Here is a 57,671-nt window from a genome sequence, read left to right as displayed (position 1 = left end):
CCACAATTTCTTTTTCACGATAGTCAGCTGTTGTTTCAGTGAGCCGAACCAACAGTACTTTATAAAAATTACTTGGATTTTGAAAAAAGATTGCGGCAACTGTACCAACAAAATAAGGCATTTCTTCTGGCTGCATCTTGCCGCCTCCTTTCCAATTAGAGTAATGGTTCTGGTTTTGTCTCTTTTCCTAAAAAGTCAATTTCGTTCCAAACTTTTAATTCATAAGGCAACAAATTGTTGGGTTCTCCTGTTTCTAAAATCGTCAAACTACTATTATATAAGCCACCCATTTCTCTTAGTTGACTCAGTTTTTTTCCTGTCAACCATTGGATCGCCGCAGTTAATGATGCCCCATGTCCAACAAACAAGATCGGTCCATCATGTAAAGCAACGGCATCAGCCACAGCTGTTTCAATACGAGTAATGGCACATTCGATCGCTTCTCCTTTAAAAGGTGTCGGATCATAACGATCTAAGTGGTTACGTAGATTGGGAAGGTTTTCCGGATAGCGTTCGTACATTTCATCAATTGATTGACCTTCTAATTCTCCTAAACCCAATTCTCTTAATTTATCAGTATAAATAATTTCGACTGGATGCGCTAATTCTTGGTTGATCCCTTCGGCTGTGTCACGGGCACGCTTAGCGGTACTTGAATAGATTGCTTTAAATGGTACATACTTCACTTTTTTACCAAATGCTTTGATTTCCTCATAGCTTTCAGGTAAAAGTGGTGAGTCGCCTTGGCTTCCTTGAAAACGGCGTTCGAGATTCCATTGTGTTTTTCCATGTCGGGTAAAATATAATTCCATTTATATCGGACTCCTTATAGGCTCATTTAGACAAAGATGATGCTACTATTTTATAAAATTTGTTCCTTAAAAACAAAGAACTCCTTCAATAAAAAGTCCTTGTGATTATTCGTATTGAATCAGAATACTTGATAAATGACCTCTTGATAAACGGTATTTTCCAAGTTGATTCTGTGCATTAAGTCTAAACCAAGTAAAACATGAAAAGCTGTTTTTCTTTGTTTCTCCTTAATGCTTGAATCAGAGCACTTGGAAAATGACCTCTAGTCTAGTTTATCATTTTCATAATGGTGCGTTAACTCTAAATTAGGAAATCCTTGTTGGCGCAATGCTTCATAGACGATCATTGCAGCCGTATTTGAGAGATTCAATGAACGGACATGTTCGTCATTCATTGGGATTCTTAAACATTTTTCTTCATTTTCACGCATAAATTCTTCAGGTAATCCTGTTGTTTCCTTGCCGAATAAAAAGAAATGGTCTTCTCCATCAGCAAAATTTTCGTCACTATATACTTTATGGGCAAACTTCGATACCAAATGAAGTTTACGTTCCCCTAAATAAGCCATAAAAGCATCTAAATTTTGATGATAGGTAATATTGACATCGTTCCAATAATCCAATCCTGCACGTTTTAGATGTTTATCATCTGTTGAAAATCCTAACGGTTCAATCAAGTGCAAGGGCGTGTTGGTTGCTGCACAAGTTCGGGCAATGTTTCCAGTATTTGCTGGAATCAATGGTTCAAATAAAACGATATGGTTCATTAAGATCCATCCTCTCATCTATATGTTAACTAACTAGTAGTGATTTTGGCATAAAAAAAAACGTATCAACTCGGTGTCAGTCACTGCGAGTCGTTACGTTAGTGAAGCTCTTCTCACTAACTTTTATCAGAACAGGAACCTGATAAAAACCAATGAAAAAACAACTTGTCGTTACTATATCATCAACAAACTCTTTTTGCAACCTTTAGAAATGAATAATTTCATTGCAATCGTTTTCTCTTATTTCCTTTTAATAATTCTACGTCAATTGTAATCTTTTTCAAAGGATTCTGGTACACACGCTCTTTGACGTCTTGACTGACTTGCCATTCGAGCGGAGACATCGCTAACAAATCTTGCCGATTTTTTTCTGGGATATCAAATTCGTAGGTAACACGTTGACGTTCAGTCAATTCTAGGGACTCCGCAAACTTAGCCACCACTCGTTCATTTGAATACTGTTGTTTCTCAGGCTGGTCTGGATAAAACGCTTGGCGTAATTCTTTTAAATAATCTTGTTGCGGAACGATTTTCAAGACTTCCCCATCATCGGTTAGCACACGTTGAAATTCTTTATAGTGAGAAGGCGAAAAAATATTTAGAATCGTAGTAAATGTTTGGTCTTCAAAAGGAAGATTGGTTAAATCTGCTACACACCAAAACGCCTCGACCGGCTGAGCAGTAGCCGCATAAATACCTTCTTTAGAAAGATCAAAACCTACGGCCTTTTTCAATGGTTGCAGTCGTGCTAATTCATTTAAAAAGCTTCCTTCGCCACAGCCAACATCTAAGACCTCTGATCCCTGCGATACTTGTTGTGCTAACAAGTCGATCACAGGCTGATACATCCCTGCTTGGATCATTCTACGTCTGGGATCAAACATACTCTGATCATATTCCGTTTTTACCCCATGAGATAAAAAGTAAAGCGTGCCTTTTTTGGATAAGTCGAAGCGATGGTTCTGATGACAAACCAAACCGTTCTCAGTGACTGCTACTCCAGCATGGCAAAGTGGGCATCGGAACAGCTGTTGATTTCCCTTTAAAAATTGGCGACCTTGATCAATTTTTTTTAACATTTTTTTTGCTCATTTCTTGTTTTAATCGTTGAATATTGCTTTATTCCCTTTTCATCTTACCGTTAGAAGAAAACTTTAGCAACTACAAAAAATATGGTACAATTTTAGAAGAAGAAGGCGAATGATAAAGGAGCAGGCAAATGATCAAAGAATTTTGTGCAGAAAATTATACTTCCATTCCTCTAGCAATTGCTAAGGGAGCGAACCGGATCGAATTATGCGATAACTTAGCTGCTGGCGGAACCACACCTAGCACCGGAGTGATCGAAGAAGTTTTAAGCTATGCCAATGAAAAAGAAGTACCTGTAATGACAATTATCCGACCACGAGGTGGCGATTTTGTCTATAATGATATTGAATTAAAGATCATGCATACTGATTTAATCGAAGCGAAGAAATTAGGTACAGATGGCGTAGTTATAGGCTGTTTGACTCCTTCAAATTGGATCGATGAAGAGGCAATGGAATTATTGATCGAAACCTCAGAAGGTCTACAAATCACGTTCCACATGGCTTTTGATTGTATCCCGCAAGAACGACAATTTGAAGCAATTGATTGGCTGGTTGAACACGGTGTAGACCGTATTTTAACTCATGGTGGAGATGCGAACGCACCAATTGAAGCCAATTTTGACCATTTAAAAAAATTGATTGCTTATGCTGACGGACGTCTGATCATCTTACCTGGTGGCAAGATCGATTACAAAAATGCAGAACATGTTGCCAAAGAACTAGGCGTGAATGAAGTTCATGGAACAAAAATCGTTTCATTCGACTAAATTTTTTTAGTAATAATAAAAACGTAAGAAGCAAGTTGATTACTTTGCTCCTTACGTTTTTTATTTTTATCACAGACTTGTTGCACCATCTCAAAAGGAATGGCTACATAAAATACCCCATAAACAATGAAGCGATGTTGAAATAGATCAAGACACTAGTCAAATCACTCAAGGTGGTAATAAAAGGACCACTAGCCACGGCAGGATCAAATCCTAAGCGATCCATCAACATCGGAATCAAGCTTCCTGCCAAGTTGGCTACAGTAATCGCAAATAACATGGCAATCCCAATCACAAAGCCTAAAATAAAGTTATGCTTCCAAATTCCTACAATCAAAAAGATCGTCAAGCCAGTGATTGCCCCTGTCACAAGTCCTGTGAGTACTTCAGCTAGAATCAAACGGACAAAACCAGCATCTTTGTCGTCAGAAACAGCCAAACGGCGAACTGCAACCGCCAATGATTGGGTGCCAGCATTCCCCGCAGTTCCGGTGATCAACGAAATGAAGACGGCTAAAATACTTGCTTCACTCACCAGTTCTTCGTAATGGCTGATCAACGAAGCCGTAGACATCCCTAAAAATAATAAGGTGATCAACCAAGGAAGACGTCTAGCAGCTGACTTCACGGGATTTTCATTGATTTCCTCAACATTGACCCCTGCCAAACCAGAGTAATCACTTGCAGCCTCATCATCAATAACATCAATAATATCATCAACTGTTACGATCCCAAGTAGATGGTCATCGTAATCTGTTACGGGTAATGCTAGAAAGTCATAATCACGAAAGGTTTGCGCGACATCTTCTTGGTCATCCCCCACATGGACGGATAACACACGTTCGCTCATCAAGTCAGAGATCATTGCATCATCATCATTAACGATCAAATCCCGCAATGAAATAACTCCAACCAATTGTTCTTCTTGATTGACGACATAGATATAGTAAATGGTTTCAGCTACATCTGCTTCGTTTTTTAAGACATACATCGCAGAACGAACCGTTTGATTCGCCACGATCGAAACAAATTCTGTCGTCATGATCGCGCCAGCTGTTTCATCTTCATAGTGTAACAACTCTTTGATTTCACTAGCATCGTCAGCAGTCATTAAACTTAAATATTTAGCGACTTGTTTTTTATCTAAGGTATTTAGCAAATCTACCGCATTATCGGTATACATTTCTGAAAGCATTTCTGCAGCATAACTCGGACGCATTTCAGCTAAATACTCTTTCATATATTCATTGTCTTCTTCAATCACATCAAACATATCTGCCAATTCTTTAGGAGATAAGTAGGAATAGATCAGTTGACGATCCTCTTCGTTCAGAGATTGATAGAATTGCCCCTGCTCGTAAATATGCATTTCCAGGAAACTGTTTCTAAATTCCTGTAGGTTATTTTCTCTTAAATCCTGGAGTAACTGGGCAAATCGTTCCTCTAGTTCTTGATTTTCATCCAACTCTATCTCACCTCACCCTAACTTTCAAAATGCTGGAGAACAGTCGCCATATCTTTAGCCAAAGGCTGTTTAAATTCCAATCGTTCCTGTGTAAAAGGATGATCAAAACGCAGGTCGTAACAATGTAAAGCTTGTCTTGCTATTCCAAGATCCATACGCCCACCATACATTTCATCTCCTAATAGCGCACAGCCAATTTCTGAAAAATGAACTCTGATTTGATGGGTTCTCCCCGTATGCAGTTGGATATCTACCAAAGCAACCTCTGCGGTGTTTTTCGTTAACCAATATTCGGTTTGTGCGCTTCGCCCAGCTGTCGAAACCATCCGTTTCAGTAAAGAAGATTGGTCTCTCGCAATTGGAAGGTCAATCCAGCCGTGAGGTGCCAATTTAGTTATTTCGCCACTCACAAGTGCTTGGTATTTCTTCACAAATCGTTTTTCTCGAAGCTGTACATCTAACTTTGCATGAGCAAAGCCATGTTTGGCAAACAACATCAACCCAGAAGTATCCCGATCTAGTCTTGTCACCACATGAATGACTTGATTTTCGTAACCTTGTCGTTTGTAATAAGCTTTTACTCGATTAGCCATCGTATAGTTTGGATGATATTGTGCTGGAATCGAAGAGACGCCAGCTGGTTTATTCACAACTAAAAGATGTTCATCTTCGTAAACGATCTCGATCGGTGTTTCATCTAAAAGCACCGTTTCATGTTCGCCTTCTGCTGGAATGACAATCGTTACCTTATCATTGTACGATAGAGAAAACAAGACATTTTCAGTTTGACCATTTACTTTGATCTCGCCACCTTGAAATTTGATTTTCGCTAACAAACCTTTAGAAATTCCCTTTTCTTTTAAAAAATATTTTATCTGCTGCGGATGATTTTTTCCATACGTCCACACAAATTCCATGTTATCCCTCACCAATAAAGGAATCTTTTACACGATGCCAAAAATGCATATGGCGATAAGAAGCAAAATGAATTCGCTCTTTTGCAATGCGATAATAGATGGAACGAATATTCGATTCCTTAATATCCAATTGGTCGACTGTAACAAGATAATCCTCTGTATTTTCTAATTTGATTTCCAGCCATTCGTCTTGTGCGATGACCATAGGCGAACCGAGTGTACGAAAGACTCGATTATTTAATGAAGCAATTTCAGTTAACTGAAAGGCATTGATACTCGGATGAATAACTGCCCCGCCGATACTTTTATTATAAGCGGTTGAACCTGTTGGCGTAGACACAGCCAATCCGTCCCCTCTGAAACTTTCAAACAATTCATTTTTGATATATACATCGGCAACCATCGTCCGATTTGATCGTTTAATCGTGGATTCATTCAAAGCCAAGAAATGTTTTGCCGGCTTATCATCTAAATAACTGATCTTTATATCGAGCAAAGGATAACTTACACTTTGTTCTTGATTGGTCTGTAAGCTATTGACTAATTCTTCCAATTCATAGTCACGCCAATCCGTATAAAAACCTAAGTGCCCTGTATGGACCCCTAAAAAACGAACTTCATTTAATAGATGGCTATACTTGTGAAAAGCGGACAATAACGTCCCATCACCACCTACGGAAATCACTAAATCGGGGCGTTGTCCGTCGATTTGAATAGCCGATTGTGTCAAAAGAGCTTTCAATCGTTCGGTAACTTCAATTGTTTTCGCTTCTTGGTTATGAACGATCGCTACTTTCATCCGTGACCTCCTCTTTTTTCTCTCGATTTAATACGGTACGATAGTAAACGTCATCTCGTTTTCCTCTTCCATGGGAAAATAGACGTTGAGCTTCTTGGATTTCTTCCCGAATATTGGACATTTCTTCGTCCAATTGATAAGCCGCTTCTGCCGCACGTTGGAGTCTTTCACTCATTTCTTCAGGAAACACGCCTTGATATTTATAGTTCAATGAGTGTTCGATTGTTGCCCAAAAGTTCATAGCTAACGTCCGGATTTGAATTTCAGCTAAAATTTTCTTTTCGCCACTGATCAATTGAACAGGATATTCAATCACTAAATGATACGAACGGTACCCACTAGCTTTTTTATTTGTAATATAATCTCTTTCTTGAATCACTTTCATATCTTTTCTTTTACGAATGATATCTACTACTTGGTGGATATCTTCTACAAACTGACACATGATTCGTAATCCAGCAATATCAGACATTTCTTCTTCTAAACGACTCATCGGAATATGACGCAGCTGTGATTTTGTCACAATGCTATCGACTGGTTTGACTCGTCCAGTAACAAACTCAATCGGAACATGTCGGTTTTGTTCTCTGAATTGCTTACGGATCCCGCGTAACTTTACTTTTAATTCTGATACTGTTTGTTCATACGGTGCTAAAAACTCTTCCCAATCTCGTTCCATCGCTGATCCCTCTACTTCGTTAACATTCTTTTCTATTTTAACATATAAATGAAGTTTTTTTGTACCTCTCGGCTTTTTGTATTGACCAAAAAGGAAAAATTAGGCAGAATGAATGAAAGGGGCGATCATTATGTCTGAAATGTTAGAAATTGAATACAAGTCCATGCTGACGCAACAAGAATATAGTCAATTGATCCAGTATTATCAACTAAAACCAGAAGATTTTACGGTTCAAACGAATATCTATTTTGATACACCAGATGGACAGCTAGCACAAAAAAATTGTGGATTACGCATCCGATTACTTGAAGATCGGGCAGAATATACACTAAAAACACCTGCAAAAGAAGGAAAACTTGAAACCACTGATACTTTAAGCAAAGAGAAAGCACTCTCTTTCATTGAGCAACGTCAATTGCCACGTCAGGGTGCTGTTTTTCAAAAAATGTTAGAATTAGCTGTTCCTTCGGATGAATTGGGCAAAATTGGAGACATTACTACCAAACGTGCGGAATTTCACATTGAGGAAGGTCTTTTAGCGATTGATGAAAGTTTTGGAGAACAATTACATGATTTTGAACTGGAGTTAGAAGTATCTGATGCTACTCTTGGTAAATCTGCCTTTTTAGCGTTTTTGGAAAGACATTCTTTCCCTTATCGACCAGCTAAAAATAAAATTCAACGGATGCTAGCAGCGAAAAATTAAAGTTCTATCATTTTCACAAGGCACTTGAGTTCATTTTTTATCATTTTTCTGTTAAGTTATACGTTGTGAATAAAAGAATTCACGAGTTGTATAGAATCTATTTTGGGGGAGATTCATATGATCGAAATTTATTTATTTGTTAATCCTTTGGGGAAACATTGTTTTACACTAGAACAACAGTTATTACAATTTATTGAAGAAGAGTACGGAAAAACATCCAAAGAAAAGATGCAATTTCGTTTTCTGCCTTTAGTTAATTTGCAGACAATTGGGGATGTCATGCAACGTAACGGAATTTCTCAAAACGACCTCGTTACGCGTAACCACTTATTTTCAACTACCTATTCTGCTGCGTTAGACTATAAAGCGGCACAGTTTCAAGGTAAGAAAAAAGGACGTCAATTTTTGATCAAAATGCAAGAAGCTGTAGGTTGTAATAAAGTACCGTATTCTCCAGAACTTGCTGAATCACTTTTTGCAGAAGTCGGCGGCGATATCGAGATGTTCAAAGAAGATCGTCAATCCGAGTTTGTTAAAGAAGTTTTTTTCTCTGATCAAAAAATTGCTCGAGAAATGGGCATCACCAAACATCCTTCTGCTGTAGTGTATAACTACTCCTGTGAACAAGACTTTGGTGTCTTAATTGAAGGCACAAATACAGTCCGAAAAATAAAAGAACTTTGTAAGACTAAAAATGATTCTTATCAAATTTTTGATGGTGAACATTTACATACAAATGATTCTCGCTTACAACCAGGAAGTAGCCATTTATATTTACTCTCTAACTAATCATGTCAAGAACCATTCGTTTCACTAACTAACCGTTTTTCAAGTACTTAGATCGCTAAGTATTCGAAAAACGGTTATTTGGTGCTTGTAGAAAAATATGGGAATCTTTACCAACATGGACTAATAGCATCGCATCGTCTGAGGTTGAGATAAAAGTGTGTAGCATCAAGAAATAAGAAAGAGTTTTTCGAAAAACGACAAAAAGCAATCGCATCCTTCAGAAAATAGCTGATGCCATTTTCGACCGATACGACTGCTTTTTTAATGTTTAGGACTAAACTTTTCAAATTAGCTTCCTAGTGCTTCAACGATTGCTTCGTTAAATGCTGGAATATCATCAGGATTTCGGCTAGTAATCAAGCCTCGATCAATTACCACTGGCTCATCCTTCACGACGGCACCGGCATATTCGATATCTGGACGTACCGTATCATAAGCTGTCATTGTCCGTCCTTCAGTTAAACCTGTTTGAATAAATAATTGTGGACCGTGACAAATTGCAAATAACGGTTGATCATTTTTTAAAAAGTAAGAAACAAAATCAACGAATCGTTGATCTGCTCGTAATTGATCCGGTGAAAATCCCCCTGGTATCAATAGCGCATCGAAGTCTTCAGGAGAAACATCTGCAATACTTTGTTCGACTGTGAATTCTGCGCCTTTTTTTCCTTTGATTGTTTGATTTCCTTCAAACCCAATCAAAGTCACTGTATGTCCAGCTTTTTCTAGTGCTTCTTTCGGTGACGTTAGTTCCACATCTTCAACTAAATCTGTAACGATTGCTGCAACTTTTTTTGCCATTTGTTCTCTTCCTTTCTTATCGCTTAATTCAAGCCTAAAGGAATTTATTCAAGTGTGCAAATCATCTGTTTGGACTAAAGATCGGTTTTTGTCTCCGTCCATCTTGTTTCTTTTAGTCATTCATCGATGTGATAAACCGGATAACAACCAACCAAATGCGTAGGATAGCCTTGCTCTTTTAGCACTTCAATCAGCTCATTCACCTTGTCGATCTTGTCATCGATAGCAACATCGATAACAAAAAAGTATTCGCCTAACCTCGTTTTTTGTGGGCGTGATTCGATTTTTGTTAAATTCACTTGATTATTAGCAAAGACCGAAAGAACTTGATAAAGCGCCCCTGGTTTATTTTCTGGCAAATCCACAAAGAATGTCGCTTTATGACTGTTTTTTTGTAATTTTGCATCAACAGGCGCGGCACTTAGAACCCAAAAACGGGTCTCATTAGTTGCAATGGACTGGATATCTGATTGCACGATGGTCAACCCAAATTCGTTTGCAGCTTCTTTGGAGCCAATCGCACCTAGACATTCTTCTGGATGGGTTGCTACTTGCTGGGCTCCTTGGGCAGTGGAACCTACTTGTTCAATCTCGACCTTTGGAAAATTTGCCCGTAGAAAAAGTTGTGATTGGGCTAATGCTTGCGGATGACTACAAATCTTTGTGATATTTCGCCAGTTGGCTTGTTGTGTTGGATGGACCATCAATTGTTGTCGGATCGGCAGAACGATTTCTCCTTGAATAGAAGGTAATGTCTCATACACATGATCAAGTGTTGGCAAAACAGAACCTTCAATCGTATTTTCGATTGGCACCATTGCATAAGTAATCTCTTTTTCTAATTGTGCATCGATCAAATCAATCAAGGAATCATAAGAAAGAAAAGTACCTTGTTTGAAATAACGTGTGGCTGCACTATAAGTAAAGGAACCTTTAGGACCTAGATACCCAATTTTCATCATTATTTTCTACCCACTTTATGATTTCTGTGATAATTTCGTCTGGCGATTTCTTAGACGTATCTATCGTGATTTTTGCTAAACTTTTGTATATTTTTTCCCGTTCCCACATGATCTCACGTAGTTTTGTGTCACTATTCTTTAACGCTAACGGTCGAATATTTGTTTGATCTTGTCGTATCCGTTCGATCAAGATATCGGCTTCTCCTTTTAAATAAATGACTTGTTGCTGTTTTAATAGTTCCTGATTTTCTTTCTGTAAGACAACCCCGCCACCAGTAGCGATCACTGCCTTTTTTTGTAAAATTGTTTTTAAAAGAGCGGTTTCGTGGTCGCGAAACGCGGCTTCTCCGAAGGTAGCAAAGTATTGCTCAATGGAACAGCCTAATTGTTGAACTAAATAGTCATCCATATCGATGACTGGTTGATCCAATCGAGCCGCTAATTTTTTACTGATCGTCGTCTTACCAGCGCCCATAAAACCGATCAATACAAGTGACGTCATGATGGGTCCTCCTGAACCAATTTGGCTAGATCCGTAAAAAATTCAGGATATGAAATATTGACTGCTTCAGGATTGAGTAATTCGACAGGTTCTGCGGTTAGTAAAGCGGCGATTTGTAACATCATCCCAATTCGATGGTCCCCATGGCTATCCACTGTCGCTCCATGTAAAGGTGTTGGTCCGTGAATAATCAAACCATCTTCTGTCGGTTCAATGTTCGCACCCATTTTCGTTAATTCTTCCGCAGTTGCATCAATCCGATTTGTTTCTTTGACTTTTAATTCCTGAGCATCACGAATGATGGTTGTGCCTGTTGCTTGAGTAGCAGCTAATGCAATGATCGGTAACTCATCAATCAAGCGTGGGATGATTTCTCCTTGGATCTCACAAGCATGGAGTTGCGCAGAACGGACAATCAAATCTGCTGCTTGATTTTGCTCATCCAGCTGTCTTTCTTCAATATTAGCACCCATTTGCATCAGCACATCGAGAATCCCTGTCCGTGTCGGATTGATTCCTACTTGTTTTAAGAGGACTTCACTGTTTGCTAAAATACTTGCTGCGACGAGATAAAACGCAGCCGAAGAAATATCCCCTGGGACAGTGACTTCTTGTCCGATCAACTGCTGCGGTCCAGTGACTATAATTTCTTTTCCTTCCACTTGGATCTTCCCACCGAATTGCTTGATCATCTCTTCGGTATGGTTCCTTGACTGTTCTTTCTCGATGATTTTAGTGGTCCCTTCGGCTTGTAAAGCTGCAAAAAGGATAGCAGACTTCACTTGCGCACTAGCAATGGGCATGTGATACTCGATCCCGTGCAATGTATTTCCAGTTACTTTTAGTGGAGGAAATTCAGCTTCGGCCGTTCCTTGTAAATCAGCACCCATCTCACGCAATGGCTTCATCACACGTTCCATCGGACGGCGATTCAAAGAAGCATCCCCTGCAATCTCAGAAGTAAATGGACAGCCTGCCAAAATTCCTAATACTAAGCGCATCGTTGTGCCAGAATTTCCTGCATCTAGCCTAGAAGATGGTGCTGTTAATCCTTCAAATCCTTTTCCTTCAATCATGATTTGTTCATTTTTTTCGGTAATACGTACCCCTAATTGCTTAAAAACTGCAATCGTACTTAAACAATCTTCAGCTTTTAAAAAATTGTTGACGATCGTAGTTCCTTTGCTGATAGCACCAAACATGATGCTGCGATGGGAAATCGATTTATCAGCAGGAATCACTAATTCTCCATTGATCCCATTTTTAGCTGTCAATAGTTTCATGACTTCAACTCCTTATCCAACAATGAAATTTTTCGGCTTCGATCAGCTTCTGTCCTTTAAGTAAATCCGCTTGATTTTTAAAAGACAACTCTAACACACCAAAAATATCTTCTCTTGTTTCTTGGATGCTCAAGTTAATAATGGAAAGATTTGCCTGACTTAGTACGTTAGTAACTTTTGCGACAGCACCAGCGATATCGGGAATATCGACATATAAATCATAAAAAGCTGGAATCGCCCCTTGTTTTTTCCGGGGCAACTGATCCCGTGTTTGTTTTGCCTGCACAAAGAACTCTTGAATTGCCGATTGATTTTTATCAATCAGTTCCTGTTTTAACGTTTCCATTGCGACTTGCCAGTCTTCCATCAACTGAATCATCATTTCTTGGTTCGTCATTAAAATATCCGTCCACATTTGGGGATCTGATGAAGCAATCCGTGTAATATCCCGGAATCCGCCAGCAGCTAATTGTGAGGCACGTGGATATTTTTGATTCAGCTGCTCACTGATTTGTACTAATCCTGAAGCGACAATATGTGGCAAATGACTTAGCACCCCAACGATCTCATCGTGATCTTTGGCAGTTAAGCGAACAAACTTTGCTCGAGTAGGACGTAGTAAAGCGATCAGTTCTTCCGTACGTTCACTTTGGCAGTCATCCGTTACGATATAATACGCTTCTTCAAATAAATAGGGATTGCCTGCTTTTACTCCTGATTTATGTGAACCAGCCATCGGATGCCCACCAATAAAATCAAACGGGAGTTGCTTCGCTAGCGCCATTATCGTCGCTTTCGTACTTCCGGTATCACTTACTAATACTGTTTCTTTCAAGGGAAGTGTCGCCAAACAGTTGAGATACTCCAAGCTGACTTGAACTGGAACGGCAAGGATAATCACATCCATTTGACTAGCTGCCTCGATCCCTGTGACAACCTGATCGACTAACTGTGTTTTTTCCGCTATTTCTCTTGTTTCTTCTGAATGATCCCAGCCATAAAGGGTAATTGCTGACCCTTTGATCGCTCGGCATAAGGAAGCGCCAATCAGACCCAATCCTATGACAAACACCTTTTTTTTCATCGCTACCTCCGATTAGAATTCTTGGGTCATTTGGCGGTGATTTGCAACGGCTTTTTTTAATTCTTGCATATTATCTGCTGGAAAATGCTCAAGTATCTCGCAAACAAGAGTGGTCGCAATCACATGCTCTGCGACGACTGAAGCTGCTGGAACTGCCGTACTATCGGAACGTTCCACACTAGCTTTATAAGGTTCTTTAGTATCGATGTTCACGCTCATGAGAGGTTTATATAAAGTAGGAATTGGTTTCATCACGCCCCGAACAATAATCTGTTCTCCGTTGGTCATTCCACCTTCAAAGCCACCTAAATGATTACTTGCTCGGTGATAGCCGCTTTCGTCCCAAGTGATTTCATCCATCACCTGTGATCCTGGTAACGAAGCAGCTTCAAACCCAATTCCAAATTCGACTCCCTTAAAAGCATTGATGCTTAACATCGCTTGAGCTAACTTACCGTCTAATTTTTTATCCCACTGTACATAGCTCCCTAACCCTGCTGGCACATTTTCGACCCGAACTTCCACTACACCTCCCAAAGTGTCTCCTGCTTTTTTAGTAGCATCGATCAAGGCTTTTACTTCCTCTTCAATCATTAGATCTACCATGTTCACTTCGGAGATAGTCGTCTTTTCTTTGATTTCTGTCACGGTCAAATTCTCTGGCACATTCGCTTTGATTCCTCCAAGAATCGCTACATGACTAGCAATCTCTATATCTAAAGCAGCTAAAATCTGTTTTGCTAGTGCCCCGATTGCTACTCGCATCGTCGTTTCTCTTGCGGAAGAACGCTCTAATACATTTCTAAGATCATGGTGTTGATACTTCATACCACCAACTAAATCGGCATGACCTGGTCTTGGTTTAGCCACTCGTCGTAGATTTTCTTCTTTTTCAGAAACCGGAGTAACTGACATCACCGTTTGCCAGTTCTTCCAATCTTTGTTCGTGACAGTCATTGTGATCGGTGAGCCTAATGTTTTGCCGTGACGAATACCCGACGTGATTGTCACTTGATCTTTTTCAATCTTCATGCGCCCACCTCGACCATAACCACCTTGTCGTCTAGCTAATTCTTGATTGATTGCCTCAATCGATAAGGTTAAGCCTGCTGGAACTCCTTCAATAATCGCTGTCAAATTAGGCCCATGTGATTCTCCTGCTGTTAAGTAACGCATTTACTCACCTTCTTCTAAATAATTTTTGATTGCTTCAATTGGGATCGATTGGATTTTTGCCTGACCGATTTTTTCTAATAAAATAATTTTCAACTGTTTTCCCCGGGCTTTTTTATCATGAGTGATCGCCTGGAACAACGCCTGTTCATCCCATGGTTCGTAAGAAATGGGCAACTGATACTTTTGGATCATCTTGATAAGTTGTTGCGTCGTTCCTTCAGGTGTTTCTTTCCTTTTTTCAGCATTCCGACTGATTTGTACCATGCCGATCGCCACTGCTTCTCCATGACTAATCTGTCCATATCCCGCTGTTTGCTCGATAGCGTGTCCGATCGTGTGACCAAAGTTGAGGAACAAACGACTGCCTTGATCAAATTGATCTTCTTCTACTACTTCTTTTTTTACACGTAAAGCTTTTTCGATCACTAGCTCGCTATGTGCTACTAAATCAGCTACATCAATAAAACGAGCTAACTCTCTCCAAAGACTTTCATCCTTGATCGCACCACACTTGATGATTTCTGCAATTCCTTCTTGGATCCTTTTTACTGGTAATGTCGTCAGCGTTTCTGGATCAATCAACACACCGTCTGGCTGTGCAAATGTGCCAATCATATTTTTGGCGTTTGGTGCATTGACTGCTGTTTTGCCACCTATGCTTGAGTCTACTTGTGCCAATAAGGAGGTAGGAATCTGTACAAAAGAAATTCCTCTCATGTAAGTTGATGCCACAAAACCAGCTAAATCGCCTACAACACCGCCACCTAGAGCAATAATGCCATCACTTCTCGTCAATTGTTCAGTGGCTAGAAAATCATATAATTTAGCAGCCATCGACAGTGATTTACTTTCTTCGCCAGCCGGAATAACATAATTCACAACCTCATACCGATCGGCTAATTGTTGTTGTATCTTTTGACCATAAAGCGGAAAGACATTTTCATCACTAATGATCGCAATTTTCTTTTCTTGCCATAAACCGGAAAGCCAATCTGCGACTTGATCTAGTGCGTTTCGCTGGATGATGATCTCATAGCTTTTTTCGGGTAAGACAACTTCTAACATCCGTGTTTCTCCTCTCTATAAAGCGTTGATTTTCTTCATCGCTTCTACTAAGATGTCCACTTCATTCATCATTTTCAGGTAGTTTTTCTCATTCAACGACTGCTGTCCATCAGACCAAGCATGAATCGGATCAGGATGGATCTCTACAATCATTCCATCTGCCCCACTAGCAACACCTGCTCGTGCCATTGGTGTCACTAAGTCCCAGACACCCGTTCCATGACTTGGGTCAACGATGATCGGGAAATGACTTAATTTTTTGATCAGTGGTACGGCACTTAGATCGAATGTATTTCTAGTAGCTGTTTCGTAAGTGCGGATTCCGCGTTCAATGAAGATGATGTTTGAATTGTTTTGAACTGCAATGTATTCAGCGGCATTTAACCACTCTTCGATCGTACCTGAGATGCCACGTTTTAAGCCAATTGGTTTTCCTGTTCGTCCTACAGCTTCTAATAAACGGAAATTTTGCATATTTCGTGCGCCGATTTGAATGATATCTGCGTATTCACTGACCACATCGATATGCGCTTCATCCATCACTTCGGTAATCACTTTCAAGTCATAATGATCCGCAGCTTTACGCATCATTTTCAACCCTTCTTCACCTAATCCTTGGAAAGCGTATGGTGACGTTCTTGGTTTGTAGGCACCACCACGTAAGATTTTAGCACCACCAGCCTTAGCCATTCGTGCTGTCTCCATGATTTGTTCTTCCCCTTCGACAGAACAAGGACCAGCCATTGTCACAAAACTCCCATCACCGATTTTCACTCCAGCTACATCAACGATCGTATCTTGAGGATGAAATTCTCGTGACGTCAATTTGTACGTATTGGTAATCGGTACGGCACGTTCTACGATATCGTAGCGTTCAAACGGAACATCCCGAATTACCTTTGGATCTCCTAAAAGCCCTAAGACAAAACGATCTTTACCATGGTTGATCTGTACATCTAGCCCTTCTTCTTTAATACGTTCAATTACTTGTGTTAACTCACTTTCTTGGATACCTGGTTTAATGATTAGAATCATACAATAACTCCCTTTGTTTTTTATTTTGTGTTTCGCTTCATCGATTTCCTCGCTGTTTGATTGGATTACATAAATTCTTGCAAATCAATCGTTACTTTGCTTATACCTTGTTTGAATGCGTTTAGTTCCCCCTTTATGTAACAAAAAAAGCCCACCGTAGAAAATCCATCTACAGTGAGCCCCTGAATCAATCAAATAAAAAAGCCACTATAGATTTTTCATCTATGCGGCGAGCAAGTCATCTCAAACATCCTTAGCCATCATAGATACAAACAAACGCTGATGTTTGCACCCATAATCGTATGAATACAAACTTATCTAAAATAGCTAAAGTAATAATTATTCAGTTGTGAACTATGTGTGATTTTCATAATAATCGCTCCAAACTGATATAAGATTGAGTTTAAGTATAGAGATGTTTTTGAAAGAAGTCAAACAATTTCTTGAATAAAATGATCAAAGGGTATGAAAAAAGGGCTTTTACCTGATAAAAACTCCAATTTACCCACTAAATAGTCGCAGGAGAATGCTGAAAATACCATAGAAAAGTATCAACAGCATGTCCGGCTTCTACTTCTATAATCAAACGAGCCCAAAAGTGAGCTGAAATTGTTCTTTATTTTGAAATTTGTCCGCTCTTACAATCGTTTTTGTCCGTCTAACTTTTGGATCTCAGTAATATCTTGCGTGACTTCTAAGCACCCAAGATAATCACCTGTCTCATTTTTTAAAGCAAAGTAGCGAATATAAATTTTCCGTCCTCTCATATCAATCCAAAATTCTGCTGAATCCCTTGTTCCTGTACGGAAATCGTCAAGGATTTATTGGACTAGATGCATGCTTTTTGGTGGATGACAGTTGACGACTTCACGACCAATGACAGAAGTAGTTCTTGGAAAGACCCGTTTCTTTCCTTCTGAGAAGAAACGAACCCGATCCTCATGATCAACAAATGTCAAATCCACAGGCAACACTTGAAACAAGGCAACTAATTGCTCCAACTGTAACGCTCCTGTCGGAAATTGCACAACTAAATCAGTCATAGGTGCTGTTTCGTCTTGAACTGCCTCTGACGTAAACTCTTCGATCCCAAGACCAGCAGCAATACCATCGGTCGTTTCTTTAGCTTTTTTAATGGCTAATTGACGAGCTGGTTCCCGTTCGCTTTCTTTTTCGAGTGATTCTTGGCTTGGCTTCCATGGAAGTGGTTCAGGGATAAACGCAAAACCGATATCAAAGCTGTCATGAGCGATTTGTTCCCAATCTTTAAGGCTAAACACATCTAAGGTCATGGGTACCATGATCTCCTCTTCCTTAAAAATCATCTCTTCAATTTCTGTTTTTACTGCTTCCCATTTTTCGGATAGCGGATTATAAGCCGCTTTGTCTGTAGCTAAATAAACATTCAGCGCTTTGATCATTTCACGGATATCATCATCTACGCCCCACATTACTTTAGGTGGAGCTGAGATTCCGTATTTTTCCATATAAGAAAAGATCAACGTTTCTTTTCGTGCATAATGCTTGTCGATTTGTAGTAAGTCAGTTAAAGCGTGTTGCAATCGTTCCTTTTGTGACCAATCTCCTTTAGCCATTTTTGCCAATAATCCGTCAATTTCATCTGTCAATAATGATTGCAACACTTGATTTTCTAACTTTAAGGTATGGATCGGGTGTCCTGGTTGTGCATGTTCATAATTGGAATGATGGATCTCATTGATCGCTCCTTTAAAAACAGCAGCATGGATATTACATAACTTTTGAATTTCTGACGGATCGAGACCGCTTTGGATCAATGCTTTTTCCGCAGCAGTGATTTCTGTAACATCGACTCCCTCAAATTCTTCATTGAACAATCGTTTTGCTTCTTCAAAAGAACCACCTTTATGTAAAAGTGACAGGATTTCAACAATCCGTTCTTGTCGTTGATTCGTGGGTTTCATTTTACCAATCCTTTCACAATAAATCCTGATGTTTCAAAGGCCGTAACAATTTGTTCTAAAGGAATTTTTTTCATTTGAGCCCCTTTAGGAATCGTCATATAGCGACCAGCAGTTTGCAACATCCCAGGTTGGTTGATGGCATTAAATCCTAGCTCTGCCATGATTTGTTTGACTTCTGGATATTCAGTAACTAATTCAAATAATGTTTTGGAAAAATCGATCTCTCTCATTTTACTTCCTCCTTCATTGAGAATCGTTCTCATTCAATCGGATTCATTATAAACGATTTTGTGCACTTTTACACGATAATTTCAAAGCAAATCTTTTTTTACCATTCTAATGATGAGTATATCTAGGCTCATTCTTTTTTCAGTGTAAAACTTCCTAATGACTTTCTGATCAGCAAAAAATAAAATAACTTTTTTTATTAACTAATGAGGTCATCCAGCTGTTTTTTCTTTCAATTTAATTTTGCTTCAGATACTACCCATTTCTCTAAACGATAAAAAGACAAAAATCTTCTTCTCCACTGTTTTTTTACCCATTCCATCACGTTTTTTTCATTGACACAAAACACGAACATGTGTTCTAATCAATAAGAAGAGGTGACGAATATGATTCGAAATCAAAATCCAGTCTTTGATTACACAAAAGAACCTTCGAGAGATATTCTTTGCATCGATTGTAAGTCGTTTTATGCTTCTGTTGAGTGTGCCGAACGTCATTTAGATCCTCTAACAACCAAACTCGTCGTCATGTCCTATCCGTCAGGGAAAACCGATGAACGTGGGAGTGGCTTGATCTTAGCTGCTAGTCCAGCCGCAAAAAAAGCCTATCATATTACAAATATCAGTCGAGCAAGAGATTTACCCTTTCCCTATCCCGACGATCTTTATATGGTCCCTCCACGAATGGCTTACTACATGAAAAAAAATACCGAGATCAATGCTATTTATAAAAAGTACGTGGATGAAGAGAATCACCATGTCTATTCTGTCGATGAAAGCTTTCTTGATGTCACCAACAGTTTGAAACTTTTTAAAGTCAAAAGTGCTTGGGATCTAGCTGAAATCATCTATCAGGATGTCTACCAACAAACAGGAATCCATACAACTATTGGGATTGGTGATAATCCACTACTAGCTAAGTTAGCGTTGGATAACGGTTCTAAAGGAAAAGAGCGAAAGGCCGAATGGCGCTATGCAGATGTGGCAAACAACGTTTGGCGTATTCCTTCTCTCACCGATTTTTGGGGAATTGGACATCGGACAGCCAAACGGCTCAAACGACTGGGGATTCATTCTGTTCATGATTTAGCTCATGCGGATTATTACCAACTAAAAGAAAAATTTGGAGTGATTGGCACCCAGCTTTTTGCCCATGCTTGGGGAATTGATCGAAGCTTTTTGGGAGAAGACTATACCCCCAAATCAAAAAGTATTGGGAATAGTCAAATTTTGAATCGTGATTATACAAGGCGTGAAGAACTTGAAATCGTTCTTAAAGAAATGGCTGATCAAGTCGGAACTCGTCTGCGGCGTGAACATGCGAAAGCGCAAGTTGTTAGCTTGTGGATGGGCTACTCTTTAGGTTATCGAGATCGTCTAGGGAAAACTGGATTTCATCAACAACTAAAAGTTGAGCCGACAAATTCTAGTCATGAACTCAGTCTCATTTTATTGAATCTTTTTCGTAAACATTACCAGCATCAAGACATTCGCAGTGTCGGTGTCAACTGCTCCAAACTAATTTACACAGACAGTCTGCAATTGAATCTATTTACAGATCCCGATGAACAAGTCAACGATGCCAAAATCGATTTTGTCGTTGATCGTATTCGCCAAAAATATGGGTTCAGTGCAATTGTCCATGCCCATAGCTTATTAGAAGGTGGCCGTGCGATCGCAAGGAGTTCACTCGTTGGCGGACACGCTGGTGGTCATGCCGGTATTGAAGGTGAGGGCTATGCGTCGAACAAAAAAAGAATTTCTCGACTACAATGAATACCGAGATCGCCCATTCGGATTAAAATGGGGCACCGCATTCGCTATGGAAGAGCTAGTCACTGGGATCAAAAAAAATGAAGCGTGGGCAGTGAGAGAGATTCGTCCGTTGGAACAAATGTCTCGAGAAGAAATGGATAGTGTTTTATTAGAGGCTTTTCTTTACCATAAAAAAGTAAGTCTGCAATTAAATACCAAGGATGAATTTGGCCGCTACTTAGAAAGCATCGAGGGTTTCTTTACTGGTGAAGCTTATCACGACTATTTTATCCTTGAAGAACAGACCGTTCACTGGTGTGACGTCCGACATGTTCAAATAAAACAGGAAGATAAGTGGTTTGATGTTTCCTATTTTCCCCAGTCAGTCACACAACATGAAACGTTAAGTAACCGAAGTCTTAACGAAGAGATCGTTCCGATCAAAGATGAATTTTACCAAAGTTTTCCTGAAGAAGAGTAGCGTTTTGCCATTGATCAGCATAAAATGCCTATTTCACTAAACTAGAAAGAAGTGATTTTTTGAAAACAGTCCATCAACATTTTGAAACGATCGCTATCACTGCGTTTATTGCCAAACAAGAAATCATTGTCCGCTGCAAGGATAACAACTCTTATCGAGGATTTGTCCAACGAGACATGACAGAAAAAGGATTTTCCTTAGATGAGCAATTGATTCATTGGGTGGACATCGTTGAAATCCAATTGACCGATCAATACTTTCACTTTTGGGAAGATATTTTACATCTAAAGGAACCGACATCCTAACAAAGCCATATAATTGGAACACCTAATCCTATTATATGGAACGCATGGACTCCCCCCAAAAAACGTACAAGTCTTCTCGTAAGTGATAAACCTTTGATTATACGGATAAACTGCTCGTCCGTTTCATACGACAGCAAAAAATCTCAAAACCGCAAAAATGGTTTTGAGATTTTTTGCTTATGTCTAGGATGAATCAGTGAATCATTACTTAACGATCCAACTGTCTTTTTTTCAGTTGACAATGTAAAGTAACTGACTGCTTTTTCAATTTAGATATTTTTCGATCAAGTACGCTGGCGTACAGCTCCACGCATGGCAATAACTACTGATGATCGGGCTGCCATAAGGAGAAAAATCTGGTTCTTCTGGTTTAAAAGCTTCCCAAAAAGTGTCTGCTCCCAGCTGAATCATTTTGCCCCAATAGTTTTTCATTAACTGGATAGCTTCTTCTTGAAGTCCAGCTACAAATAACGCTTCGACTACATGATGATACATATAAGGTGTAGCAATCCCTGTGATCGGAAAATGATGCGCAATCATCGTCTCCAAAATTTCTCGATTCATTGGTTGATCAAAGACCTCTGCTAAAACCATCCAAACTTGACTCGCCACATTGATTTCTCCGGTTGTTTCAATAATAAACTGCTTTTGTTCTTCATCAAATAATTGTTGCTTCGCAAACGCAATCAGTTTCTCTGTTGTTTCTTGGTAATGACTCAGTTGTGGATCTTTCACTTGTTCTGCCAACTGGTTGAATCGTTTCATCGCATAGATCAACACTGCTTGCCCTGCTGTACTCTTTTCAAACTCATTCGACCAGTCGATAAATACTGGCCACTCTTCTAACAAATTCAGGCGTCCCTCTTCATCGACACATGTCAGTGCTAGTTCCATCTGCTTTTTCGCTACTGGATATAAATCCTGCAAGACAACTGAATCTTTCGTCTGTTGATAAAAATCAGCTAAGATCACTGCAAAAAACAAACTATAGTCGAATAAAAACGTATCATCTGGTGTCAATTGCGGGGCTGTGAAAACATTGGCTGGAATCTTCCCTTCACTGGTCGTCATCCCACCAAATAAATAAAGGCAACGTTTCGTTAAAGCTAAATCACCGAAAGTCGCATAATTCGCTAACGCTTGTAAACGTAAATCACCAATCCATAATCGGCGATCTCGTTTGGGCCCATCTTCAAAGACTTCTTGCATGCAATCAAATAATGTTTTAACAGAAACTTGGTAGATGGAAGCAAGTTCTTCATCAGCAATCACAGGCTTTGGTAATTGGTCGAGTGACACACAACTTTCTGCGATAAAAAGCGGATCAGAAAAACTAGCTTGCCACTTGGGTGAAGTATCCAACACCTTTAGCTCAATATAACGACAGCTATATCTTCTTGGTAATTCTAAACGTGCCGGCAAAACATCAAGATGAATAAATTCTTCTTGGATCCAAGACCTTGACAACCAACCATCATACGCACTAGAATCTGCCGCAAGTTCAGCGGGTACTTCCGCAAATTTCAGTTGTAAATATAAAGGGGCATCCATTGGCGAACCAACCGAGTCAATGGACAGACTAAAATGCCCAACATAATGATCCCCTAAATCTAAGATAATCGCTTCATCCCTTTTTAAGGTATAATCAGCTAGTTGTTTGATTTCTTTGTCACTGTTAATTGCTGAATACCCATTCAAACCATGTGGGTCTTCAACGACTTCAGTGATTGCTACTGGTTCGATCTTCGTTTTCAAAAGCTTTGGTACATGTTGTTGTGCTTTGGCCAGCAGTGTCTCGTCTTTCTTCCAACGCACATCTTGATTGATTTGAAAAGTAAATGCCATCTTGCTTTCTCCTCTTCTTTACTTGGTGAACGATGCAGTCATTTTTCCTTCAGCCAGCTCTTTATCCACCGGATCAATCACTGGGTATTTTTTCTGTAGACGCATCATGATTACTCCAGCAATTGTTGCTACTAAAACGATTCCCGCAAAGCCAAACATAGACGTCTGGATACGATCAGGAGCAACTAAGTAAGGGGTAACAAAAGCAAATAATCCACAACACATTCTTGAAAAACCATTGATGAACCCTTGAAGTGAAGCTCGTGTTTCTGCTGGGAAAGATTCTTGTGTCCACACTTTGTAGATTGCCTCTCCGGCTAGTGGATTCCCAAAATTATAAAAAGCAATTGTGATCGCTAATGCAATAAATCCTGCACCGCCACCGATCAATGCCATGCCTAACATTGCGCCAAATTGAACGACTGCCCCAATAAAGAAAGCTTTGTTTCTAAATTTACCACCTGCAACAGAGGCAAATGCAATCGTTGTTGCTAAAGAAATCACATTCAACCCGATCCCTAATCCTGTAGCTTGTGCTTGACTAGCTCCGGCATTTGTCAAAGCATAGGTTTGAAATTGTCCCCAAGTATTCGCTAAGAGGTTCCAACACACATAAAAAATCAAGATAGCGGCGAAAAAGCCAAGGTATTTTTGTTTGTTTTCCCCAAATAGTACTGTCTTGAAAGAAACTTCTTTCGAGTCGCTTGTCACTTTGGTCATTGCTTGTCGAGCAGCTCCGGCTTCATGAAATTGTCTAAACTTAGGTGAAAGTGTTCGCCATAACCAAGTGATCACTGCAAACGTAAATAAGATGGCAAAAACAATTCTTGCTCCTAACACACCTTCGATTCCCGATAAAAGAAACGAACAGATGTAAGAAATGAATATCCCCACTTGCCAAAAAATCTGTGTGGAAGAAATCAAACGAGCAGAAGTATGCTCATCAGGTGCATCATGAGAAACAACGGTCAAACTTAATGGTAAGTCTGCTCCAGATGCTACGCCCATGATAATCACGCCTAATAGGAGCATTGGGAAACTTGTGGCTAGAATACAGACCGCAGCTCCGATCGCGTAAAACAAATTGATCCAGTTAAATGAACGGATCAAGCCAAATGCTTTTGATATCTGTCCAGTAAACAGCGATCCGAAAGCGATTGCAAAAGTTAGCCCGCCAGAAACGATCCCGACTTGTCCAGTTGTCAGCTCTAGTCCCTTTTGCCAAACGGGAATCGTCGCTGAGAGTCCAACAATACAGCCAGATCCAAGCATGGAGCCAATTCCAGCAGCGACAGCTAGAGGCGAATACTCTTTGACCGTGGTAGTAGTTGATGCCTGTTGTTTCTTCATAAAAAACACTCCTTAAAATAAGTTTTATAAGTTCGAACAGTTAGAATTGTAAACGTATGAATTACTCAGGACTATAGCAAAAAAAGTGTTCTTTTTATCCAAATCACATTCGTATGCTTCAGCGAATCAAACAAGCGATTCTTTTTCGAACATTCAGGAAATGAAAAGAAGGTTCACACTTATCCAATACATTTGGAATACGCTTTCGTTAATCTTCGCTTTTCATTGCCAGTTCATGATTGGTCAAATCTTTTTTACAGATCACCTGAGAAAAAGGACTCGTTGCATCACAACTGCCTATTCTATTTTTTTAACAGACTATCTTTGAGTTCTTTAGGTGTCAGTTCTGTGTATTTTCCGACTAATTTATACAAAGAAGCAAGAGTTTCAAAACCAAGTTCATACGAGATTTCTTCAAAAGTTTTATTCGTTTCTCTCATCAACTCGATCATCGTTTTATAACGCAAAGAATTGACCAATTCTTGGAAAGAACTCCCTGTTTCTTTTTTCAATTTATTACTTAAATAATTTGCATTATAACCAAAATGTTTCGCTAGATTTTTCAGTGTCAGTTTTCGAAAATGAAGATCGATATATCGTAAAATCTCTAATAATTCCTGATTCTCACGTTGCGTAACATATTCTTCTAAATCACGGGTAAGTTCGATCAATAGTAAAGACAATCTCAGATTCAGTGCCCGCATATAATAGTCTTGTTTGTTGTAATATTCCAAAATCATTTTGTGCAATAACCCTTGCACTTCTAAGTTATCACCACAATGAAAATGGATAAATTCATCATGTTTTCCTTTTTCCTGCGAAGCATTTAATAGAAATTCATTGACCAATCCACGTGACTTCACCATATTGATCACGATGTCAGTCGTAATCGATTCCCCTTTCAATAAAATATTAATCAAAAGGTCTTCCTCTTCTAAAGGATCGATACGCTGAACGATTTCTTTGTCTAATAACAGCAATTCACCTTCTTTCAAGTGAATTTTCTTATCGTTGACATATTGGACACATGAACCAGACAACATATAGTTAAATTCAACAAATTCATGCGTATGTGCAGGCATTTCAGCGTAACGATGATGTTTATTGATAAAGATATTACCCTCTTTGAAAAATTGGTTTTTGGGCATTTTAGGTACTGCGACTGTCTCATAGGGCAACTGTTGGTCATTGATATTTTGACCATCAATTTGTTGTCGACACTCAATTTCGTTATTTTCCATCAAAAATGTTTTTAGTTGCTCAAAGGTAAACACTGGCATCCTCCCCTTTTTCTTCATTTTCAGTTAGCTTTTCGTCAATAGCAACCAGATCTTTTAGGTAATTAGGTAACTATCTTTCAGTCTAACGAACGAAAAAGCAGCAAATCAACCAATGGAAGGTTTTTCCTTAGTCGTAACAAATAAATAATTCGCTGGATAACCGATTTGGAAAACACTGAGCGTGATTAGGTAAAAAACAAGTGGTACTACAAAAGTAGAGAAAATAATGCCAAATGACGCGCTAGATAATTGCGCCTGATTCGCTACATATCCTGTATAGCTCAAGACAAATCCTGGGATAGCTCCACCAATCGCCATCGCAAACTTCATGATAAAAGAATTCAACGAAGCGATCAGCGCTGCTGTTTCAATTCCCAACTCGTGTTTTATTTGATCCACGTTATCAGCAGATAAACTATATTGCAAAGTATTGGTTAGCCCTAAGCCAACTTGGACAGCAAGATAAGCCCCTAAGAAAATCATTTTCGATTGATGCATGCCGATCATCACGATCATCGCTAAACAGAGTAAAGATAATGCGCCAACATATACTTTTTTCTTCCCCCATCGCTTAGATAAACTAGGAACCAACACACCTGCTCCTAAAGCACCAAACAGTCCTAAAAAACTAGCGAAACTTAGCAATTTTGTGTCATTCAAAATATAGTTCAAATAATACAAAAGCGATCCACTAAAGATATTGCTTGCGGCGGTAATAAAAAGCATACTGATAAATAGGGTCATCACTGGTCGAATTTTTAAGATAGCAAGCGCTTCTTTATAAGAATAGCCGCGCTCTTGCGATAATTCAGCGGGCTCTTCATTCCCTCTTTCTTTCAGTGCTAATGTACCAAAAATCGTGAAGAACAAGACGACTAGTACCGTTCCGACAATCAACAAGGTATACCCAGAAAGCCCATTATTGTAAGCGGAAAGGATCAACGGTGCCAAAATATTCAAACAAGTAGGTCCTACTGTATACGACACACCTTTTATGGACGACAAGATGTTTCGATCGGCTTCTTGATCGGTTAATACGGGGATCAAACTATTTAATGGGATATCCATTAAATCAAAAGTGATACCTAATAAAATATAAGAAATATAGATAACGACGATTTTTTGACTAGTAAAAAGTAACGGTGCAAACCAAACAAGTAAATAGTTGATACAACAAATTACTGTTCCCAGCACCAAAATCGGGCGATATTTGCCAAAGCGTGTCACTGGGAAACGATCGATCAAAAAACCTAATAAAGGATCACTGAAACCATCAAGTAGTCTGGAGACCAGAAAAAGCGTACTAACTACAGCAGGATTAATGCCAATTACATCGGTATAAAAAATCAAAAGGTACGTATTCAACAACGTCATCACTGGGATATTTCCGAGATTTGTTAAAGCAAAACCAATTTTTTCCTTTACACTGATTCGTGTTTGTTGCATTTCAATCCTCTCCTTTTTCAAATCAGTTGTTTGCTCTTAGTTGTTTCAAGGGAGATATCATAATTTTTTCCTGGCTCTAAATGAACCTCTTGCTGGTTGATACGGAGAATCCCTCCTTCTCGTGTCGTTGAAATGCGTAACTGTTCTTGTTCTTTATTAATTGTGACAAGTCCATTTTTGATTGGTATTTGCATGTTTAGACTTTCAAAGGCATCTAGATTAGGTTCAACGACGAAAGTTTGATATCCTGGTGAAAGTGGTCGGACACCTGCGAAATATCTGCCTAATAGATAGATTGGGCTTGCTCCCCAAGCATGGCATAAGCTTTTGCCAAAAGGATCCCCATACATTTCATACACTTGTTCGCCCGTTTCCTCAGGGATATATTCTTCCCAGAATGTCACTGCCCCTCTTTCAACCATTCCGCCCCAGTAATCACAGATGATTTGATACACTTGGTCTGTTTGACCCATTTTACATAGAGCATCTTGCTCGAAAAATTTGAAATAAGGTGTCGTGATCTGGGTAATTTCAGGGTTTAACAATACATGGGTTAAAATCTGTTCTTTCTTTTCTTGTTCCACTAAATCGAATAAAATGGCAAAAATATTGGCATGACGAGTTACGTGGCGCTTTTTCGATTCATAGGAATCAATAAATGCCTGCTTTTCTTCGTCCCAGAAATAGCTCATGACGTTTTCTTTTAGTTGTTGATACTTCTGTTCATAGTCATCTACTTCACCCAAAACAGCTCCACAAGTCATCATCGTTTGGTAAGCTTTAAGCAATAGAATTTGTTCTGCTGCCAAGGTTCCTTCTCGATCCATCTCCGTCCAATCAATAAACAACCAATCTTTTTCTCGCCCATAAATAAAGCCAAGTTCATTCGTTTGTGCTTGGAGATAGTCCATCATCGTCTTCATCTTAGGATAGATTTGTTTCAAGAAAACCGTGTCGCCCGTCATTAAATAGTGATTCTCAACAGCGATGATCCATAAAATCGAGTAGTCAACGATCGTATTCATATGTTGCTTGATTTCATTTTGCCCACGAAGCGCTAACATCGTTCGAGTATTGATTTCTTCATCGAAAAAGAGGTATTGATTGATAAAATAGCTTTGGTAAGCATCGCCTGACCAGATCCACCGATCTCGCTTGATCCCATCGATAAAGAACAACCCGCTACATAGGGTAAATGTTTCCACAGATACTTCCCAAATCTTATTTAAAAGGACATTGTCTGAAGAAAAAGCAGCATGATTGGTTAAAGGAAGGGATTCATGGATCGCCTCGATCTCAATTTCCTCCTTCGCAACATTTGGAACAAACAAATAGCGAAAAGCGCGCTTTCTTGGGATTGTTTCAACAGTAGCTGCTTTTTCCTTGTAATAGCACATCTCCACATCCAATGCTTCTGATGCAGATTCACCGTAGCAAATCATGATCGGTTGCCCATGTGTCATTTTTTTGATTGCCAGTGTTCCGTAAACCGCACGACCATAATCGATCAATACCCCATCATTCTGTTCGTTGATTGAAACAGGTGTAACCACTTTTTTTTCAAAATAGACATGATTTGGATCGTTTGCTTTATCCAAATAAAGTGAGCTCCAACCAGCTGGTAGTTCTTCAATAAAGTTACTTGCTCGCCAACCTAAATCACTCTTAATAACCTCTCCTTCGACAAAGACAGCGGGTAATCCAGTTGCGTTGCCTACAAAAATCCTGATTTTATTCTTTCCAGGCTGACAATTGATTGTTTCTTTAAGTGGATACTTTTTCCCATTCACTTCCACATAGCCAATCCCTGTTGCATAAACAATAAAAGAAGTTGGTTCTGTCAGTTCGTAGTAACGTTTGAATTTCACATTTTTATGACAATCATCAACGTTCCAATAAGCAGGCCAGTCATAACCTCTTTCTTCTCTTGAAAAATTTTGTAATAATCCTTGTCTGATTTCAAAATCTCCTGGGTACCATAACCATCTTGTTTGTTTTTCACTATTCATCTTCCACACTCCTTGGTTTTGGATCGTAGCAATGGTAATCATGCACGATTCTTTTTTCTCATTGTCAATAACTGATAGTCTAAGCCTTTTGAACACATTGATTAATAACAAATGAAACAGCCCCGTACGTCTCACCCAAACTAGCGAAAGTTAAGCCAAATGAACACATTTGTTTAGTCATTTTGATAGCTCACTCTACTTCAAAAATAAAGTTAGAGATTTCCATTTTGTACTTTCCATCACTTAAAAAAACAGAAACAGCCGTTATCAATCAACAGCTAAAAGATTTAAGTTCTCCTTCCTAAACACTTATGCTTTTTCTCCCTCTACATATTAACCGCTTTCATATTCAGGGAACAATTTCCAAAATCCAGAATGTTTATATCAAATCTACAGGTTTTTTGGTTAAGAAGTTGTGTTACATTAATAGCAAGGTAAGATGATCATCAAGAGGTGAAGTTCATGGAGAAATGGATCGCAGAGTTATTCAAAGAAACGGAAATCGAAAAATTGCAAAAAAAATCAGGTAAAAATATTAATACGATGAACCTCAACTATCATCGTTCGATCGTTCCAGAAATTCCTAAAAGTAAGTTCTTTGAGTTTGGATCAATCGCAATTAACAAACATCCAAGATTTTCTTACACACCCGCGCATACCCATCATTTTATTGAGTTGAATTTTTTATTCAATGGGCAGTGCACCCAGCGTTTGAACGGTGACGTTTTTCATTTAGAAAAAGGACAGTTACTTCTGTTAGATAGTAAGGTTATCCAACAAATCGATTATGTAGGAGCAGAGGATATCTTGATCAATTTCCTCCTTGATATTCCAGCTATTCAAAATATTCTATTGCCTAATCTACCAAAATCCAATAATCTAATCACAGATTTTTTCTTTCAAGCAACCCGTTCGCCTACTGAACATACTAGTTATATCCTACTAGACTTATCAATGAGTCCCTTAGCGTATCAGCTAATTAAAAGTCTGATGATGACCACTTATCAAAAAGAGTCTGTGCATAAGCAACTTTTGCTGAATTTATTATTTTCTTCACTGATGGTAGAAAGCGCCCAAGCACCAGTGATTATCACGAATAAAAAAACGATTCGTAATGAGCCGCTGATTCAAATCTTAGATTATATCAATGATCACTATGCAGAAATCACCTTACAGCAATTAGGAGAAACTTTTGGCTATAACAAAAACTATTTAAGCAACTTGTTAAAAAATAAAACCGGTAGTAGTTTCCAAGAGTTGATCGATCAAAAACGCTTATCTGAAGCAAAGCGACTCATGCTAGAAACAAACGATAGTTTAAGTACGATTGCCTTAAAAATCGGCTATAAAAGTGTCCCTTCGATTTTCAAACTTTTCCAAAAAGAAACCGGAAAAACACCTGATTATTTCCGAAAAAAAACGGATGTAAAAAGAGTAGTTTAAACATGAATGGTGCATCTTACTAATTCTAGCTGTAAAATAGTAAATAAAAGTTATTAACACAAAAAAATAACAAAAACCGCCTGAAACAATTGAAGTGTTTCAGGCGGTTCATTTATATTTTACGTAAAATACAACATGTCTAATGAATGTCTCTAATTGTTTGATTTTATTCTACAAATGGTTCTTCTCCCAATGCTTGTTGCGCGGCTAGATTGATCATATTCCATTGGCGATCAAAACCTGGTTGGAAGAAAAAGTCAGCTTCTGCTAAATCTTCAATCGTCAGTTTTTGTTGGATCGCTAGCGCTAGTACGTTGCCTTGAGCAGTCACATCATAAGTAGATAAAACAGCTCCGCCAAGGACTTGATGTGTCATTGGGTCAAAGAATAATTGGATTGAAACTTTCGTGTTCCCATATTCTTCAGGTACATATTTAGGACGAATAGTATCTTCATAATAAGCTGTGCGAATGGCTACGCCTGCTTTTCCTGCTGTAAAACTATTCAAACCACTAGCTGCAAAGTGATAATCAAAAACACTTAATGCCGAAGAACCTACAACGCCTCCAAATGGTTGGCTTGGTGTATCCTCAAATAGATGTTTGACTACATATCGTGCTTCTCTTCTTGCCACTGTTGCTAGTGCAATCGGCATTTTTGAGCGGGCAGGTATCGAATAAGCAAGGGTTGCATCCCCTACTGCATACACATCAGGTAAATTGGTTTGCAAATATTCATCGGTAACGATCCAACCACGATCATCTAAATCTACGACTCCTTTTAGCCATTCCGTATTCGCTTTGACTCCAGCTGCTTGAATCACAAGATCTGTCGCGATTTCTTCATCTGCTGTTTGAATCGCAGCGACTTGTTGTTCACCAGTGAAAGCAGTGATTTTCGCACCCGTCACGACTTTGATACCCTTTTCTTTTAAATGTTCGGTTAAAATATCCGTCATTTCCGGATCTAAATAAGTGCCTAATGGTCGATCAATCACGTCTAATAACGTCACTTCTTTCCCTGCTTTTTGAAAAGCTTCAGCGGCTTCGATCCCGATATAGCCTGCACCGATAACAGCTACATTTTTGATTGCTGGATCAGTTAATTTATCTTTGATTCTAGTAGCCCAATCGTACCCACGCATCAAATAAACGTTCTCTAAATCTGTTCCTGGTACTGGCAATGAATTTGGTTTTACTCCTGAGCTTAAGATCAATTTATCATATTCATACTCTTTGGTACTCTTATCTAAGATACTAGTCACCGTTACTGTCTTTTGGTCTGCATGAATCGCTTTTACTTCATGATTGTTTAAAATGTGAACATTGGGTTGTGGAAAGTTTTCTGGTCTGAAATTTCGTACATCATTAACATCTGTCACTTGGTCCTCTAAATATAATTCCATGCCACATGACATGAACGAAACATAATCCCCTGCTTCAAATAAGGTGATATCGACATTTTCACCATATCTAGATAGCAATTCTAAAATCGATTGATGTCCGCCATGAGATGCGCCGACAATAATAACCTTTGTTTTCTCCATTGATGAAACCTCCTTGTTCAATTATTTAGAATAACTCTAAACAATTCAAACATAACACTCGATTTTTTATAAATCAAAAGAAATGCCCAAATATTGGACAGAAAAAACAAGACTTTCTCTATTAAGTTTTTGACTTAAATGTTTATCAACTTTTTTTTAGATTGCAATATTTTTTATAAGAAATAACCGTACAGAAAAATAAAACGGTTATGCTATTATTTGTCAATTATATCACTTGACTTAACTTGTAAAATTTATATAAAAGACATTTTCCATACTAATAAAGTTAGTTGGTACTATAGACCTCCTCAACCATGAAATTAGAAAAAAAAACATACCAAAAATAATAATTGTACAAAAAAGATCGTTTCAGGACACTTAACATTTATAAATAAATATAGGAAAAAATTTTCGTTACTTAATGTTGTATAGTACTATAAGAGTAAAGAGGTGGTATATGTGCTCATTACAAAATCTAGATTACAAGGTGGTTCTGTAGTAATTACTCTACCATCTGACAATGGTAAAAAACCTTCAGAAAATCAAGAATATATTGTTGTCTACTCTGAAGATGGGACAATCACATTAGTTCCTAAAATCGAAGATCCATTTAGTGCTGGACAAGAAGCTGAGTATTACGAAAAAGATGAATGGAAAGACTTAACTCCTAAAGGGGGAGAAATTTTATAGTGCCTAAAGCTAGAAATTATATTCCTAAAAAAGGGGATATTGTTTGGATCGATTTTGATCCATCCACAGGCAAAGAAATTCAAAAAGAGAAGACCAGGCTTGGTTGTATCTCGTTATGAATTTAATTGCACAACAATGTTTGCAATAATCTATCCAATTACTTCTACTATAAAAAATCTACCGACACGCTATTCGCTTCCCAAAGATTTAAATACAAAGGGACAAGTACTTATTTCTCAATTAAAATCACTTGATTTCAAGGAAAGAAAACTCAAAAAGGTCGAAAATTTACCTTTACAAGATATGGCTAAAATTGATCAGATTATCCAGTATATATTTTAAGCACCTTAAATTGGATCATAATCTTTCGTTATGCCAAATAAAACTAAAAAATGTACACCATTAAAAAAGAAAAATGACAAATGTTCCTCTTTCAATCAACAAAGCAAACAAAAAATGAAAAACTTCGTTCAATAAAATGAACGTAGCTTTTCATTTTTTTTGATTATATATCAGCTAAAAAAAGGCGAATCCGTTGGCAAGCTTCCGTAAGTTCTGCCAAACTACTTGCATAAGAAATCCGAATATAGCCTTCACCCTCTGGTCCAAAAGCTGAACCAGGGATACAGGCGACTCTGCCTTGTTCTGCTAACTGTAAGCAAAACTCCCAAGAATTCAAGGTAACTTCTTTTGGCAGTTTACAAAACAGGTAAAAGGCGCCATCAGGTGGTATGACTTCAAACCCTAACTCACTTAATTGACCTAAAAGATAATCTCTTCTCTTCGCATACTGTTCTTTCATTTTTTCCCCATCATACATTCCGGTAGTAAGTGCCTCAACCGCAGCTTTTTGAGCCATTGTGGTGGCTGAAGTGACTAAATATTGATGGACTTTGATGATTTCATCAATCACATATTTTTGAGCAAAAATAAAGCCGATCCGCCAGCCGGTCATCGCATGAGATTTGGATAAACCGCTAATCACAATTGTTTGCTCCGGAAGATAAGACGCTGGCGAGACATGGTCTCCGACATAATTCAACTCTGCATAGACTTCATCGCTGATCACGAAGACCGATCGTTGTTTGATGACTTCAGCTAATTTTGCCATTTGTTCTGAAGTTAACAGTGTTCCTGTTGGATTGCTTGGATAGTTCAAGATAATTGCTTTGATCGAGTCGCCATAAGTAGCAAAGGCTGCTTCTAACTGTTCTGGTTGGCAAATAAAGCCTGTTTCTGACGTATCGATCGTGATCAATTCCGCTCCAGCAAGATCCACTATCGGCTGATAGCCAGGATAAGCAGGCGCAGGAATCAATACTTTGTCGCCTTCTTCTAAAATCGCTAGTAAAGAAGCAGCGATTGCTTCTGTGGCACCAACTGTCGTTAGTACTTCAGTTTGAGGATCGTATACCAACCCATAACGTTCTTTTTGAAATAAACAAGCAGCTTCACAAAGTTCGGGTAGTCCCCTCATCCCCGTATAATGGGAATAATTTTCTTCAATAGCAGTGATCCCCGCCTGTTTAACATGTTCGGGTGTTGGAAAATCAGGCTCTCCTAAGGTTAACTTGATGACATCGGGGATAGCAGAAATTTGTTGGTCAAAACTTCTGATTTGTGACACTGCTATTTTTGCAAGCCTGTGATTAAAACGATTGGTTAAATTCATGTGGTTTTCTCCTTTTTATCACTTCTTTGTCACTGATCCTTTTTTAGCAAAAGTCCTTTTGTATGAAGGATCGTTTGATACCAAGCGACACCCTTTTCTAACACAGCCATATCAAAATCAAATCGTGCATCATGAAGTGCTGGTGTATCACCGACACCGAGAAAGAAAAAAACACATGGATACTTCTGGGTATAAACACCGAAATCCTCTGCTTGCAAGACCGGTTGTTCAAGCTCATGTAATTTTTCTGATTGCTTCAAGGCTGTATATAAGTGAGGATCATTGATGACCGCTGGATATCCATCATTATAACGGAATTGGATCGATACCTGCGAATTTTTTTGAAATTTCTCTGCTAAATCAGCCAGTTGTGCTTTGATCGAATCTTGGATTTGCTGATCATAAGAACGGATGCTGCCTGAGATAGTCACTTCATTTGCTAAAACATTTCGAATCGTACCACCAGTGATCTGTCCAAACTTTATTAAACGTCGCCATTCTTTAGGTAAAGATTGTTCCAACTCGTATACTTCATCCATAAAACCAATGGCTCCTCGGATACTGTCGATCCCTTGTTCACTAGAGGCAATATGGACAGATCTCCCTTTGACAACGATATCTGTCTCACTACTTTGTGCCATAAAGGCGCCCGATCGTGAATAGATCTCGCCTTTGGGAAGACCTGGCCATAAATGAAACCCGAAAATCGCTTGGACTTGATAGTCCTCTAACAAACCTGTTTGAATAACACTTTCCGCTCCGCCAGATATTTCTTCCGAAGGTTGAAAAATCAGAACAACGTTGTACATTAACTGTTCTTTATGATCTGCGATATATTCCGTTAACCCTAATAACATTGCCATATGTCCATCGTGACCACACGCATGCATCATCCCTTCATGAGTAGAAGCAAAGGGAAGATTTGTTTCTTCTTGGATCGGTAAGGCGTCAATATCTGTCCGAAAAGCAATCGTTTCGTTTTGTTGATGATCAAAATAAAGCAATAAACCAGTCTCGCCGATTTCATGCAGGACTCCCCCAAGATCCTTGATTTGTTCATGCAAATACGCTTTGGTTTTAAATTCATGAAAGCCGATTTCAGGAATTTGATGTAACGCCATGCGATGTTTTGCTAACATCGACATTCACCATCCCTTCATAGAGCCCTTTAACGACTGTTTCATATTCTTCATTTTTTACCCCAATGATCAAGTTTAATTCTTGTGCCCCTTGGGATAAGATCGATGTCCGAATCTCTAGTTGATTTAAGATGGATAAGACTTTGCCAGAAAGTCCAATCAGTTCTTTATGTGGTCCGCCAACAACTGAGATCAATGCCAGATTCTCGATAATTTCGACTTCCTCGACACCCAAATTTTCTTTTAACTCTTTGGTAATCAAAAATAATTGATCTGCAATGGCTTCTGCTGAAACGACTACTCCAATATTGTCGATCCCCGAAGGAATGTGTTCGATCGAGATACCATGATTCGCAAAGACACTCATTGCTTTCCAAATAAACCCGATTTCATCAGACATATGTCGTTTAAATAGTGTTAGCGAAAGAAAATCTTTTTTTCCAGCAATCCCTGTTAAGCCATTTTCTTTTTCGACTTCTTTGCTGGAAATTCTAGTGCCTTGCGCCTCTGGATCGTTCGTATTTTTTATTTGAATCGGGATACCTGCTTCTTGTACTGGGAAAATAGCTGATTCATGGAGAACATTTGCCCCCATATACGCCATCTCTCGTAATTCTCTAAATGAAATTTCTTTGATGATTTTTGGCGTGTCAATGATTCGTGGATCAGCCATCATAATCCCGGAAACATCCGTCCAATTCTCATAACAGTCGGCATTCAATAGTTTGGCTAAGATTGCGCCAGTGATGTCGCTCCCACCTCGCCCCATCAATTTTTCTTTTCCAACTGGATTAGCACCATAGAATCCTGGGACTACTAGTGGGCCTTTTTCTTGATAAATAGTTATTATTGCTTGTTTCGTCCGTTCTTCATCGATCTCACCCGTATAATCAAAGAAAATCAGTTCTTTCGCATCTATAAACGTATAACCAACATATTCAGCTAATAACTTCGCAGTGAGATATTCTCCCCGACTGACCAAAAAATCTTGCGAGACTTTTTCTCGCTGTAATTTTTTTTGGATCTCTAACAATTCATCTTCAATCGGAAAAGTCAACGACAAGACATCTCTCACTTGAATGAATCGTTCACAGATCCTTTCCCACAAAGGTGTCCAGTCGACTCCATGATGAAGATAGGCATGAATCAAATACAAGAGATCCGTGACTTTGTCATCTTCTTTTGTTCGTTTTCCTAAAGCGGAAACAACGATCACACTTCGTTCAGGAACAGCTAAAATAATGGATTTTACTTTTTTGAATTGTTCTTCATGAGCCATCGATGAGCCACCAAATTTTGCGACTTTCATTGGATCCCCTCCCTGATTGGTGATAACAAGGCAGAGGCGATTTGTACAGCATTCGCAGCTGCGCCTTTACGGATATTATCCGCTACGGTATACAGCAACAGCCCATTTTCCAATGTAGGATCATGCCGGAGTCTGCCGACGTATACCTCATCTGTTCCTTTAGCAAGGATACTGGTCGGATAACTATGGTTGGGCAAATCATCCACGACTGTTATTCCCGGAAAATGTTGCAAACATTGACGGACTGCTGCAAGCGAAAATGGCTGCGCCAACTGGACTGCGATTAAAACACCATGACCAACTTCGATGGGGACACGTACACAAGTAGCCGAGACAGGTAAGTTAGGCAAATGTAGGATCTTCCTTGTTTCAGCCATCATTTTGTGTTCTTCTTTCGTATACCCATCAACCAACGATGCATCAATTTCGGGGATGACTGTTTGACTGATATCATGCGGATAAAGCGAAGGTTCCTGCCCTTTTTGAGTGGCGTGAAGATCAGTTAGCCCTTGTTGTCCCGAACCAGAGACCGCTTGATAGGTGGAATAGTTCACGCGGTTGACACCAAATGTCTGTTGCAATGCCTTTAACGGTAAAACGGCTTGGATCGTGGAACAGTTTGGATTGGCAATCAATCGGTTCATTTCATGATCTGCTAGATTGACTTCTGGAACGATCAACGGAATCGACGGATCTTCTCGCCAAGCAGAAGAATTATCAATGACGACCAACCCATGTTCTCTAGCAAGTGGCGCAAATTCAAGTGAAATTTCTGCTCCGGCTGAAAAAAGCGCTAAATCATACCCGTCAAATGATGTCTTTGTTAATTCTTCTACTGTGTATTCTTTTCCCTTAAACACACAGATTTTTCCAGCTGAACGCTTGGATGCTAATAATTTCAAACGACCTACTGGAAAATCATATTCTGCTAACACGTTCAACATCGTTTGACCAACTAAACCGGTTGCTCCAACGATACAGGTATCTATTTTGCGCATCTTTTTCATCCTCTCTATAATTCCCGTAATGCAGCGATCAATGCGGTGTTTTCCCTCGTTTGTTCGTCTTTGATCTTTAATACTCGGGCAGGCGTTCCACCCACTACGGTATCAGCGGCTACATCTTCTAAAACAACTGCTCCAGCCGCCACGACTGCATTTTTGCCAATACGGACACCTTCAACAATGACAGCATTCGCCCCCACCAAGACACCGTCTTCAACCACCACTGGTTGAGCGGAAGCCGGTTCGATCACACCCGCCAACACTGCACCCGCACCAATGTGACAATTTTTGCCGACAATCGCTCTTCCGCCTAAGATTGCCCCCATGTCGATCATCGAGTTTTCCCCAATCTCCGCACCGATATTGATGATTGCTCCCATCATGATGACCGCATGATCACCGATCGTTACTTGATCCCGGATAATTGCTCCTGGCTCGATCCGAGCATTGATTTCTTTTAAATCAAGCAGAGGTATGGCACTATTTCTAGCTGTTTCTTCTATTTCGATCTCAATGATTTTAGCGGATTCTTTTGCGAGGATTGGTGCGATTTCTTGGTAATCACCGAAAATAATTTGACTATTCCCCTGACCAAATACTTTACACTTTTCAAATTTAATTGGTTCAGTGACATTTAAATACACTTTAACCGGTGTTTTTTTATCAGCTGTTTGAATCAAACGTATAATTGCTTGTGCGTCCATTTGCTTTCTCTCCTTTATCCACCTAAAGTATCTGCTAATTGATAGTATCCAGCTGGTTGATTGCTTAACCAAAAAGCTGCACTTACTGCTCCTTCTGCAAAAATCTGATTGGAAAACGACTCATGTTTGATTGATAATACTTCATCCGTAGATGCAAATAAAACTTCGTGCTCTCCAGGTACAGAACCAATACGTAAACTGTGTACTCCGATTTCATCGGTTTTTCTAGGTTGATCTTTCCATTGGAAAACAGGAGATAGTTTGCGGACTTCTTGCATACTAGCGAGTAGTGATTGAGCCGTTCCAGAAGGCGCATCTTTTTTTTGGTCATGATGTTTTTCAATCAATTCGATTTGCCATGTTTTCAATAATTCAGCAGCCTGCTTCACTAATTGATTCATGACAAAAATCCCTAAAGAAAAGTTCGCACTGTATAAAATGGGGAAACGTTGCCCAAACGCTTCGATTGCCTGGAATTGTTCCTCACTATAGCCAGTCGTTCCGATCACGACTGGAAGTTGGTGTGCTGCTCCATAATCTAGCACTTTTTCCAAATTATCTGCGTGAGAAAAATCAATAAGGAGTGAGATATTACTCGGAAAAGATAAAGTAGTCGCTTCTTTAAGGGAGACCTTTGGAAAAACGACTTCATGCTCATAAGATTCAATGACTTCTTGGATTTTTTTACCCATTCGTCCATGTCCGACTACACCAATTTTCATACCTGTTCTCGTCCTTTCATAGGTAATAATTCCTGTAATACTCCTCGCTTGTCCTCAGACAGAGGAACAAGTGGTAGCCGTAACGCACCTGAAGGAAGAGCCATCATCTCCATTGCGGCTTTTATTGGGATCGGATTTGTTTCACTAAACAAGGCATGGATCAATGGTAAGGCAGTTAATTGGATTTGCTGCGCTCGTCGAAGATTCCCTTGCTCAAACGTTGCGACTAATTCATGGACTAATCTAGGCTGGATATTGGCCCAAACACTGATAACCCCACTTCCACCCACACTTAATATTGGCAAAATAGCATCATCGTTGCCACTATAAAGGACAAACGAGTCTGTCAAAAGACGACCAATTGCCATCACATAAGCAAGATCACCTGATGCTTCTTTGATCCCGCTGATTTGTGGATGTGTCGCTAATTTTTCCAGGACTGGGATTGGGATCGTCATTCCAGTTCTAGATGGTACATTGTATAAAATGATCGGTCGTGGTGATTGGTCAGCAATTGCAGTAAAATGCGCCAACAAACCTGCATCACTTGTCTTATTATAATAAGGCGTGATCACTAACAATTGATCCGCCCCAATCGCTGCTAAACGTTGGACTCTTTCAATTGTTTTTTTCGTATCGTTTGTTCCTGCGCCTGCGATGACTGGGATTCTTTTATTTACTTTTGCTACTGTAAAACGTAGAATCTCCTCTTCTTCTTCTGGCGTTAACGTCGAAGATTCCCCAGTTGTTCCTAACACTAACAGGCCATCTGTACCTTCTGAAAGATGAAACTCAATTAGTTTCTCTAATCCCTGATAGTCAATTTCGCCAAGCGCATCCATCGGTGTAATCAACGCAACGATCGAACCTTTAATCATACGACATCTCCTTTTGTGACCATTCATGAACAGCTGGTCCCGTCATTTGTATTTGTGTCTCCCCAGTAATCATTAACTCTCCTTGCTCTAAGTGAATCATGGCCTTAGCGCTTGCCAAGTACCCATGATCTCTAGCTACGACATAAGCCGCACAACAGCCAGTACCACAAGCCAATGTCCAACCAACGCCACGTTCATACGTGCGTACGATCAGTTCCTGTTCATTGACTCGTTGGACAAAATTAACATTGGTTTTTTCTGAGAATAATGGATGGTGACAAATCTGTTCCCCTAACGCTTTCATTTGTTGCGCTTTTGCATCCTCTACAAAAACAACAGTATGGATCGTGCCCATAAACAAACTAGTTAGCTGGACATCCACTTGTCCAATACGTACTATTTGATCCACGATGGGTTCTGTTTGATTGACCGCTAACTTTTCTGTTGAATAATCGGGTTGTCCCATCTGAGCGGTACAATAAAAAGGTTCTTTTGTCAAAATTTCAATGGAAATCACACCCGCTAATGTGTGTACGTCGAAAGGTGAAGTTTCTACCATAGCTTTATCCCATACATACCGAGCAAAACAACGAATCCCATTCCCACACATCGGCGCCTGACTGCCATCTTTATTGAAATAAAGCATCGTTAAAGGTTGCTCTCGAACGACAATCAACCCATCTGTATCAAATCGATCCTGTCCACACCACTTGCTGGCTAATTGGTGATAATCGATTCCTTCTTCATAGTCCATTAAGATAAAATCATTGCCGCAACCATTATATTTATGCAGGATCATTGAACTTCACCTCGCAATAAATCCTCATATTCTTGCCTACGTACCACTAATCGAGCAGTTTCACCGTTGACGAATACCACAGCAGGCGTCAAGGCTCGGTTATAGTTGCTACTCATTGAATAACCATAAGCGCCTGTGGCATATACCGCTAATATATCTCCGGGTTCAGCGATAGGCAAAAGAGCTTCTTGAATAACCACATCACCTGACTCACACATTTTCCCAGCGATCGTGACTTTTTCGGTTTTCTTTTCCCTTAATTTGGTTGCCAGATCACATTGATAGCTCGCTTGATAGAGTGCTGGACGGATATTATCGGTCATTCCCCCATCGACAAAATAATACTTTTTATTCGGCGTTTGCTTAATAAATCCTACCGTATAAAGCGTCGTTCCTGCTTCCCCAACGATACTTCTTCCGGGTTCGATCAACAATTCATTGATTACTAATCCTTGTTTTTTTAAAGCTTCTTCCGTAAAACGTACTAATTCTCGAACAGATTCTTCAATGGGTAATGGCTGATCACTTTCGGTATAACGAATACCGAACCCTCCCCCAAGATTTAGCGAAAGTACTTCATCAAAATCTTTAAGATAACCAACCAGTTTATGGATTTCTGCTATCCATGCCGATAGTTCAAAAATCTGCGAACCAATATGTGCATGAAAGCCTTCTAACTGTAAAAATTCACTACCCTGAATAAATTGGATCGCTTTTTGACACTCTTCACTTTCATAGAGTAGACCAAATTTTGAATCAATATGAGCGGTAACGACATATTCATGCGTATGTGCTTCGATCCCTACATTCAACCGGATCATTACCTGGAGTTCTTTTTGATATTCTTGGCTAAGTGCGACTAACAATTCAACTTCCATGAGATTATCCGCTACAAAATGAACAAGTCCATTTTCAATAGCATAACGGATTTCCGCAGGTGTTTTATTGTTTCCATGAAAATAGACCTCTTCCATTGGAAAGTCAGCACACACAGCTGTATAAATCTCGCCACCACTAACTACATCTAAACCTAATCCTTGTGATTGAATCAGTTTTAACATGGCGACGGTCTGAAATGCTTTTGATGCATATAAAATCTTTGTCTTAAAATGATCTGATTGAAATCCTTGTTTAAATGCCTTGATGTTCTCCACCATTTGCTTCTCGTCGTAAACATAAAGGGGTGTTTGATATTGTTTTACTAATTGACTAACAGGAATTTCACCGATCATTAATTCTGACATTCGAGACTACCTCTTTTCCGCAATGTTTTTTAAAATTTCTCTCATTAAGATTTGAATTTTATTTGAATAATATTAAACAAATTCTCAGTGATTGTCTACTATATTCATAAATTTAATAAAAAAAAGTGCATTCATACATTTTTTTGTATAAATACAAAACTAGCGAATAAAAGATTAAAAAACAATGGATATGCTCATAAATCTCACTATTTCAATCATACAATCTAGTGAAAGCAACTGCTCCATCAAATAAAAATACGTTTGGTTGCGATCATTCCATCGAAACCAAACGTATTTTTTTAATCCTTCGTTGTAAAAAAAAGAGCTATTCCTTTGTTCATCAGAAAATTCATTCTTAAATTGATTTTATTTAAACCACATACCCAAAGTAAACGGCTAAAAACATCAATGATGCACCTAACATCACAAATAAGTGCCAAATAACATGTGTGAATCTCTTACTTTTCATGCTATAAAAAATTGAGCCGATCGAGTAAGCTAACCCACCAGCGACCAATAAAAGTAAACCGGTCAAATTGATGTTTTGATAAAGTTTTGGTAAAACAATCACGATTCCCCAGCCCATCACATTATAAATAATCGTTGATACTTTAGAAACCTGACTGGCTTTCGCTAAAGTCAAACACTTGTAAATGATCCCGATAACTGCTGTTGCCCAGATTACACTAAGTAATAGTACACCAGAAAGTCCCTGAACGATTAACAGGCAAAAAGGCGTATAGGTCCCGGCAATCAGTAAATAGATCGAACAATGATCGAATATTTGAAACACTTTTTTTGCTTTTGTAAAAATCAAGCTATGGAACAACGTAGAACTGAAAAAAAGCAAAAACAGCGAACTGCCATAAATGATAAACGCAACATAATCGAGGGTTGAATGAGCTTGTTCCATCAGCAAGTCAAAACAAATGAGACTTAAAAACGCTGCAATTCCATGGGTGACGGCATTCAACACTTCATTCACTATTTGATACTTCCGACTAAATTCTACTTCCATTTTTGTATTTCCTCCAATCATTGATGCCTTCTTCTTATAAACCTATTATATACTGTTTGTAAGACTTTTACATCTAGTTTTCAAAACTATATTAAAACTTAATGTTTAAAATAGCAAATGAAACACACTATCCCGACCACTAGCAATCCAATCAATACGAATCCAAGAATCAAAAGAGATCGTTTTTTTTGGCTATCGATTTTCTTGACTTCTTTTTCAATGTCTTGATCTTCATAGGGAATACGGTGTCCTCGTACCAGCAACCGGTGACTATTGACCATATAAGGGGTACATGTTAATAATGTAACTAAATCCTGCCCTTTTTCAATCATCAGATCATCAAGATCTGTAGGCTCAATAATTTTGATTTGATCCACTTGATACGCTAATTTACCATTCTGACTTTCGATAAAAAACAAATCGTTTTTCTCTAGTTGATCTAAATCCGTAAATAGTTTGGCTTTGGGTAATCCACGATGACTAGAAAGAACGGCATGAGTACTTTCACCCCCAACTGGATAAGAGGTTCCTGCCAATAAAGAGGCACCTTTTTCCAGAAAAAAAGAAGTCGTTTGGTCAAAAATCGGTAGTCGCACATTGATTTTCGGGATTGATAACACACCAATGGTATGTTTTTGGATCGTTGATTGTGTTACCTTCTCCGGTTCTTCTTCGGCGAATGGGTCAGAGCCTGGGGAAGAATTACTTTTTGCAAGTTCTCGATTTTTTTCTAGATATTCTTGTTGGATTTTCTCTAACTCTTCTGTCTTTTGTTGTTGTGCTTGTTGTTGGTATTTTCTAATGATTTGCTGATCCAGGTAATCATTGATACGATCACTAACAAAAGGATACATAAAAATTACGATTCCTGTGATGAATAACAAGGTCATGAAACTATCCAAATATCGCCGCTTTTTGTTACTCATTGATCGTCATCCTTTTTTGACTCGTTTTTCCTTTTATTGATGGGATTTTTTTACTTTTACAAAATAACCAATTCCCATGATTAATAAGACTGTACCAATTGTTAGATAAAGGTAAATCCCTTTGCCACCTGTAGAAGGTAATGTTCCTTTATGCTTGTTTGGTACCTTTTCTGGTGAAATGACTTGTCCAGACAAATGATAAGATTGTTCATCGACTACAAATGAAAGGCGGTTAGTCAACTGTACATAATTTTCTGGTGCCTTGATTTCTTCTAAATAGTAGGTTCCATAAGCTAATCCAATGATGGTAATCAACCCATCTTTTTCAGTAGTAAAAACAGTCGCTTTTCCTTGCTCTTTCGTCCAATTAACGGCTTTCGTTTGAGGATCAATCAACAAATAGTTCGCCTCACTTGAATCTTGGTCTCGAACGACAAAGCTAGCACCTGCTAACGGTTGGTTTGTTGAAACCGCTCCATCAACTTTGATAAACTGCTTACCACCTGTAACTACTTCAACAGTTGGTGGTGTTTGGTCTTTCGTATAGTCGTTTTCTACATTTGCTTCATTTTGGTATCCTGTAGTTGGATTTGCTTGGTCATTCAAATACATATAATAAATAAATTTCAATGTTCCTCCAGGCGTTAAAGAAGGAATGTACGCTGGATCAACTGCCACCGTAAAGCCATTTTCTTGCTCAATCACTGTATAATGACTTGGATCGATTGTTGTTTCTCCATCGTAAAGTGCATAGCCATTGGCGCCATTGACTGCATGATGAAAAGTCAATGCTGCATCGTGTTGATCGATTAAATTGAATTTCGTGTATTTGTTCATTGAACCTTCTTTATCAGCAATTCCTTCGGGAAGATTGACCTTGATTTCATACTGGATCATTTCGCCAATTGCTACATCTTTGCCATTTAATTTTGGCGTACTTTTTTCAACTTTTGATGTATCATTTTTAATCGTTTTTTCGACAGGTGTTTGATTATTTTCGGTAATTTCAAATGCTGTTTTCGTTTGACTCTCAATCAATGCGGCGTTATCTGGTGCCTTCACTTCTTCCAAAAGGTAGTGGCCAACTTCTAACCCGTAAATTTCCATCTGACCTTTTTCACTGTTTTCTTCAATGAAGTCAGCTGTTCCGATATGATACGTTTTCCCAGTCAAAAAAGATTTAGCAGCGGTTTGATCAGTTGTCCAAGTATAAAGACCGTCTTTCACACTATGAAGGTATTTTTTTACTGCTCCTTCGGTTTTTGAAATGTTAAAGACTGCGCCATTCAATGGTTCATTTTCGGCTGTCCCCACTTTTTTGACTTGCAATACCCCATTATTAGAAACAAGATTTTTAGGATATAAATGAATCGTGTCTAATTCTTCTGTACCATACTGATAAGAGCCGTCTGGTTGTTTGATCATTTCATAAACAGGAAAAGCCAATACCATATTGCCAGCTGCGACTACCCCTGCTTTCGGTTCTTCTTTGATGACATAAACCGCATCTTTTCCGTTTTGAGATTTTGGCAATTCCAGCGTTACGCTTCCTTGTGCATCTGTCGTTCCCGACGTGATTGGTTCTCCAGGAGTCAGTTCTTGAACTGCTTGTTGCGCTTCTTCGACTGATTTACCATTATTTCGTTGTTCATAAAATTGATTCGTTACATTATAAACAGTAAATGATACATCTCCTAGACCTTGATATTGGTCAAACTCTGTCATCTCTTTCCCACTGTTTTGAATAACATTGGGTAAAGAAAGTGCTTTTTTCTTATGCAAGATCACTTGTGCAACTTCTTGATCGGTAGCTGCAAAGACAGGCGATTGCCCTACCCAGCTACCTAAAACAGCTGATAACACGAATAATATTCCCCAACAAATGTCGATTGCTTTCCACTCTTTTTTCATTTATTTTCACCTTTCTTTCTCCATTTCCACAGACTGATACTAACTAGTATTAGCCCAACGATGACATAAAACTGGCTATTTTTTTCATTTGTTTTAGGCAGCAAACCGAAATCTGCTTTACGATTCTTTACCTTCAAAGGATCCGACTGTTGTCCGTTTTGCTGAAACGAATTTTTTTCAACTACAAAAGGAATTAGCTCTTCACTTTTGATATAACCTTTCGGTGACTGGATCTCTTCAAGGTAATAATTCCCGTCGGTCAACCCTCGAACTGAAAAATTCCCTGATTGGTCGGAAGTTAGTCGATACGCTCCTTCACTACTCATTCGCCAAGTAACGCCTTCCTTCGTTTGATGAAGGTATTTACCTCTTTGATTTCTTACTAGAAATACAGCGCCTTGTAGAGGACTTTGATTTCGACTATCAATTTTCAAAAAATGCTTTCCTCCCGTACGGATGGCAGTTGATCGTTGGAGGTACTCACGTTCTGTAGTGACCGTGACGTTATTCTTCAATTCCTCGTCTGGAATTGCTGTCGCTGATACTTGCATCTGATAGGTAATCGAAAGTGGTTGTCCAACCATTTTTTGGAGTGTCTCTTTAGCCAATGTCAATTCAAAGCCATTTTGATGAGAAACCATCTTATACCCGGAATGTATTTCTTGTCCGCCAATTTTGAGTTTCCATGTATCAGGTAAGAAGAGCAAATGATCATCAGCTTCATCAATGAGTTGATAGCTTTGACAGTCAGAAACAATGGTATCTACTGTATAAGTGACGATTTCACCAAACGAAACACTGGAATCTCCTTGGATCTTTTTTTCCAAAAAAGAAAGTGGAGTCGTTTCTTCGTTCTTAGGATATAAATGAATCGTCTTCAATTCTTGACCTTGCTCATTATTAATTGGGAGTACCACAACTAAATTGGCTGATTTTTCTTTGACGTTTACTGGCGTCTTCGTTTCTTGAAAAAGATACACTTGATCTCTTCCTTGTGCATCTTGCTTTGGTAATTGAAATTGAGCGATACCAGCTTCGTTACCAACGGTTTTGGTGATTTGTTCTGTTACAAACGTTCCGATCTCTTGTCCCTTTTTTGCTAATTGTTGTTGCGCTGTTGTGACATCGATCCCTTGTTCTCTCAATTGATAGAAAGAAGCTGTGACATCATAAACCGAAAAACTCACCTCATTTATCCCCTGAGCTTCTTGGAAGAATACTTGCTCTTCACCCGTATTTTTTTGTGGATCAGGTAAATTCCCTTCCGTAAACAGAAGTTTATGCAAGATAATCTGTACCTGCTCATTCGAAGATTGATTCGGAATATGTTGAGCCGCACTTCTTTGCGATCCAATCGTCAACAACAGCGGAATGAGGAACAAGATATACCAGATTCTTTTTTTCATTACGCCACGCCCTTTCTTTGTTTTTTGAAAAAGGCAACGAAACATGTGCTGCTTATCGCAAGGAAACCAGCTAAATAGAACCAGATACGACCCATTCCGCCAGTCTCAGGTAAAGGAACTTTGACTTGATTGGTAATCGTTAACGTAATTTGATTATTTTCGTCTCCAGCTACTAATCCACTTTCTTGTTTGGACCCATCCACGGTCACTGTTCCATCTTCCTTCACCACGATCAAGACTGGCTTTTTCAATCCTTGATACCCATCTGGTGTTTTGGTTTCCGTTAACGTGTAAGAACCAGGTTGAAGGTTTTCAAATGTAAATGTATCCGTTGATTCACCTGCTTGAGGTAGTTCGACACTTGACCCTTCCCCCTCTAGTTTAAAGCTAGCCCCTTTTAATGATTGCCCGTTATCTTGTTTTTTATAGACCGTAAGATTAAAAGGTTTGAGATGGTTTTGATGCTGTAATGTCCACTGCGGATCTACCTCAACATTTTCATGTTCATAGTGGATCGTGCCATATTGATCAATCGTCCATTCATAATTCCCAACAATCGTATCATAGCCAACGGGTCCCTTCGTCTCTACCATTCGATATTCTCCTGGTTCCTCTACTGTAAATTGAGCCAGTCCCGTTAGTTCCGATACTTTTGTCGCTACTGTTCGATAACTATCAGCAGCATCTTTTTTCTGTAATTCAAAAGTAGCACCTGCTAAGTGGACTTTTTCTGACCCATGAAGCGTATATTTGTGAATCGCCAAAGGAATTTTTTTGAAAGGATTTTCGATCGTTAGAAGAATCGCCTGTTCCTCGATTTTTGCGGATTGTCCGTCGATCGTTACCTTTCCTTCGGCTGATACCGCAATCTTCCAGGTGTTTTTTTGAGCAAGTTCATGTCCGTCTGGTGCCTGTACCTCTGTAAGCGTATAGGTTTCCCCTTTCATTAGTCGAACATCAGCAGGCAAGTGATAACTGCCATCTTTGTTATCGATCAAGCGGATCGTTTTAGATTGACCAGTTAATTCGAAAACTGCTCCTACAAGATTTTTTGCTCCAGATGAAGAATGTTTGGTGATGTTCAAATCAAATGGTGTAAACTTTTTAGTATTTTTCCAAGTCGTATCGTTGACTTTAGCAGCCTCATAGCCTTCAACGGTCATTTCGTTACTTGCTTGATAGTTAAACGCTTGTCCTTGGTTATTAAATTTTGGCAACATCATGTTTTCTTGATAGTCAGTGCCATTACTTGCTGAGAGTAACTTGATGTTTTCACGTCTCCAAGTTCCCTCAGTATCATTAGTTGGTTTATTTAACTGGATAAATCCCGTTTGCCAACTATTTTTATCTGTTGTTGGCGTTCGTTTTATTTCATAAGTGATGTGATCTGGTCGTAGGCTAGTATCATGATCATATTCTTCCCATTCTTTTGTGAAAGACAATGTTACGCCTGGTGCTTTTGCGGAAGGAACGCCAAATTCAACAATTGTTGAAGCATCCGCCGTCGGTTGCAAGGTTGTTTTTTCATTCATTTGGTACCATACATCGGGTTTAAACGTTTTACTTTCAGTTTGGATTCGTACCTGATAATGGATTTGGATTTCCTGATCTTTCCCTAAATATAGTTGATTGCTTTGGATCGTTGAACCAGAAATACCAATCGTAGGCATTACTGCGACAGCATTTTTCCCTACATCTTTGATCGTGAGGGTATTTTCTTCGTAAACAAAGGGTTGAGCAATCGGATCAATCACTTTTCCATTACTGATGGTTCCAGCAATATGGACCGCTTTTTTCGCTAAATAATCAGAAATATCTGTGGCACGATCAGCCGATTCGTAATAGAATTGACCAGATTCATCCGTTGATACCATTTTCTTCATATTTGTTTCCACATCAGCTTTTGATAAGCCAGCTGGAATATCTGATTGCAATTGGATTCCTAAGCCATGGATCTTGATTCCTCGTTCTTTCAACGCTAATGCTTCGCCGATCGTTGCTGTAAACGTGCTCCGAATTTGCTTCTCTCGATTGTTTTGATCTGGAACATTGTAATATCTACTTAAAAGAGAAGTATTTCCGGCTCCTTCTCGTACATCGCTAAATTCAGTTCCATAATAACTACCATCTTGTTCTGTAAACACTTTGTTCACGTGATAGGAGTAGGTTGGCACACCATCCGTTAATAAAACAATCACTTTTTCATGATTATTTTGTTCAGCCAACATCTCACCAGCTTCTCTCAACGCTTTTTGAGTAAAGGTTCCCCCTTGTGTCGTTGAAGGAGTGATCGCTTTAATCTGATTTTTTACAGAATTGAATGAACTTAGTGGGATTGAACCGTTGTTATAACCCACACTAGAATACCCAATATAGCCAAGATTGATTTTTTCAGCTATACCACTATGGTCAAGGGTATCTACAAAACTATTGACCCCTCGTTTCACTTCGGCTAAACGATTGTCTTCATTCATACTGCCTGACCAATCGACTACTAATACAACGTCTACAGGTGAAAACTCTTTTTGAACGTTCCCACGTACATTAAAAAAAACATCGTATAATCCTGGTGTAGTCGTTTCTCGTGCATATTTACGAATAGCATAAGAGGATTCTTCTCCTGTTCCCCCGTATTCAATATAAGAATTTGACCGATTAGATGGGTCGCCATTCCATGACGTCACACCATCCCACTGACCATTTTGATTTCCTTGATGATTGAGAACCGTTTCGTTTCCTGTCGGCTGCCACGCTGCTTGTGGGTAGACCCCAGTAGAATCGTTGGTATAATTTGGTACGATAGGTGTGACAATTTGTTTATTATTTCCAGCAGAAAAGAAAGCGGGAAATTCAAACGGACGTACAACCTCTTCTTTTGTCTCTTCTTCAAGATCTTGTTCCTTTGCTTGCTGTTCTTCATTTCCTCTTTCTGTTGATTCCTTTGTATCTGCTTCGTTAGATTTAGTCGATTGCTCCGTTGTTTCCAGCGAAGTTTCCTTATTAATTTGTTGCTCTAAGGTATTATTTTCCAGAAACTTAAATGATTCCTTCACAATCGGCGTGAGTGCTTTTCCTTGCTCATTATCTGCCGTTTGTTGTTCCACTAAAACTTCTACGTCAACTGACTGATTCTGCTTGATGCCTGCAAAAATCCACTTCTCGTGATACTCTTGCTTGAAAAATTGGCTAGTTGTGAGCCATTTCCCACTAGTGTCATTAAGATATTCCGTATATTCAGTTGTTGGAATTGGTAGAAGCATTTCTTTTGTTTCTGAATCAATAACCCGTACCAAGTATCTATGTCCTTGGTCATTCTCAGAAAGCCCTAATTCGACGGTCAATTGTTCCGCAGATTGATGAGCTTGGACTTGGCCATATTCATTAGCCATTATTTCCATAGTAGCCTCATTACTTGCTTCGACAAGTTTCCTATTCTGAAAGAAAAAATTGAGTACAACAATGATTCCTAAAGACCCTAACAAAAAGAATAATTGTTTCTTTCTCATAGATATCCTCCTTAAAAATTATTTAAAATTCAGTTAGATAATATAAAAAAAGAGAAAAAACCTCTATTTTTTCTCTTTTTATTCTCATTCAATTTTTAAGTGGATTTTTTAGTTATATTAAATCTATAGAAGATATGTAAATAATAAATATATCTATAAACGTTCTGTTATTTTTATATAATGATGTAGTTTATATTTTCAAAATAACTGATCGAATAGACTTGGATTTGAAACACTGACTTTATTTTCATTTCTACAATTATTGAAAAAATATAAAAATCTGAGATACATATTTACAAGATGATAAAGATAAGTTAATAATAATAATAATACTAAATTAGAAAAGATGGTGATTTATTGATCGAGCAATTATTGTTAGATGATCATTCGCGAGGAAAATTAGCTGTTTATGGTCAACTATTGACGTTATCTCCAGGAGAGCACTTGATCGATAACCTAAGAGAAAACTTAGAAACAACAATCAGTATGGTTAAACTAAAAAAAATCCTTGTTTCTATTCAAGAAGACTTGGAAAAGATAAGTAATAAACAATTATTAACGGCTAAAAATAAGTTGATCATTCGTGAAAGAATGATCCATTACAATCAATATCAAAATTTTTTAACCACACAAAGTATCCCTTATCAGTTATTGCTTAGTATCATCAAGAAGCAAGATGAAGATCTTGCTTCTTTTTGTCAACGCAACTATATTAGCCGTTCCACTTGTTTTCGCCAAACCAAAAAATTAGCGCAGTATTTTAAAGACTATCATATCACTTTGAACTTAACGAACTTAACACTAACAGGTTCGGAAATGCTGATCCGGATTATGTTTTTTAACTTTTTTTGGTTTGTTTCATTAGGTGAAAGTCTAGATGATCTCTATTTTAGCGATGATTTAAAAGCACTATTTGAATTATACGAAGCGGAACATCTGAAAGATAAATATGCAATCGGCAAGAAGCAAGCTATGCTCCATTGTAAAATCAATCTTTTACGAATTAAAGAGGGTCATTTCACTGATATTTATGAATTAACTCCCACTTCTTTTATCCCTAGTGGAACAGATCTTGAATTTTTTTATGATTTCTTTCAACTTTCTAATTTGAAGCTCGATATTTTAGAAATCAATTCCCTTTTTTATTTGTTCTATTATTGGCCTTTTCTAAATTCCAAATCAGATGTCCAATTACCAATCGTGGAACATTCTTATCTGCAGGCGAACAACCATTTAAAAAAAGTCTTGGAAGAGTTTGAAACGCATTGTCAAAAATATATTAGTAATTTCAACTTTCATGAAGAGCCTTCCCTTCATGCGAATATCTACCTTTCATTGTTGAATTTTACTGTATTCAAACAAAAAATCCCTTTAACAACCTTTTTTATTTCTACGTATATCCAAAAGAAATATCCTATGATCCAAATTTTAGCTACTAAAATCGAAAGTTATTGGAAAAAGATTGCGAATCGTAAAAACTTCCTTTGGTTAAAAAATTGTAGTAGTGAATTAGCTTTCATCCAAGCTTGTTTACTTTATCCGTATTATACCAAGCTGGAAGAAGACTATAAATTGAAAGTTGGCTTTATCAACGTTTCAGAATACTTGATCACTTATGAGATATTTAATCTAGGTGAAAAGATTCCTTTTATCGAGATTGAAAAAGCCCATCTGCCACTCACGAAACAGTATGATTTTTATATTATTGGTTCACCCTTGCTTATTCCTCCAGAGCTAGACCCAGCAAAATATGCGGTTATTGATTTTTGTCGTTACAATGATTTTGAAACGGCATTGTATCAACGACTTTCACATGCCCACCATGAAAAATTAAAAAAACAGCTATAAATAAAGGCTTTTGCTCAAGTATCCTACTGGATCTTGAACAAAAGCCTTTATTGTTATTTTGATGCACGTTTTACGTATGTGCCTTCTGTTGTATTGATTTCAAGTAGTTCATCTGTTTCGATGAAGTCTGGAACGTTAACGACTAAACCTGTTTCCATTGTAGCTGGTTTACCAGAACCAGTCACGGTTGCTCCTTTAATTGAAGGTTGTGTTTCAACTACACGCAAAACAACAGTTGTTGGAAGTTGAACACCAATCACTTCGCTGCCGAAGAATTGAATTTTTACTTCCATGTTTTCTAAAATATATTTCATTTCTTCTTCTACAGTCTCTACTGGAATTTCATATTGTTCATATGTTTCAAGATCCATAAAGAATGCTGTGTCGTCCATTGTATATAAATATTGTACTGGTTTCGTATCAATATGTGCTTTTTCAAACTTTTCTTCTGGTCGGAAAGTTGTGTCATATGTTGCTCCTGAACGAACATCTTTTAGTTTCATACGCATCACAGTGTTTCCTTTACCAGGTTTGTGGTGGCTTGCGTCTAAAACTTTAATTAATTTACCGTCTTGAACAAATGTCATACCGGCTCTTAAATCACTTGCTGAGATCATTATTTTTGCTCCTTCTTAACTTAATCATAATCAACTTTATTGTATCAGACAACCGCTTAGAAAACTAGGGAATTATCTATTTTTAAGTTTTACTCTTTGACTTTCTCGTTTAATCATGCTATTTTTAATGAAATTCATTTTTGGAGGGACTTCACATGACAAACAGCAAATCAAAACAAATGAATATTTGTTGTTGTATGGTGCATAAAAGCAGCATACGATTTGTCATGTCTATTAATAGCCCTTCATAAATTGGTATTGCCTTCTTCCGTTTTCCAATACTTATTTCATGATTTTTTCAAGGAGCTGATTTAATAGTCAGCTCCTTTTTATATTCTATTTTTTTAGGAGGGAATTATGATCATTACAACAATCACCGAAGCAATTGGTTCCACCCCGTTTTTTAAATTTACTGCTAAAGATTATCCTATGCCCCAACATTCAGCTATTTATGCAAAATTAGAGTATCTGAACCCCGGCGGAAGTATCAAAGATCGACTCGGTCATTATCTGATCCAACAAGGGATTCAAACCGGACAGATCACAAAAGAGACAACAATTATTGAACCTACTGCTGGTAATACTGGAATTGGTTTAGCATTAACTGCTTTAAGTTATTCTATCAAAACAATCTTTGTTGTTCCTGAAAAATTCAGTATGGAAAAACAACAAGTGATGAAAGCATTAGGCGCAACAATCATCCACACACCAAGTGAACTGGGCATCGTTGGTGCGATTGAAAAAAGTAAAGAATTAGCGAAAACCATTCCTCACAGCTTTCTACCAATGCAATTTGAGAATTGGGCGAATCCCATGGCCTATTATCAGACGATCGGACCGGAAATTAGTCAAGAACTTACAGAACCAATCACTAGCTTTGTAGCGGGGATTGGTAGTGGCGGTACGTTTGCGGGCACCGCTAAATATTTAAAGGAACAAAATGCAGACATTCGTTTAATTGGTGTCGAACCAGAAGGCTCAATTTTGAATGGTGGTACTGCTCATAGTCACAAGATCGAGGGAATTGGCGTTGAATTTACCCCACCATTTCTTTCTGGAATCACCATAGATGGTTTTGAAACGATTTCTGATCAAGAAGGCTTTGCTTACACAAAGCAACTAGCCAAGCAACAAGGTCTATTAGTTGGTAGTTCTAGCGGCGCTGCTTTTGCGGCAGCCTTACATGAAGTCCAGCGATTACCTTTAGGAAGTTCAGTGGTAACTATTTTCCCAGATGGAGCAGACCGTTATTTATCAAAAGGAATCTATTCATAAAACAAATAGTCGTTTTGACCGAAATACAGATATAAAAAATTAGGAGGAACAAATAATGCATATTCAAACAAAACTAATACATGGCGGAATCAGTGAAGACCCTACTACTGGAGCAGTTAGTGTTCCGATCTATCAAACATCCACTTATCGACAAAATAGCGTGGGAAATCCCAAGCAATATGAATATTCTCGTTCTGGGAATCCCACACGTTTTGCCCTTGAAGAATTGATTGCTGAGTTGGAAGGTGGAATCAAAGGATTTGCTTTTGCCTCTGGTTTAGCCGGTATTCATGCAGTCTTCTCTCTTTTTCAATCAGGAGACCACATTTTATTAGGCGATGATGTTTATGGTGGTACTTTTCGACTCTTTGATCAAGTCCTAACCAAAAGTGGTCTGGAATATACAATTGTCAATACGAGTGATTTGGCACAAGTAGAGCAAGCCATTCAACCCAATACAAAAGCACTTTATTTAGAAACACCAAGTAACCCGTTATTAAAAATCACTGATCTCCAAAAAAATAGTCAACTAGCAAAAAAACACCAACTGATAACAATCGTTGATAATACTTTTGCCACTCCTTATTTCCAGAGACCACTTGACTTAGGGGCAGATATCGTCTTACACAGCGGGACAAAATATCTCGGAGGACACAGTGATCTCGTCGCAGGTTTGGTTACTACAAATAATGAAACCTTAGCGGATGCTATCGGCTATTATCAAAATGCCATTGGCGGTGTATTAGGGCCACAAGACAGCTGGCTACTTCAAAGAGGAATCAAAACATTAAGTGTACGAATGGCAGAACATCAAAAAAATGCTTTTGCGGTCGCACACTTTTTAAAAGGACGTCCTGAAGTTGAACAAGTCTTTTATCCTGGTTTGGTCACTCATAAAAATCATGAAATTGCGCAAGCACAAATGAGTGGTTATAGTGGCATGGTTTCTTTTACACTAAAAAATGAACAGGCTGCGATTCCTTTCGTTGAATCTCTCCGATTGTTTATTTTGGCAGAAAGCTTAGGTGGTGTGGAAAGTTTAGTCGAACTTCCCGCAGTGATGACTCATGCTTCCGTTCCTAAAGAAAAAAGGGAAAAAGCAGGTATCAAAGATGGATTGATCCGCTTATCCGTGGGAATTGAGTATGAGGATGATCTTATTGAAGATTTAACTCAAGCATTTCAGCAATTAAAAGAAAATTAGCGAATGAAAGAAAAGATAAATTTCATTTCAGATTGCTACACCTACAAAGCAATAAGTGTTAGAATCTAATTGGAAGCACTGTGTTTATCGAAGTTTCTTCTAGTAGATGTGTACTTGATTCCGATAAACAAAAATGATTACCAATAGTTAGGAGCCTTAAGTCATGAAAATGAACGTAGAAAGTTTTAATCTTGATCACACAAAAGTAAAAGCACCTTATATCAGAGTAGCTGATAAAAAAACTGGGGAACACGGCGATGTCATTATCAAATATGATGTTCGCTTCAAACAACCGAATAAAGAGCATATGGATATGCCAAGTTTACATTCTTTAGAGCATTTAACTGCAGAATTGATCCGTAACCATGCTGATTATATTGTTGACTGGTCACCAATGGGTTGCCAAACAGGTTTTTACTTAACTGTTTTGAACCATGAAAGTTACGAAGATATTTTAGATGTTTTAGAACAAACAATGAAAGATGTACTTGAAGCGACGGAAGTCCCTGCAAGCAACGAGACGCAATGTGGCTGGGCAGCTAGCCATACATTGGAAGGTGCGCAAGCACTCGCTCGTGAATTCTTAGAAAAACGTGATGAATGGTCTCAAGTAGAAGCATAATTGACACAGCTATTGAGAAATCCATATATTCTCAGATATGTCATTTCAATGTTCTATAACAAATCGTTTCCTTATAAGCGATAAGCGAAACTTTTGACAAATAGTTACAAAATAACCATATTTATCAGTAGAAGATAATTTTTAGCTAAGCTCTAAACGAAAACAAATGATTTTGTTTGATGTTTGGAGCTTTTAAACTATCCTGAGGAGGAAAGATGATGAGTATTTATAATTTTACGGTTACTTTAGAAGATGGAACCTCTTATTCATTAGATAAGTACAAGAATCAACCGATGATCATCGTGAATACCGCAACGAAATGTGGGTTAGCTCCGCAATTCGAGCAATTAGAAGAACTTTATGAGCGTTATCAATCTCAAGGATTAATTATATTAGGGTTTCCTTCTAACCAATTCAAACAAGAAGTTGCTTCTGCCAGCGATGCCGCTCAAGCCTGTCGAAATACCTATGGCGTTACTTTTCCAATGCATCAAATCATTGATATCAACGGTCCAAAAGCAGACCCTCTTTTCGACTATCTAAAAAAACAAGCCCCCGGCACATTATCAAATGCTATCAAATGGAATTTTACAAAATTTTTGATTGATAAAGAGGGGAATGTCGTTGAACGTTTTGCTCCACAAACGACACCTATGAAGATGACCAGTGCGATTGAAGCTGTTTTATAATATTGAATAACAAAAAAGCAGATGAATTAAATTCATCTGCTTTTTACCATTTGCGTGGCGACGTCCTACTCTCACAAGGGGCAACCCCTCACTACAATCGGCGCTAAGAAGCTTAACTTCTGTGTTCGGCATGGTTACAGGTGTATCCTTCTCGCTAT

Annotated in this window: 51 protein-coding genes, 1 rRNA gene and 2 pseudogenes (2 of these 54 only partly in view); 14 read left to right on the top strand and 40 right to left on the bottom strand. The window is 38.6% G+C overall.

Annotated elements, in window-relative coordinates; translation table 11 throughout:
* The 4 genes from recD2 to IGK21_RS01820 form a co-directional block, all read right to left on the bottom strand.
* On the bottom strand, positions 1 to 136 hold the start of the coding sequence (gene recD2, locus IGK21_RS01835; protein WP_034699487.1) for an SF1B family DNA helicase RecD2. The gene continues 2,480 nt to the left of window position 1, outside the view; 136 of the gene's 2,616 nt are visible here — the first part of the coding sequence; it begins with the start codon at positions 134 to 136; its stop codon lies beyond the left edge, outside the window.
* Positions 137 to 155: 19 nt separating this feature from the next.
* Positions 156 to 812, bottom strand: coding sequence for a histidine phosphatase family protein (locus tag IGK21_RS01830; protein WP_034699484.1), 657 nt, complete (start codon positions 810 to 812; stop codon positions 156 to 158).
* Positions 813 to 1,075: 263 nt separating this feature from the next.
* A complete protein-coding gene (gene trmL, locus IGK21_RS01825) occupies positions 1,076 to 1,579 on the bottom strand; it encodes a tRNA (uridine(34)/cytosine(34)/5-carboxymethylaminomethyluridine(34)-2'-O)-methyltransferase TrmL (RefSeq protein WP_010720164.1) in 504 nt (167 codons plus the stop codon).
* Between the two features lie 221 nt (positions 1,580 to 1,800).
* On the bottom strand, positions 1,801 to 2,658 hold the full coding sequence (locus tag IGK21_RS01820) for a methyltransferase domain-containing protein (protein ID WP_034699479.1): 858 nt from the start codon (positions 2,656 to 2,658) through the stop codon (positions 1,801 to 1,803).
* A gap of 140 nt (positions 2,659 to 2,798) precedes the next feature.
* On the opposite strand from IGK21_RS01820, the gene IGK21_RS01815 reads away from it, so the two are divergent.
* The gene (locus IGK21_RS01815) at positions 2,799 to 3,437 is read left to right on the top strand and encodes a copper homeostasis protein CutC (RefSeq protein WP_010720166.1); all 639 of its coding nucleotides are present in this window, start codon (positions 2,799 to 2,801) and stop codon (positions 3,435 to 3,437) included.
* Positions 3,438 to 3,540: 103 nt separating this feature from the next.
* On the opposite strand, the gene mgtE is transcribed toward IGK21_RS01815, so the two are convergent.
* The 4 genes from mgtE to IGK21_RS01795 are packed head-to-tail and all read right to left on the bottom strand — an operon-like array spanning position 3,541 to position 7,297.
* A complete protein-coding gene (gene mgtE, locus IGK21_RS01810; RefSeq protein ID WP_034699476.1) occupies positions 3,541 to 4,902 on the bottom strand; it encodes a magnesium transporter in 1,362 nt (453 codons plus the stop codon).
* A 17-nt stretch (positions 4,903 to 4,919) separates the two neighbouring features.
* Entirely contained in the window at positions 4,920 to 5,819 is a 900-nt protein-coding gene (locus IGK21_RS01805) for an RluA family pseudouridine synthase (protein ID WP_034699473.1), read from the bottom strand.
* 1 nt (position 5,820) lies between these two features.
* The gene (locus IGK21_RS01800; RefSeq protein ID WP_010720169.1) at positions 5,821 to 6,618 is read right to left on the bottom strand and encodes an NAD kinase; all 798 of its coding nucleotides are present in this window, start codon (positions 6,616 to 6,618) and stop codon (positions 5,821 to 5,823) included.
* On the bottom strand, positions 6,596 to 7,297 hold the full coding sequence (locus tag IGK21_RS01795) for a GTP pyrophosphokinase (RefSeq protein ID WP_010720170.1): 702 nt from the start codon (positions 7,295 to 7,297) through the stop codon (positions 6,596 to 6,598). The genes IGK21_RS01800 and IGK21_RS01795 overlap by 23 nt, the downstream gene beginning before the upstream one ends.
* Before the next feature lie 130 nt (positions 7,298 to 7,427).
* Here IGK21_RS01795 and IGK21_RS01790 point away from each other — a divergent pair, with 130 nt between their 5' ends.
* A complete protein-coding gene (locus tag IGK21_RS01790; RefSeq protein WP_034699471.1) occupies positions 7,428 to 8,003 on the top strand; it encodes a CYTH domain-containing protein in 576 nt (191 codons plus the stop codon).
* Between the two features lie 117 nt (positions 8,004 to 8,120).
* Complete coding sequence (locus tag IGK21_RS01785) at positions 8,121 to 8,792, top strand: ClpXP adapter SpxH family protein (protein ID WP_438718827.1); 672 nt, start codon at positions 8,121 to 8,123, stop codon at positions 8,790 to 8,792.
* A gap of 288 nt (positions 8,793 to 9,080) precedes the next feature.
* Here IGK21_RS01785 and IGK21_RS01780 read toward each other — a convergent pair whose 3' ends face one another.
* The 10 genes and pseudogenes from IGK21_RS01780 to IGK21_RS01735 form a co-directional block, all read right to left on the bottom strand.
* The gene (locus IGK21_RS01780; protein WP_034699465.1) at positions 9,081 to 9,593 is read right to left on the bottom strand and encodes a type 1 glutamine amidotransferase domain-containing protein; all 513 of its coding nucleotides are present in this window, start codon (positions 9,591 to 9,593) and stop codon (positions 9,081 to 9,083) included.
* A gap of 116 nt (positions 9,594 to 9,709) precedes the next feature.
* Positions 9,710 to 10,555, bottom strand: coding sequence for a prephenate dehydratase (gene pheA, locus IGK21_RS01775; RefSeq protein ID WP_034699462.1), 846 nt, complete (start codon positions 10,553 to 10,555; stop codon positions 9,710 to 9,712).
* Entirely contained in the window at positions 10,527 to 11,057 is a 531-nt protein-coding gene (locus IGK21_RS01770) for a shikimate kinase (protein ID WP_010720175.1), read from the bottom strand. The genes pheA and IGK21_RS01770 overlap by 29 nt, the downstream gene beginning before the upstream one ends.
* Positions 11,054 to 12,340: a 3-phosphoshikimate 1-carboxyvinyltransferase gene (gene aroA, locus IGK21_RS01765; RefSeq protein ID WP_034699459.1), complete on the bottom strand. Its 1,287-nt coding sequence runs from the start codon at positions 12,338 to 12,340 to the stop codon at positions 11,054 to 11,056. The genes IGK21_RS01770 and aroA overlap by 4 nt, the downstream gene beginning before the upstream one ends.
* Positions 12,341 to 12,344: 4 nt before the next feature.
* A complete protein-coding gene (locus tag IGK21_RS01760; protein WP_034699457.1) occupies positions 12,345 to 13,424 on the bottom strand; it encodes a prephenate dehydrogenase in 1,080 nt (359 codons plus the stop codon).
* 12 nt (positions 13,425 to 13,436) lie between these two features.
* A complete protein-coding gene (gene aroC / locus IGK21_RS01755) occupies positions 13,437 to 14,600 on the bottom strand; it encodes a chorismate synthase (RefSeq protein WP_034699454.1) in 1,164 nt (387 codons plus the stop codon).
* A complete protein-coding gene (gene aroB / locus IGK21_RS01750; RefSeq protein ID WP_010738524.1) occupies positions 14,601 to 15,665 on the bottom strand; it encodes a 3-dehydroquinate synthase in 1,065 nt (354 codons plus the stop codon).
* Positions 15,666 to 15,680: 15 nt separating this feature from the next.
* Positions 15,681 to 16,700 (bottom strand): 3-deoxy-7-phosphoheptulonate synthase, encoded by a 1,020-nt coding sequence (gene aroF / locus IGK21_RS01745; protein WP_010738525.1) that lies wholly within the window; start codon positions 16,698 to 16,700, stop codon positions 15,681 to 15,683.
* Between the two features lie 638 nt (positions 16,701 to 17,338).
* Positions 17,339 to 18,643, bottom strand: a pseudogene (locus IGK21_RS01740) (DUF438 domain-containing protein).
* Positions 18,640 to 18,873, bottom strand: coding sequence for a DUF1858 domain-containing protein (locus tag IGK21_RS01735; RefSeq protein ID WP_034699449.1), 234 nt, complete (start codon positions 18,871 to 18,873; stop codon positions 18,640 to 18,642). Before IGK21_RS01735 ends, IGK21_RS01740 begins: the two are co-directional and overlap by 4 nt.
* 384 nt (positions 18,874 to 19,257) lie before the next feature.
* Here IGK21_RS01735 and IGK21_RS01730 point away from each other — a divergent pair, with 384 nt between their 5' ends.
* The 3 genes from IGK21_RS01730 to IGK21_RS01720 are packed head-to-tail and all read left to right on the top strand — an operon-like array spanning position 19,258 to position 21,411.
* Positions 19,258 to 20,646: a Y-family DNA polymerase gene (locus tag IGK21_RS01730; RefSeq protein ID WP_181914787.1), complete on the top strand. Its 1,389-nt coding sequence runs from the start codon at positions 19,258 to 19,260 to the stop codon at positions 20,644 to 20,646.
* Positions 20,609 to 21,106 carry a hypothetical protein gene (locus IGK21_RS01725; RefSeq protein WP_034699446.1) on the top strand — a complete coding sequence of 166 codons (498 nt, stop codon included), beginning with the start codon at positions 20,609 to 20,611 and terminating at the stop codon, positions 21,104 to 21,106. Before IGK21_RS01730 ends, IGK21_RS01725 begins: the two co-directional genes overlap by 38 nt.
* 59 nt (positions 21,107 to 21,165) lie before the next feature.
* Positions 21,166 to 21,411: a hypothetical protein gene (locus IGK21_RS01720; protein WP_034699443.1), complete on the top strand. Its 246-nt coding sequence runs from the start codon at positions 21,166 to 21,168 to the stop codon at positions 21,409 to 21,411.
* Between the two features lie 264 nt (positions 21,412 to 21,675).
* Here the strand turns inward: IGK21_RS01720 and IGK21_RS01715 are convergent, their stop codons facing one another.
* The 5 genes from IGK21_RS01715 to IGK21_RS01695 form a co-directional block, all read right to left on the bottom strand.
* Positions 21,676 to 23,256 carry a family 78 glycoside hydrolase catalytic domain gene (locus IGK21_RS01715; RefSeq protein WP_034699441.1) on the bottom strand — a complete coding sequence of 527 codons (1,581 nt, stop codon included), beginning with the start codon at positions 23,254 to 23,256 and terminating at the stop codon, positions 21,676 to 21,678.
* Between the two features lie 18 nt (positions 23,257 to 23,274).
* Complete coding sequence (locus IGK21_RS01710; RefSeq protein WP_010720187.1) at positions 23,275 to 24,606, bottom strand: MFS transporter; 1,332 nt, start codon at positions 24,604 to 24,606, stop codon at positions 23,275 to 23,277.
* Positions 24,607 to 24,908: 302 nt separating this feature from the next.
* Entirely contained in the window at positions 24,909 to 25,880 is a 972-nt protein-coding gene (locus tag IGK21_RS01705; protein WP_034699439.1) for an AraC family transcriptional regulator, read from the bottom strand.
* 111 nt (positions 25,881 to 25,991) lie between these two features.
* Positions 25,992 to 27,332, bottom strand: coding sequence for an MFS transporter (locus IGK21_RS01700; RefSeq protein WP_034699437.1), 1,341 nt, complete (start codon positions 27,330 to 27,332; stop codon positions 25,992 to 25,994).
* 17 nt (positions 27,333 to 27,349) lie between these two features.
* Positions 27,350 to 29,341: an amylo-alpha-1,6-glucosidase gene (locus IGK21_RS01695; RefSeq protein WP_034699434.1), complete on the bottom strand. Its 1,992-nt coding sequence runs from the start codon at positions 29,339 to 29,341 to the stop codon at positions 27,350 to 27,352.
* 462 nt (positions 29,342 to 29,803) lie between these two features.
* On the opposite strand from IGK21_RS01695, the gene IGK21_RS01690 reads away from it, so the two are divergent.
* Positions 29,804 to 30,784 carry an AraC family transcriptional regulator gene (locus IGK21_RS01690; RefSeq protein WP_034699431.1) on the top strand — a complete coding sequence of 327 codons (981 nt, stop codon included), beginning with the start codon at positions 29,804 to 29,806 and terminating at the stop codon, positions 30,782 to 30,784.
* 166 nt (positions 30,785 to 30,950) lie between these two features.
* Here the strand turns inward: IGK21_RS01690 and IGK21_RS01685 are convergent, their stop codons facing one another.
* Positions 30,951 to 32,330 (bottom strand): FAD-dependent oxidoreductase, encoded by a 1,380-nt coding sequence (locus IGK21_RS01685; protein ID WP_010720192.1) that lies wholly within the window; start codon positions 32,328 to 32,330, stop codon positions 30,951 to 30,953.
* A gap of 459 nt (positions 32,331 to 32,789) precedes the next feature.
* Here IGK21_RS01685 and mazE point away from each other — a divergent pair, with 459 nt between their 5' ends.
* Both mazE and IGK21_RS01675 read left to right on the top strand, forming a co-directional pair.
* The gene (gene mazE, locus IGK21_RS01680; protein ID WP_034699428.1) at positions 32,790 to 33,020 is read left to right on the top strand and encodes a type II toxin-antitoxin system PemI/MazE family antitoxin; all 231 of its coding nucleotides are present in this window, start codon (positions 32,790 to 32,792) and stop codon (positions 33,018 to 33,020) included.
* Positions 33,020 to 33,362: pseudogene (locus IGK21_RS01675) on the top strand (type II toxin-antitoxin system PemK/MazF family toxin). The gene mazE and the pseudogene IGK21_RS01675 overlap by 1 nt, the downstream one beginning before the upstream one ends.
* A gap of 163 nt (positions 33,363 to 33,525) precedes the next feature.
* Here IGK21_RS01675 and IGK21_RS01670 read toward each other — a convergent pair.
* From IGK21_RS01670 to IGK21_RS01605, 14 genes are all read right to left on the bottom strand, one after another.
* A complete protein-coding gene (locus IGK21_RS01670) occupies positions 33,526 to 34,692 on the bottom strand; it encodes a pyridoxal phosphate-dependent aminotransferase (protein WP_034699425.1) in 1,167 nt (388 codons plus the stop codon).
* A 29-nt stretch (positions 34,693 to 34,721) separates the two neighbouring features.
* Complete coding sequence (locus IGK21_RS01665) at positions 34,722 to 35,831, bottom strand: M20 family metallopeptidase (RefSeq protein WP_034699422.1); 1,110 nt, start codon at positions 35,829 to 35,831, stop codon at positions 34,722 to 34,724.
* A complete protein-coding gene (locus IGK21_RS01660) occupies positions 35,791 to 37,140 on the bottom strand; it encodes an aspartate kinase (protein WP_034699419.1) in 1,350 nt (449 codons plus the stop codon). The genes IGK21_RS01665 and IGK21_RS01660 overlap by 41 nt, the downstream gene beginning before the upstream one ends.
* On the bottom strand, positions 37,137 to 38,138 hold the full coding sequence (locus IGK21_RS01655) for an aspartate-semialdehyde dehydrogenase (RefSeq protein WP_034699417.1): 1,002 nt from the start codon (positions 38,136 to 38,138) through the stop codon (positions 37,137 to 37,139). The genes IGK21_RS01660 and IGK21_RS01655 overlap by 4 nt, the downstream gene beginning before the upstream one ends.
* Positions 38,139 to 38,152: 14 nt before the next feature.
* Positions 38,153 to 38,848 (bottom strand): 2,3,4,5-tetrahydropyridine-2,6-dicarboxylate N-acetyltransferase, encoded by a 696-nt coding sequence (gene dapD / locus IGK21_RS01650; protein ID WP_034699414.1) that lies wholly within the window; start codon positions 38,846 to 38,848, stop codon positions 38,153 to 38,155.
* A gap of 14 nt (positions 38,849 to 38,862) precedes the next feature.
* The gene (gene dapB / locus IGK21_RS01645) at positions 38,863 to 39,570 is read right to left on the bottom strand and encodes a 4-hydroxy-tetrahydrodipicolinate reductase (protein ID WP_034699411.1); all 708 of its coding nucleotides are present in this window, start codon (positions 39,568 to 39,570) and stop codon (positions 38,863 to 38,865) included.
* Entirely contained in the window at positions 39,567 to 40,448 is an 882-nt protein-coding gene (gene dapA / locus IGK21_RS01640) for a 4-hydroxy-tetrahydrodipicolinate synthase (RefSeq protein ID WP_034699408.1), read from the bottom strand. The genes dapB and dapA overlap by 4 nt, the downstream gene beginning before the upstream one ends.
* The gene (gene dapF / locus IGK21_RS01635; protein WP_034699405.1) at positions 40,441 to 41,247 is read right to left on the bottom strand and encodes a diaminopimelate epimerase; all 807 of its coding nucleotides are present in this window, start codon (positions 41,245 to 41,247) and stop codon (positions 40,441 to 40,443) included. Before dapF ends, dapA begins: the two co-directional genes overlap by 8 nt.
* Entirely contained in the window at positions 41,244 to 42,491 is a 1,248-nt protein-coding gene (lysA, locus tag IGK21_RS01630; RefSeq protein WP_010738544.1) for a diaminopimelate decarboxylase, read from the bottom strand. The genes dapF and lysA overlap by 4 nt, the downstream gene beginning before the upstream one ends.
* Before the next feature lie 370 nt (positions 42,492 to 42,861).
* Positions 42,862 to 43,509 carry a PAQR family membrane homeostasis protein TrhA gene (trhA, locus tag IGK21_RS01625; RefSeq protein WP_025480259.1) on the bottom strand — a complete coding sequence of 216 codons (648 nt, stop codon included), beginning with the start codon at positions 43,507 to 43,509 and terminating at the stop codon, positions 42,862 to 42,864.
* Between the two features lie 98 nt (positions 43,510 to 43,607).
* A complete protein-coding gene (locus tag IGK21_RS01620; protein WP_034699403.1) occupies positions 43,608 to 44,435 on the bottom strand; it encodes a class C sortase in 828 nt (275 codons plus the stop codon).
* 33 nt (positions 44,436 to 44,468) lie between these two features.
* Positions 44,469 to 46,346: a SpaH/EbpB family LPXTG-anchored major pilin gene (locus IGK21_RS01615; protein WP_034699400.1), complete on the bottom strand. Its 1,878-nt coding sequence runs from the start codon at positions 46,344 to 46,346 to the stop codon at positions 44,469 to 44,471.
* Positions 46,343 to 47,752, bottom strand: coding sequence for a SpaH/EbpB family LPXTG-anchored major pilin (locus tag IGK21_RS01610; protein ID WP_034699399.1), 1,410 nt, complete (start codon positions 47,750 to 47,752; stop codon positions 46,343 to 46,345). Before IGK21_RS01610 ends, IGK21_RS01615 begins: the two co-directional genes overlap by 4 nt.
* Positions 47,752 to 51,258, bottom strand: a complete 3,507-nt coding sequence (locus tag IGK21_RS01605) for a vWA domain-containing protein (protein WP_181914786.1) — start codon at positions 51,256 to 51,258, stop codon at positions 47,752 to 47,754. The genes IGK21_RS01610 and IGK21_RS01605 overlap by 1 nt, the downstream gene beginning before the upstream one ends.
* 357 nt (positions 51,259 to 51,615) lie before the next feature.
* Between IGK21_RS01605 and IGK21_RS01600 the strand changes: the two genes are divergently transcribed.
* Entirely contained in the window at positions 51,616 to 53,106 is a 1,491-nt protein-coding gene (locus IGK21_RS01600) for a helix-turn-helix domain-containing protein (protein WP_034699395.1), read from the top strand.
* A gap of 53 nt (positions 53,107 to 53,159) precedes the next feature.
* On the opposite strand, the gene efp is transcribed toward IGK21_RS01600, so the two are convergent.
* A complete protein-coding gene (gene efp, locus IGK21_RS01595) occupies positions 53,160 to 53,723 on the bottom strand; it encodes an elongation factor P (RefSeq protein ID WP_010720208.1) in 564 nt (187 codons plus the stop codon).
* Positions 53,724 to 54,080: 357 nt separating this feature from the next.
* Between efp and IGK21_RS01590 the strand changes: the two genes are divergently transcribed.
* The 4 genes from IGK21_RS01590 to IGK21_RS01575 all read left to right on the top strand — a co-directional run bounded on the left by IGK21_RS01590 (position 54,081) and on the right by IGK21_RS01575 (position 57,513).
* Positions 54,081 to 54,998 (top strand): PLP-dependent cysteine synthase family protein, encoded by a 918-nt coding sequence (locus tag IGK21_RS01590; protein WP_010720209.1) that lies wholly within the window; start codon positions 54,081 to 54,083, stop codon positions 54,996 to 54,998.
* Positions 54,999 to 55,053: 55 nt separating this feature from the next.
* Positions 55,054 to 56,202, top strand: a complete 1,149-nt coding sequence (locus tag IGK21_RS01585) for a cystathionine gamma-synthase (RefSeq protein ID WP_034699393.1) — start codon at positions 55,054 to 55,056, stop codon at positions 56,200 to 56,202.
* A gap of 163 nt (positions 56,203 to 56,365) precedes the next feature.
* Positions 56,366 to 56,824 carry an S-ribosylhomocysteine lyase gene (locus IGK21_RS01580; RefSeq protein WP_010720211.1) on the top strand — a complete coding sequence of 153 codons (459 nt, stop codon included), beginning with the start codon at positions 56,366 to 56,368 and terminating at the stop codon, positions 56,822 to 56,824.
* Positions 56,825 to 57,042: 218 nt separating this feature from the next.
* Positions 57,043 to 57,513, top strand: coding sequence for a glutathione peroxidase (locus tag IGK21_RS01575; RefSeq protein ID WP_034699391.1), 471 nt, complete (start codon positions 57,043 to 57,045; stop codon positions 57,511 to 57,513).
* Between the two features lie 52 nt (positions 57,514 to 57,565).
* On the opposite strand, the gene rrf is transcribed toward IGK21_RS01575, so the two are convergent.
* A 5S ribosomal RNA gene (rrf, locus tag IGK21_RS01570) occupies positions 57,566 to 57,671 on the bottom strand; it runs 10 nt beyond the window's last position.

Source organism: Enterococcus sp. DIV1421a, assembly GCF_051711025.1.
In the GTDB taxonomy this organism is placed as follows: domain Bacteria; phylum Bacillota; class Bacilli; order Lactobacillales; family Enterococcaceae; genus Enterococcus_B; species Enterococcus_B hirae.
The sequence above is the reverse complement of the archived record's forward strand: the minus strand, read 5'-3'. Positions and strand labels throughout refer to the sequence as shown.

Coding starts and splice junctions, on each gene's coding strand:
- IGK21_RS01830 (WP_034699484.1), bottom strand. CDS start 812: ATGGAATTATATTTTACCCGACATGGAAAAACACAATGGAATCTCGAA.
- trmL (WP_010720164.1), bottom strand. CDS start 1,579: ATGAACCATATCGTTTTATTTGAACCATTGATTCCAGCAAATACTGGA.
- IGK21_RS01820 (WP_034699479.1), bottom strand. CDS start 2,658: ATGTTAAAAAAAATTGATCAAGGTCGCCAATTTTTAAAGGGAAATCAA.
- IGK21_RS01815 (WP_010720166.1), top strand. CDS start 2,799: ATGATCAAAGAATTTTGTGCAGAAAATTATACTTCCATTCCTCTAGCA.
- IGK21_RS01805 (WP_034699473.1), bottom strand. CDS start 5,819: ATGGAATTTGTGTGGACGTATGGAAAAAATCATCCGCAGCAGATAAAA.
- IGK21_RS01800 (WP_010720169.1), bottom strand. CDS start 6,618: ATGAAAGTAGCGATCGTTCATAACCAAGAAGCGAAAACAATTGAAGTT.
- IGK21_RS01795 (WP_010720170.1), bottom strand. CDS start 7,297: ATGGAACGAGATTGGGAAGAGTTTTTAGCACCGTATGAACAAACAGTA.
- IGK21_RS01790 (WP_034699471.1), top strand. CDS start 7,428: ATGTCTGAAATGTTAGAAATTGAATACAAGTCCATGCTGACGCAACAA.
- IGK21_RS01785 (WP_438718827.1), top strand. CDS start 8,121: ATGATCGAAATTTATTTATTTGTTAATCCTTTGGGGAAACATTGTTTT.
- IGK21_RS01780 (WP_034699465.1), bottom strand. CDS start 9,593: ATGGCAAAAAAAGTTGCAGCAATCGTTACAGATTTAGTTGAAGATGTG.
- pheA (WP_034699462.1), bottom strand. CDS start 10,555: ATGATGAAAATTGGGTATCTAGGTCCTAAAGGTTCCTTTACTTATAGT.
- IGK21_RS01770 (WP_010720175.1), bottom strand. CDS start 11,057: ATGACGTCACTTGTATTGATCGGTTTTATGGGCGCTGGTAAGACGACG.
- aroA (WP_034699459.1), bottom strand. CDS start 12,340: ATGAAACTATTGACAGCTAAAAATGGGATCAATGGAGAATTAGTGATT.
- IGK21_RS01760 (WP_034699457.1), bottom strand. CDS start 13,424: ATGAAAAAAAAGGTGTTTGTCATAGGATTGGGTCTGATTGGCGCTTCC.
- aroC (WP_034699454.1), bottom strand. CDS start 14,600: ATGCGTTACTTAACAGCAGGAGAATCACATGGGCCTAATTTGACAGCG.
- aroB (WP_010738524.1), bottom strand. CDS start 15,665: ATGTTAGAAGTTGTCTTACCCGAAAAAAGCTATGAGATCATCATCCAG.
- aroF (WP_010738525.1), bottom strand. CDS start 16,700: ATGATTCTAATCATTAAACCAGGTATCCAAGAAAGTGAGTTAACACAA.
- IGK21_RS01735 (WP_034699449.1), bottom strand. CDS start 18,873: ATGAGAGAGATCGATTTTTCCAAAACATTATTTGAATTAGTTACTGAA.
- IGK21_RS01730 (WP_181914787.1), top strand. CDS start 19,258: ATGATTCGAAATCAAAATCCAGTCTTTGATTACACAAAAGAACCTTCG.
- IGK21_RS01725 (WP_034699446.1), top strand. CDS start 20,609: ATGCGTCGAACAAAAAAAGAATTTCTCGACTACAATGAATACCGAGAT.
- IGK21_RS01715 (WP_034699441.1), bottom strand. CDS start 23,256: ATGGCATTTACTTTTCAAATCAATCAAGATGTGCGTTGGAAGAAAGAC.
- IGK21_RS01710 (WP_010720187.1), bottom strand. CDS start 24,606: ATGAAGAAACAACAGGCATCAACTACTACCACGGTCAAAGAGTATTCG.
- IGK21_RS01700 (WP_034699437.1), bottom strand. CDS start 27,332: ATGCAACAAACACGAATCAGTGTAAAGGAAAAAATTGGTTTTGCTTTA.
- IGK21_RS01695 (WP_034699434.1), bottom strand. CDS start 29,341: ATGAATAGTGAAAAACAAACAAGATGGTTATGGTACCCAGGAGATTTT.
- IGK21_RS01690 (WP_034699431.1), top strand. CDS start 29,804: ATGGAGAAATGGATCGCAGAGTTATTCAAAGAAACGGAAATCGAAAAA.
- IGK21_RS01685 (WP_010720192.1), bottom strand. CDS start 32,330: ATGGAGAAAACAAAGGTTATTATTGTCGGCGCATCTCATGGCGGACAT.
- IGK21_RS01670 (WP_034699425.1), bottom strand. CDS start 34,692: ATGAATTTAACCAATCGTTTTAATCACAGGCTTGCAAAAATAGCAGTG.
- IGK21_RS01665 (WP_034699422.1), bottom strand. CDS start 35,831: ATGTTAGCAAAACATCGCATGGCGTTACATCAAATTCCTGAAATCGGC.
- IGK21_RS01660 (WP_034699419.1), bottom strand. CDS start 37,140: ATGAAAGTCGCAAAATTTGGTGGCTCATCGATGGCTCATGAAGAACAA.
- IGK21_RS01655 (WP_034699417.1), bottom strand. CDS start 38,138: ATGCGCAAAATAGATACCTGTATCGTTGGAGCAACCGGTTTAGTTGGT.
- dapD (WP_034699414.1), bottom strand. CDS start 38,848: ATGGACGCACAAGCAATTATACGTTTGATTCAAACAGCTGATAAAAAA.
- dapB (WP_034699411.1), bottom strand. CDS start 39,570: ATGAAAATTGGTGTAGTCGGACATGGACGAATGGGTAAAAAAATCCAA.
- dapA (WP_034699408.1), bottom strand. CDS start 40,448: ATGATTAAAGGTTCGATCGTTGCGTTGATTACACCGATGGATGCGCTT.
- dapF (WP_034699405.1), bottom strand. CDS start 41,247: ATGATCCTGCATAAATATAATGGTTGCGGCAATGATTTTATCTTAATG.
- lysA (WP_010738544.1), bottom strand. CDS start 42,491: ATGTCAGAATTAATGATCGGTGAAATTCCTGTTAGTCAATTAGTAAAA.
- trhA (WP_025480259.1), bottom strand. CDS start 43,509: ATGGAAGTAGAATTTAGTCGGAAGTATCAAATAGTGAATGAAGTGTTG.
- IGK21_RS01620 (WP_034699403.1), bottom strand. CDS start 44,435: ATGAGTAACAAAAAGCGGCGATATTTGGATAGTTTCATGACCTTGTTA.
- IGK21_RS01615 (WP_034699400.1), bottom strand. CDS start 46,346: ATGAAAAAAGAGTGGAAAGCAATCGACATTTGTTGGGGAATATTATTC.
- IGK21_RS01610 (WP_034699399.1), bottom strand. CDS start 47,752: ATGAAAAAAAGAATCTGGTATATCTTGTTCCTCATTCCGCTGTTGTTG.
- IGK21_RS01605 (WP_181914786.1), bottom strand. CDS start 51,258: ATGAGAAAGAAACAATTATTCTTTTTGTTAGGGTCTTTAGGAATCATT.
- efp (WP_010720208.1), bottom strand. CDS start 53,723: ATGATCTCAGCAAGTGATTTAAGAGCCGGTATGACATTTGTTCAAGAC.
- IGK21_RS01590 (WP_010720209.1), top strand. CDS start 54,081: ATGATCATTACAACAATCACCGAAGCAATTGGTTCCACCCCGTTTTTT.
- IGK21_RS01585 (WP_034699393.1), top strand. CDS start 55,054: ATGCATATTCAAACAAAACTAATACATGGCGGAATCAGTGAAGACCCT.
- IGK21_RS01580 (WP_010720211.1), top strand. CDS start 56,366: ATGAAAATGAACGTAGAAAGTTTTAATCTTGATCACACAAAAGTAAAA.
- IGK21_RS01575 (WP_034699391.1), top strand. CDS start 57,043: ATGAGTATTTATAATTTTACGGTTACTTTAGAAGATGGAACCTCTTAT.